Raw genomic sequence first — 57025 nt, 5'->3', positions numbered from 1 at the left:
CGGCCGCCTGCACCAGGACCCGGGCCACCGGGCCGTGGACCGCGTGCGTGCGCACTCGCACCGCCGGGTCGAGGCCGGCCGCGGCGACGCAGCGCTCCAGGTCGTCGCGCACGGCCTGCTCGGAGTCCTCCAGGGGCGGGACGTAGCCCGGTTCCCAGGTGGACGGCCGCGGCGCGGTGGTCAGGCTCCACGCCCGGAGCACGTGCAGCGGGAGTCCGGTCCGCCCGACCAGGCCGGCCGCCCACACCAGCGCCTCCTGGGCGCCGGCGGAGCCGTCGTGCCCGACCAGCACCCCTCCGTCGATGGTCACGGACTCGCACACCTCGGCCACCGGCCCGGTCCCTCCTCGCGATCGGTGCCCCGCACCCGCCCGCCGGTCGCGGGCGGCAGCGGCACCGCGGGGGGCAGGGGCACGGCGCCGTCACACGGGCAACTGCCCGCCGGCCCGCGGAGTTCCACGGACGGGGGCCACGGACGTCCCGCGGCCCCGTCGCGTCGTGGGGGGCGGTGGCCCGGCTGTCGGCCGCGCACGGCTGGGAGGCCGCCGGCGACCGGAAGACCGTCCGGGCGTGGCTCGGCTCCCCGCCGCCCCGCTGCTGCCGCCGGCCGAGCGCGTGCAGCGGGCCACCCAGCGGGCCCGCGACCTCGGCCGGCTCCTCGCCGACACCGACACCCGGATCGCCGCGACCTTCGACCGGCTGACCGCCGAGGCGGTGGAGCGCGGCCGGGCCGACCGCGCCGCCACCTAAGGCACGGTCGCCCGGGTCATCCGGCACCACGCGGCGCAGGGCCGGCGGGCCGCCCGCCGGCCCTGACCCGCCGCCCGCGCCGACCGCACCGCCCGCGCGGTCAGGCCGGCGACGAGCGGCGTTTCTCCGGCTTCGTCCGGGTCTCCGGTGCACTCCGCGGCGCGGGAGGAGCCGGCTCCGCCCAGCTCTCCGCGGCGGTCGGCACCTCCTCGTCCGCGCGGTCCTGCTGCGCGGCGGAGGCCGCGCCGCGCGAGGTCGGCCACGTCAGCTCCAGCTCCAGCTCGATCTCGTCGCCGTCGACCTCCACCTCCAGCTCGCAGCGGAGCCGGTCGCCGACCGACAGCTCGACGGTGCTGGTCCCCAGCCGGACGGCGACCTCGCCGTCGTCGGACTCCAGACCCTCCGCCAGCGACCGGAGGAGGCGGGCGACCTCCGGGCGGCTGAGCGTCAGTTCCTGCTCGATCTTCACGTCCGCCACGGCCCTCTCCGTCCTCCCCGGGCGCGCCGCACGGTGCACCGCACCTGCCGACCACGGTGGCACGCCGGGCCGGCGGCGTCGACGGTCCCGGGACCCGGCATCCGGACGATCCGGTCCCCCATCCCTCCGGGATGAGTCCGGCGTGACGACCGCAGCGGGACCGTGTCGGGCATGGACGCAGCAGTGCGTACGACCCCTCGCAGGAGCGACTCCAGGATCACGGGGTGGCACCGGGACGCGGCGCGCTTCCTCGCCGGCTGCATCGGCACCGGAGCCGTGCTCGGGGCCGCGGTGGCCGCCGTGCGGGCACCGCACGGCTGAGGCGGCGGGCACCGGCGGCGCCGGGGTGGTCCGCCGGCCGGGGTCGTCCCGACGGACGGGATGTCGCCGGTCGGGGACCACAGGTCGGGACGCCGACGCGCGTGCGCGAGCTGTGGGTGCCGGTCAGAGGGGCCGGGCGAGCTCGGCCAGGACCCGTCCGGTCAGGCGTCCCGGGAGCGCCGGGTCGGCGGGTGGGCGCTGCTCCCACTCCCCCAGCCGCACGGAGGTCTCGACGACCAGCCGGCAGCGGTCGAACCGCCGCTCCCCGAACCCGAGCAGGACGGCCGGCACGTCGTCGTCCTCGGCCAGCACGTCGGCGAGGACGACGGAGTCCTCGATCGCCAGGCCGACGCCGTAGGCCATCTGCGGCGTGGTGGTGTGGACGGCGTCCCCGACCAGCACCGTCCGGCCGCGGGACCACGGCAGCGGGACGAGCAGCGACTGCAGCGACCGCACGTCGACGTCGTCCACGCGGTCCGCGACCAGCGGCACTGCGCCGCCGAAGGGGCGCAGGCGCTCGCGGAAGGCGGCGGCCAGCCGGTCGGGGTGCGGGCGCTCCACGCCGCGGTCGGGCTCCAGCAGCCAGACGTAGAGCGAGGAGTCCGACACCGGGACGACGCCGACCTTCCCCCGCTCCGGACCTCCGTCGAGCATCGAGTACCGCGTCACCTCGGGTGGCCGCGGGGCCGGCGCGCGCCAGATCAGCTGCCCGTTCGGCCGGGGCTCGGGCGCGGCCGGCAGGACCAGGGCCCGGGTGCGCGAGTGCAGCCCGTCCGCGCCGACGACCACGTCGACGACCTCGGTCGTACCGTCGGAGAGCCGGACCTCGACCCGGTCCCCCCTGTCGGCCAGCGCGGTCACCGTCGTGGCCGGCCGCAGGTCCGTGCCCGAGGCGGTCACCGCGGCGACCAGGACCTCGCCGAGCGCCGCCCGCGAGATGGCCACCGAGGCCGGCCTCCCCTCGAGCAGGGACGGCGGCCTCAGCACCGTCCGCACCGTGCCGCTCGCGTCGCACAGGTCGATCTCCTCGTGCGCGCGGCCCCGCTCGAGGCAGGCCTCGAGCAGCCCGAGGGAGTCCAGCGCCCGCAGCGGCGCGCTCTGCAGGACCAGCCCCGGACCCGACGGGCGGATCACCGGGTGCGCCTCCACCAGCACCACGTCGGCTCCCCGGCCGGCCAGGGCGACCGCGGCCGTGCACCCGGCCGGTCCGGCGCCGACGACCAGGGCCCTCACGTCGCCGCCTGCAGTCGCGGCGCCGCGGTCCGGGGCGATCCGGCGCCCAGCCACAGCGGCATCACCGACGGCCGGAACAGCGCGTCGACGACGAGCAGCGCGCCGCCGGTCGTCCCCTCGCGCGGGTCGAGGGAGGAGGTGCGGACGGTCAGGGCGCGGGCGGCCAGCTCGATGGCGCCGTCGTACACCGCGCGCTCGAACTCCGCGAAGAACTGCGGACCGGACCGCAGCACGCCACCGCCGAGGACGAGGGTGCCCGGGTTGGCGAAGTTCACGATGCCGGCCACCGCGGTGCCGGTGACGCGCCCCGCCCGGGCCACCGCGGCCCGGGCGGCCTCGTCGCCGGCGGCGGTGGCGGCACCGATGTCCTCCCCGGTGATCCGACCGGTGCGCGCCAGGCACTCGGCCAGCACCGGGCTGCGGCCGGCCCGCGCCTCCCCGGTCAGCCGCCGGACCAGCGCCCAGCCGCCGGCGACCGCCTCCAGGCACCCGGTCTTCCCGCACCGGCAGACCGCGGACGGGTCGTCGGTCACCCGCACGTGGCCGATGTCGCCGGCGGCACCGCTGTCCCCCCGGTGCAGCCGCCCACCCGTGACCAGGGCACTGCCGATGCCGGTGGCCACCTTGACGAACAGCAGGTCGCGGCGCTCGCGGGGTGTGCCGCGTTCCCACTCCCCCAGCGCCATGAGGTTGACCTCGTTGTCGACCCAGACCGGCGCGTCGTACCGGACGCCGAACCGGGTCCGGACGTCGGCGCCGTCCCAGCCCGGCATCATCGGCGGGGCGATGACCCGGCCGGTCGCGACGTCGACCGGCCCGGGGAGGCCGACGGCCACCCCCCACACCGGCCGCTGCGGCACCGCGGCCAGCAGGTCCCCGAACAGCGCCTCGACCCGGGACAGGACGCGCTCGGGCCCGTCGCGGACGTCGATCCGCTCGAACCGGTGGGCGAGTCCGGTGCCGGCGAGGTCGCTGACCGCCGCGTGCAGGGACACCGCCCCCAGGGACGCCGAGAGCACCAGGCCGGCCTCGGTGCGCAGCCGCACCGCCCGTGACGGGCGGCCCCGGCTGCCGGTGGCGAGGGGGTCGACCTCCGCGAGCACGCCGAGGTCGACCCCCTCGCGCAGCCGGTCGTTGACGACGGTCCGGCCCAGCCCGGTCACCGCCTCGAGCTCCGGCCGGGTGACCGCGACGCCGGTGCGGACGAGGTCGACGATCTGCGCGAGGACGAGGACGTCGCGCGCCGACGGCGGCCGGGTCACGGGCCCTCCTGGAGGGGGACGACGGGTCAGTGCCGGGCGGCGGCCGCGGCCGCGGGGGTGGCCCGGTCGAACCGCGACGGGTCACCGGCGTAGTAGGGCCACACCCGCCACCGCGCCGCGCCGGTCCGCTCGGGCGGTCCGAGTGTGACCTGCCCGGTGGCCGCCCACTCGACGCCGCGCACGAGCAGCGTCATGAAGGGGACCTTGCGGAAGGTGTCCCAGTCGTGCCCGAGGACGATGCTCACGCTCCGCCCCGCACCCCACTCGTTGGCCCACGCCAGCGGCTGGTCGGTGTCCATGCCGGGCAGGTCCTCGATCCCGCCGGGCGGGATGTCCACCGGGGTGTGCGCGTTCGGCCAGCCGGCCCGCCGGTAGGTCGCCACGTCGTCGAACACGGTGAGCAGGACCGTCGCCGACGGGTCCATCCGCGCGCCGGTCAGCACGTCGTCGTTGACCACGGACCACTCCGCGGGCAGGCCCTCGGTGATGGCGTGGCGCGGCTCCGGGAAGCGGACGGTCACCTCCGCCTGGGGGCGGGGGCGCAGGCCCGTGGTCCTGCTGAGCGTGGCCCCCCGCATCCGGTCGAACTCCTCGGGCCAGCCCCACTCCGGCTCCTGCACGGAGGAGCCGTGGAACCACAGCACCCCGCGGCCCTCGTCGCGGACGAAGCGGATCAGCGCCTGCTCGGTGGTGTCCCCGAGCCGCTCGGCCGGCGAGTGGTAGTCGTCCCGGCCCTCGTACATGACCAGGACGACGTCGAAGCGGTCGAGCAGTTCGTCGCCGACGCCGCGGAACTCCTCGAGCACCCGGACGCGGAACCGGCCGGTCGACTCCAGCAGCGCCGTCAGCATGCCGGTGTGGTGCCGGAAGCTGCGGTGCTCGTTGTCGTGCTCGACGGTGACCCGGCCGGTCGCGATGAGGACGTCGAGCTTGTCCCCGCTCACGCCTGCGCCGCGACCGACCGGATGTACTCGACCGACCTCGTGGTCTCGACGGTCGGGAAGTACTCGAGACCGATCGGGCCGTCGTAACCGGAGGCGCGCAGGACGGCCAGCTGGGCGGGCCAGTCGACGGCGCCGCTGCCGGGCTCGCCCCGGCCCGGCGCGTCGGCGAGCTGCACGTACTTGACGTGGCCCGCGGCGTTCGCCAGCTCGGTCGCCGGGTCCTCGCCCTGGGCGATCGAGTGGTAGAGGTCGTAGAGGATCCCGAACCGGTCGCTGCCGATGGCGCGAGCGACGTACACGGCGTCCTCGGTGCGGTCGGTGAGCGCGCCCGGGTGGTCCACCCGGGAGTTGACCGGCTCGAGGACGAAGTCGACACCCGAGTCGCTGTGCCGCTCCACCGCCTCCCCGTACATGTCGATGATCACCTGGTGGTTCCGCTGCCGGTTCATGCCCGGGAAACCCACGCCCGAGGCGAGCACCACGCGCGGGCAGCCGAGGAGCTTCGCGTGCTCGACGGCGACGTCCAGTCCCTCGTGGGCCGGCGCGAGGTCGGTGCCCGGGAAGGTGAAGCCCATCCGCGGGCCGGCGAGCAGCGAGGTCAGCTGCACGCCGGTGTCGGCCAGCGCCTTGCTCAGCGAGTCGAGGTCCTTGTCGGTGGAGAACCACATCTCGACGGCGTCGAACCCGGCGGCCGCGGCGGCGCGGACCCGGTCGCCGGCGTCGGCACCGGCCTCGGTGAAGAGCAGTTCGATGTTGGCGGAGAGCTGGTACACGTCAGGAGTCCTTCTCGGAGAGGGCGGCCGTGATCGACCGGCGGATGAGGTCGTGCTGCTTGCGGACGAGGTCGACCGGGTCGGCCTCGTCGAGGTCGGCGAAGGCGTGGCCCTCCCACTCGCTGGAGAAGAAGCCCGAGTACCCGCCGCGGACGAACTCGCGCACGATCGCCGGGTAGTCGATGGCCGGCTCGTCGCCGTGCTCGTCGATGTCGTAGAACTTGGCGTGCACGTGCGTGATCTGCGGCATGATGTCGGCCCACTCGGCGGGGTCGACGTGGCCGTGCATGTTGAACGCCAGCCGGGCGAAGGAGCCGAGCGACTCCGGGGCGGTGCCGCGGGAGTGCAGGTACTCGACGAACTCCCCGTGGCGGGCGTTGATGTCCGCGTCGGTGGCCCAGATCCGCTGCAGCTCGTCGAGGTCCTGCTGCGCCAGGCCCATCCTCCCGAGCTTGCGCAGGATCGTCGGCGACATGGCGCGCATGGTGGAGCTGAAGTCGGCGACGAAGCCCAGCCGCTCCGAGCCGATCTCCGCGTACGTCTCGCGGATCTCCAGGACCTTCGGCGAGTTCGGCCCGAGCGGGGCGTGCAGCTCCCAGCCCATGGTGAGGTCGAGCTCCTCGGCCACCGGCAGCAGCCGGCGGATCAGCTCCGGCTTCGCGCTCTGGATGCGCACCAGCGGGAAGCCGAGCGCGTGCGCGCTGCGGAACTGGGCGACGGTGAACTCGAACTCCTCGTCCGGCGTCATGTCCCGGTCGCGGCGGCGGCCCGTGTCGAGGTTGCAGCCGAACGAGCTGGGCACGAAGCCGTGCCGGTCGAACGCGTCCCGCCAGTCCCGGACGAACTCCGGCGTCACCTCCGGGTAGGTGCGGATCGTCTGGGAGGCGACGATCTCGATCCCGGGGCCGATGCCCGCGGCGTCGACGACGTCGAGCAGGCCGGCCAGGTCGTAGCGGCCGGCGGCCCACTCGCTGGTCAGCGAGTAGAGCGTGAGCCCGAGCGTGATGCCGCTGCCCGGCACGGCGGGCTCCGCGGCAGGCGCGGGAGCGGTGGCGGTCATCGGGCGGCTCCGTGCGCGATCAGGGAACGGCGGTCGCGGGCGTGGTTGGTGACGTACGTCGTCGGCGCGATCTGCATGTAGGGCAGCCGCAGGTCGACGGTCACCTCGACGTCGACCTCCTGCCCCTCGGCCGGCGGCTCGTCGAGCGGGACGACGACCACGAGCCGGTCCTGGACGAACCAGAGGACGTCCCACTGCTCCCGGAGCTCGCCGACCCCGAGGACCCGCTCCCCCAGCTCGACCCGCAGGTCGTCCTCGGGGACCGCGCGGCCCTCGACGGAGACCGCGATGTCGCTGACGCTGGACAGCCAGAGGCTGCGGTACCAGGGCAGGGTGAGCGCGATGCCGAGGCCCTCCGGCCGCCGGACCAGGCTGTCGGCGGTGAGGACGGTGTCGCCGGTGGCCATCAGGAGACCCCCTCCGGTGCGGCGCCCTCCACGAGCGGCCGCAGCTCGCGCTGCACGAGGTAGCCGGCGAGCAGGGCGCTCGCGGCCGGGTGCGGGCTCTGGTCGCTCTCCACGACGATCCAGCCGGAGTACCGCGCCGCCAGGAGCGCGCGGGTGACCGCGGCGAAGTCGACGAGGCCGCCGTCCACGCCCGGCTCCCCGAACCAGCGGGGCACCTCGCGGACGCCGCCGCGGGCCCGGACCGTGTACTCGGCGGCCGGCTGCAGGTACTCCTCCTCGGCGTCGACGGCGAGGGCGTCCTTGAACTGGACGTGCCGGATCCGGTCGCCGTGCTGCTCGATCACCCGGACCGAGTCCACCCCGGCGACGGCGTCCTCGCCGGTGTCCACGGCGAGGCCGACCAGGTCGGGGTCGGTGCGCGCCAGCAGCCGCTCGAGGGCGTCGCCGCGGCGCAGCGCGGACAGGAAGTCCACGTGCAGCGCCGTCTCGACGCCGTGCTGCCGGGTGGTCCGGGCGACCCGCTCCCAGCAGGCGGCCAGCCGGCCGATCGCGTCGTCGTCGAGGGGCTCCGCCGCCCCGGCCGACGGTGCCGGCCGGACGAGCAGGACCGATCCGCCGAGCTCGGCGAGGGCCGCGGCGAACTCCCCCGCCCGCTCGGCCAGCGCGGGGGCGTCGTCCGCCGACAGCGGCGACAGCGGGCCGGTCAGGTGCTCCGTCGAGCGCTGCATCGGGTCCCACGCCCAGCTGGAGACGCAGTCGACGGCGCAGTCGGTGAGGAAGGCGCGGAAGCCGGCGAGGGAACCGAAGTTCGCCTCCAGCTGCTGCGGGTTGCCCAGCGGCTCCCAGCGGCCGCTGCCCGAGGTGAGCTCGACGCCCTCGAACCCGGCGATCGAGAGGGTCTTCAGCGCCCGCTCGTGCTGCTCGCGGCGGACGAAGTCGTCGAACTGGGGCTTCCACTGGTTGATCGCGTAGGACCACCGGACGCCGCTCACCGGTAGATCTCCTCGAGGACGTTCTTCGCGTACCAGCGGGAGATCGCGGTGCTCTCGGAGTAGTCGCCGCCCTCCTTGTTGGCCTTGTCGTGCTCGACGGAGATCCAGCCGCGGTACCCGTTGTCCCGGACCGCGGTCATCATCGCCTCGAAGTCGACGAGCCCGTGCGGGGTGCCCATCTCGTAGAACCACTTCCCGGTGGTCGGCGCCATGATCTCGGAGTCCGGCCGGTGCCGGTGGTCGTCCCCGGTCGCGACGTTGCGGGTGTCCTTGAAGTGGAAGCCGCTGACCCGGTGCGCGTGCCGCCGGTACAGGGCCACCGGGTCGACGCCGGCGATGCAGTGCTGCGCGGTGTCGACGAACAGCGACACGTACCGCGGGTCGGTGTGCTCGTAGAACAGCTCGATGTCCGGCTCGCTCTGGATGCCGCAGAAGAACTCGTGGTGGCAGGTGAGCCGGACGCCGTGGCTCGCGGTGATCTCGCCGACCTTGTTCCACAGCTCCGCGGTGGTCTTGATCTTGTCCGCGGTGACCGGCTCCATGTCGTAGTACAGCGTCGCCGGCATCACGATGATGTTGTCGAGCCGGATCTCCGACCAGCGGCCCATGGTCACCCGGAAGTCCTCGAGGATGTTCTCGTGGGTCTCCGGCAGGTGGGGCGCGTAGTTCCGCAGGTCGTAGTCGGCGGCGTGGAAGGTGTTGACGATCCGCTCCAGGCCGTGGTCCTGGACCATCTCCTGGTACTTCGCGGGACCGCCGTAGTCGCCGAGGATCTGCCAGATGCGGAAGTCGAAGGTGTCGATGGCGTCGAAGCCGGTCGCCTTCACCTGCTTGAGGAACGCCGACATCGTCCTGTGCGAGTGCCACTGGTCGACCGGCCCCGAGGGCCCGTTGCTGCGCCAGTGGTCCATGTAGCTCCACTTGACGCGCCGCTCGCCGGCGTCCGTCCCGGGTGCGCTCATCGCTTGGCCACCCCCAGCTCGTGCTGCAGGTACCAGCTGTTGAGCATCGCCAGCTCGGCCGGGTTGCCGCCGTGGTCGCTCTCGACGACGACCCAGCCGGGGAAGTCCCGCTCGCGCAGGGCCGCGACGAAGCCGGGGACGTCGACCAGCCCGCCCTCGGTGCCCAGCTCGAAGAACCAGCGCTCGATCCGCCGTCCGGCGCCGCCCTTGAGCATCGTGCTCTCGGCCCCGGGCATGAGGTACTCCTCGCCGGTGTCGGCGTAGCGGGTGTCCTTGAGGTGCACGTGGGTCACCCGGTCGGCGTGCTCGCGGTAGAAGGCGACCGGGTCGATGCCGCCGATCGTGAACTCGGCGGTGTCCAGGGCGAGGCCGACGGCGGCCGGGTCGGTCGCGTCGAGCAGCGCCGTCAGCTCGTCGGCGGTGTGCACGGCGCCCAGGCAGTCGTAGTGCAGCGCCAGGCCCAGGCCGGCTGCGGACGTCAGCTCGCCGATCCGGTTCCAGACGTCGCCGACGACCTTGATCCCGTCGGCGCCGAGCGGCGGGCTCATCCAGGCCGAGCCGACCGGGCGGACGACGAGCTGCTCCGCGCCGACGCCGGCGAGGAAGTCCACGAACGGCTTCGCCCACTCGACGATCGCGTCGTGGTCGTCCGGGTCCGCCGTCGAGCGGAAGGCGTACCCCTCCTCCTCCTCCGCGGGCGCCTGCGGGTCCCAGAACATGCTGGAGACGCCCCGCACCTCCGCCCGGCGCAGGAAGTCGAGGAAGCCGGCGTGGCTGCCGTGGTTGAGCAGGATGACCTCGGGGCGGCTGATGTTGTCCCAGCGGCCGGTGCCCGACGCCAGCTCGACGTGGTCGAACCCGCAGGCGGAGACGGTCTTCAGCGCGCGCTGCTGGTCCTCGTGCCGGACGAAGACGTCCAGCCGGACGTTCCACTGGTTGAGGGCGTAGGCCCAGCGCAGGGTGTCCCTCATCGCGCGCTCTCTAGTCCGCGGCGCGCCTCGGCCTCGGCCTCGGCGAGCACGTTGTCGATGTACCACTTGGCCACGGCGGTGGCCTCGGCGTAGCTGCCGCCGCCGAGCTCGGCCTTGTCGTGCTCGACGGTCAGCCAGCCGTCGTAGCCGGAGGTGACGATCTCCTTCATGAGCGTCGGGAAGTCGACCAGGCCGCCCTCGCCCATCTCGTAGAACCACCGGGTCACGTGCGGCGCCATCAGCTCCGGGTCCGGCGGCGTGCGGTAGGCCTCGTGCTCGTCGACGTTCCTGGTGTCCTTGAAGTGGAACCCGGTGCAGCGGTCCCGGTAGTCGCGGAACAGCTGGATCGGGTCGACGCCGGCGATCGTGTGCTGGGCGGTGTCGCAGAAGAAGAAGACGTACTCCGGGTCGGTGTACTCGAAGAACAGCTCGAGCTGCGGGCGGGTGCGGATGGCGCCCCAGAACTCGAAGTGGCAGGTGGTCTTCATCCCGTGCTCGAGGGTCAGCCTGCCGACCCGGTTCCACAGGTCCGCGACGACCTTGATCGTGTCGTCGGTGACCGGTTCGGTCTGCCAGTGGGTGGACGTCGGCATGACGATGAAGTTCTCGACGCCGGTCAGGCCCTCGCAGGTGCGCAGGGTGTTCGTGCAGTCGGCGACGATCCGGTCGTGCGTCTCCCGGACGTGGGGCGCGGTGTACCTCGTGGCCGACGGGTAGGCGGAAAAGATCCCGGTGATCTTCTCGAACCCGTTGTCCTGCAGGAACCGCTCGAAGCCCGGCACCGAGCCGTACATCCCGGCGAGCGCGTGCAGGTAGAAGAAGAAGGTGTCGAAGCCCGTGAAGCCCAGGGCGGACAGCTGCTTGACGTACCGGTCCATGTAGGCGCGGTTGAACGACGGGGGCTGCGGCCCCTGCGGCGTCTCCGTCACCCAGTGGTCCATGTAGGACCACTTGGTCCATGCCACGGTCGGTTCCCCTCTGCCGGAGCCCGGCGGGTCATTTATGCATGTTCTGTACAGAAATCGTGGCGACCGGTGACCTGCGGCACAAGCTCATCCGGTCGATGCCCGGCATCAGCCGGGCTGATGCCGCCCCCTGCGCCGGCCCGGCAGCGCCAGGCCGAGGAGGCAGGCGGCCAGCAGCAGGACGGTGCCGCCAAGCAGGCCGGCGGCGAACCCGCCGGTCAGGGCGGCCTCCCCGGGGTCACCGGCCGACGCCGTCCGCGCGGTCGCCAGCGCCACCAGGGCGGCGAGCCCCACGGCGCTGCCCACCTGCTTGGCCGTCGTGAGCAGGCCCGAGGCCAGGCCCGCCCGGTCGCTCCCCAGGCCGGAGGTGGCCGTCACGGTGAGCGGCAGCCCGGCGATGCCGAAGCCGGTCATCGCCAGCACCAGCGGCACGAGGACGTCCCGGGGATAGGAGCCCTCGACGTCGATGGCCGACAGCCAGACGAGCGCGGCCGCGCTCAGCAGCGTCCCCAGGAGGAACACGCCCCGCGGGCCCAGCGGGTCCAGCAGGCGGGGGGCCAGCTGCGCGCCGAGCGCGATGCCCACCGCACTCGGTGCCAGCGCGAGCCCGGCCGTCAGCGGGTCCAGGTCCCGGACCTGCTGCAGGTACAGGACGAGGAAGAACATCATCGCCGGGAGGACGCCGCCGGTCAGCGCGGCCAGGCCGTTGGCCACCGACACCGGCCGGACGCGCAGGACCGACAGCGGGACCACCGGCTGCGGCACCCGGCGTTCCACCACCACGAAGGCCGCCAGCGCGGCGACCGCACCGCCGAGGCAGGCCAGGGCCGGTCCCGACAGCCAGCCCCGCTCCTCCCCGAGGATCACCGCGGCGACGAGCAGGGCGGTCCCGGCCGTCACCGACACCGACCCCGGCAGGTCCAGGCGCCCCCGGGTGTGCCCGGGCGGCCGGCCGGCCAGCGCGCCGGCCGCCGCGACGACGAGCAGCGCCCCCAGGGGGACGTTGACGAACAGCACCCACCGCCAGCTCAGCAGGCCCGTGAGCACGCCGCCGATGACGCCTCCCAGACCGCCACCGGCGGCGGCCGCCGCGGTGAGCAGTCCGAGCGCCCGCGCCTTGGCCCGCGGGTCGGGGAACCCGGTGGTCACCAGGCTCAGCGTCGTCGGCACCAGGACCGCGCCACCCACGCCCTGCACGAAGCGCGCCGCCACCAGCTGCCAGCCCTCCTGGGCCAGACCACCGGCCAGGCTGGCCACCGAGAAGATCGCCAGCCCGGCGAGGAAGGCCCGCCGACGGCCCCAGAGGTCGCCGACCCGGCCGCCGAGCAGGAGGAAGCCGGCGAAGGTGAGCGTGTAGCTGCTCACCACCCACTGCAGGCCGGTGGCCGAGAGGCCGAGGCTCTCCTGCATCGGCGGGAGCGCGACGTTGACGATCGAGGTGTCGAGCACGCAGATGAACTGCGCCGCGCACGCCACCGCGAGGACCAGCCCGGGTCGCCGGACCTCGCCGGCGCGCGCGACGCCGGGAGCAGGGGACGCCGCGGGGGCGTCCACCTGCTCCGGGGTCGCGGCGCCCACTACTTGAACGTGTCCTCGAACTCGGTGTACGGCGTCGGCGGCACCGGGTCGAGCGTCTGCGCCCGGTCGTTGGCGTACGGGTGGTAGACGGTCTCCACCGGCTCGTCGACCGGCGGCAGGAAGACGGGGACGCCGTCGTCGCCGAACCAGGCGAGCTGCGAGTCGTGGCTCTCCTGGTTGTCCTTGGCGAAGGAGATCCAGTCCCGGTTGAACGGCGCCCGGGCGACCTCGTAGCAGCGGAAGTGCCAGATCCGCCACTCGCCGTCCTGCTTGACGAAGTCGACGCCGTACTTGCACCACACCCAGTGCGCCCACACCGGCTTGCCGTCGACCTCCCCGCCGGAGAAGACCCACGGCGGGACGCTCTCGGCGACCTCGGGGTCCATGAGCCCGGACTCCAGGCCGGCCATGATCCAGATGCCCTTGGCGGTCTGCCCGTCGGCGCCGACCTCGATGACCGGGGTGGTCGCGTAGTGGAACAGCAGCTTGCCGACCGGGCGCGGGCGGCCGCGGTGGTAGGCGGTCACCGACTCGTAGGTCGTGTAGCGGCCGACGTTGTTGTAGCGGGACCACATGCCGGGGGTGCCCGGCTTCGCCCAGAGCTCGGCGATGATCCGCTCGTCCTCGTAGGCGTTGTGGTAGTGCATGTAGCGGTTGAAGACGTTGTCCACCGCGCCGCGGTCGGCGGCGCGGGTGGCCTCCCGCCGTGTCTGCTCCAGCTGCTCCTGCAGCTCGTCGACGCGTCGGGCGAGTGCCTCGACGGAGGTCTCCGTGGTCGTCATGCCGGCTCCTGTCCTCGGGGGGTCGTCGGGGTCCTGGGGGTGCCGCTACTCGCTCGCCGCGCCCGCCACCGCCGGCTCGCCGGCGAGGTCGGCCGCGAGCGCCCGGGCGGCCCGGATGGCGAGGGCCACGCTGGTGAGCGTCGGGTTGCACGAGTTGGCGGTCGGGATGAGCCCGTTGCCGGCGAGCACCAGGCCGGGCACGCCCCACACGCGGGAGAAGGGGTCGCAGACGCTGGTGCCGTCGTCGGCCGGTCCCGTGCGGACGGTGCCCATGTAGTGCAGGGAGCTGCCGGCGGGCATGACCTTCGGCATCCCGTCGACGAACTCCCCGAGCGCGGCGGCCGCGCGCGCCTGGTGCACGCGGGCGCGGGCGAACTCGGCCTCCTCGCGCTCGGTGAGCTCGTAGGCGATCCGGATGCCCGGCAGGCCGTGCTCGTCGGGCCGGTCGTCCTCGAAGGTCAGCCGGTCCTCGGGGCGGGGCCACTTGCGGATGCCCCAGCCCATGCCCACGTAGCCGGCGGGGTTGTCCCGGAACCGGCTGCCCTCGGGCAGCGGCGCCGGCGACACCGGGTTCCACATCAGCTGGGCGTGGTACGGGTGCCGCTCCTCGTCGAAGCCGACGGACACGATCGCCCGGATCGGGTCGACCGGGGCCGTCGGGTCCTCCCGCTCGGGCAGCAGGTCCGGCCGCACGGCCACCACGCCGAACAGCAGCGGGTGCTCGGTCAGGTACCGGCCGAGCGCGGCGGGCCGGATGCCGGAGGCCCACAGCAGCTGCGGCGTGCGCAGGGCGTCGGCGGCGACGACGACCGCGTCGGCGCGCACCTCCTCCTCGGTGCCGGTGCGCAGGTCGCGCAGCACCGCGCCCACCACCCGGTCCCCCTCGCGGACCAGCCGGACGCAGAGGGTCTCCGCGCGCAGGGTGAAGCGGTCGTCGGCGGGGACGCCGTCGAGGACGACGTCGGTGCCGCTCCAGCGCAGGGAGCCGTCCGGCCGCGGGTCGGCGGCCACCGGCAGCGGACGGACGGTGATGCCGTCGGGGGCGAACTCGGCGCGGACCGTCTCGAGGATCGCGGTCGCCTGCGGCGAGCCCGCGAAGTCCGGACGGTGGACGTGCAGCAGCTCCTCGGCCTCGGTGACCAGTTCCTCCCACTCGGCCGCGTCGAGGAACGGGATCCGCTCGCTGCCCACCGGTCGCGGCGTGGCGCAGGTCCAGTGGACGCCCTGGCCGCCGACGCAGGTGGCGCCGGCCGCCGCGGGCATGCCCGGTGAGCCGTCGGCGGCGCGGCCGATGAGGTGGGTGCCCTGCCGGGCGGTGATCGTCCCCTCGACGACGACGCCGCCGGGGATGCCCGACACGCCGCTCTCGCTGGACCGCCCCTGGGAGGCCAGCCGCGCCGCCGCCTGCTCCTCCGGGTCGGGGATGTTCTTGACGTTCATGCCGGCCGGGCGGCTGACGAGCGGCCCGGCCTCGACCATGAGCACCGAGACGTCGGTCAGCTGCTCGAGCAGCACCCGGGCGTGGGTGGCCCCGGTCGGCCCACTGCCGACGATCAGGATGCGGGCGGTCATGCGTGCGCCTCCTCGGCGACGGGGGTCGTGGCCGGCTGAGCGGCCGGCTGAGCGGCCGGCTGAGCGGCCAGCTGCGCGGCCACGGCCCGGGCGGTGAGCACGCCGAACGCGACGGCGGTGAGGGTGGGGTTGCAGGCGGTCGCCGTGGGGATGACGTTGTTGCCGCCGACGTAGAGGTTGGCGGTGCCCCAGACGCGGCCGGTCGGGTCGCAGACGCTGGTGCCGTCGTCGGTGCGGCCCATCCGGGTCGTGCCGAGGTAGTGCAGCGAGCTGCCCGGGGGCATGACGAACGGCTCCCCGAGCGGGCGGCCCAGGGCCCGTGCCGCCGAGGCGACCTCCTCGACGGCCGCGGCGACGGAGGCGCGGTCGGCGTCGCTGAGGGCGTAGTCGATGCGGATGGCCGGCAGCCCGTGCGGGTCGAGGTCGCCCTCGTCGAACCGGACGCGGTTGTCCGGCGAGAGCTCCTTGCGGCAGAACCAGCCCAGGCCCACCACCTGGCCGCGCCGGACGGTGAGGCCGGGGTCCAGCGGCACCGGCGAGGCGTCCATCTGCATGACCTGGCCGTGGAACGGCCGGTCGGCGGCGTAGGGCACCCAGGAGACACCGGAGACCGGGACGATCGCCCCGCCGCCCGGCGCGGCGGCGGCGGTGACCGGGAGGTCCGCGTCGACGGGCGCGTCCGCCGGGACGTACCGCTCGTCGAGCAGGGAGGCGGCCATCACCTGCGGGTGCTCGGTGAGGTACCGGCCGAGCGCCTGCGGCCGGATGCCCGAGGCCCACAGCAGCTGCGGCGTGCGGAAGGCATCGGCGGCGACGACGACGGCGCGGGCGGGGATCGTGTACCGCTCCCCCGACGCCAGGTCGACCGCCTCCACGCCGGTCACCCGGTCGCCGTCCAGCAGGACGCGCCGGGCCAGGGTGCCGGTGCGCAGCTCCACGCCCGGCCGCTCCCACAGGTCCCCCGCGATGATCGCCGGGCCGGTCCAGTGCAGCGAGCCGTCCTCGCCGACCGTGACCGCCACCGGCATCGCGCCGACCGGCCGGCGGTGCGGCCGGTCGAACAGCTCGCCCAGGACCCGCTGCACCGCGCCGGTCAGCGGCGCCCGGTCGAAGGCGTGCGTCGTCACCGCCAGCAGCGCCTCGGCGCGGGTCAGCGCCTCGTCCAGCACGTCGGGGTCCACGCAGTCGGGCACCTCGTCGTCGACCGGCCGCGGGCAGGCCGCGGTCCAGTGCGCGCCCATCCCGCCGACGTTGGTCGAGATCGCCGCGTTGGGCATGTCCGGAGCGCCGACCAGGGCGGTGCCCGGCCGGGCCGGCGTGCCGCCCGGCAGCGGACCGGGCCCCGTCGCCAGCGCCGCGAGGGCGGCGTCGCGGGCCTCGACGTCGGCGATGTTCTTCACGTGGCCGCCGGCCGGGTCACCGAGCGCCTGCCCGGCCTCGAGCACCAGGACGCGCAGGCCGGATCCGGTGTCGGCCAGCTCCCGCGCCACCGCGGTGCCGACCGGCCCGGAACCGACGACGACGACGTCGACGTCGTGGGACGTGCTCATCGGGCGGCCACCGCGGGTTCGGCCTCGAGCAGCCGCTTGAGCATGTCGTGCTGCGCGCGGACCTGGTCGAAGGCGCTGTACCGGTCGCTGTAGGCGTGGGCCTCGTACTCGCTGGAGACGAAGCCGTCGTAGCCCTGCTCGCGCAGGACGCGCGCGACGGCCGGCCAGTCGATCGACGGGTCGGTGAGGCCGTCGGGGCCCTCGACGATCCCGTAGAACTTGCCGTGCACGTGGACGACGTGGGGGAAGAAGTCGGCCCACCGCTCGGGCGCCATGCGCCCGTGCATGGTGAACAGCATCTTGAGGTTGCCGATCTGGGGCGGCGTGGCCCCGGCCTCGGCCGCCCGCCGCTCCAGCTCCGGGAACTTCGCCATGGTCGGGCCGGGCTCGGCCCACAGCTCCTTGGTGAGCGCGGTGAGCTCCGGGGCGATGCCGGCGGCCCGGTGGGCGTCGTCGACGGCGTCCGGGACCGCCCGCATGCTCGCGCTCATGTCCGGGATGAAGCCCAGCCACGGGGTGTCCAGCCGGGTGAACAGCTCCTTGAGCGCGGCGACCGGCGGGGCGTCGAGCGTCAGCGGGGCGTGGATCTCCACGCCGACCTTGACGCCGAGCTCCTCGGCCAGCGGCAGCAGCCGCTCGAGGATCGCCGGGCCGGTCTCGATGCCGACGCGCGCGACGGGGAAACCGAGCGCGGCCGCCCCGCGCAGCTGCACGGCGACGTACTCGTGGGACTCGTCGTCCGAGAGCAGCCGGCCCGGGTACAGGCCCAGGTCGTTGTTGATCGCCAGGCACGACGGCGTGAGCCCCGAGGACTCGAGGACCCCGCGGACCTCCCGCTCCTGGTCCCCGGACAGCCGGGGCCAGCCGCGCAGGCTCTGGAAGGCGACCATCTCCAGCCCGGGGCCGAGGTCGCGGGCGGCGACCTCGCGGACGAGCGAGGCGAAGTCCCCGCCGGGACGGCGCTGCTCGAGGGTGAGGCTGAACAGGGTGGTGCCGAGGCGGGGCAGCCCCGGCGCGGTGTCCGTCACGAGCGTGCTCCCGCCGCGGTCAGGGTCTTGTCGGTGGCGCTGGGCGCCACCAGGGGCACCCGGTCCGGACCGGTGAGGATGTAGGGGATCGACAGGCCCAGCAGCAGCTGGACCCGGTGCTCGCGGCCGGGCGCCGTCTCGACCGGCGTGTGCAGCACCAGCGGGTCGGTGGTGAACCAGTACTCGTCGCCGGCCCCGGCCACCTCGGTCAGCGGGTGGCGGGTGCCGTTGACGGTGACCGACAGCTCGGCGGGGTCGATCCGGCGGCCGTCGACGGTGAGGTCGACGCGGGCCAGCGAGGGCAGCGGCAGGGCGCGGTACCAGTGCGAGTAGACGGCGATGTCCAGGCCGTCGGGGGTGGCGGTGAGCGAGTCGGCGCGCACCACCTGGTCGTCGAGGGGTCCCATGTCCGTTCCTCTCAGGCGGCCAGCGTCAGGCGCTTGCTGTCGCGGCCGCCGCCGGGCACCGGCATGTACGAGATGCGCAGGCGCACCGCGACGGCGACCTCGTGCTCGCCGGGCGTCAGCGGCTCGTCGGTCTCGAAGGTGAGCCGGGCCCGCTCCCCCATCTCCCAGCGGTCGTCGGTGGTCCGCGGCAGCTGGTCGAAGGTGTAGGTGTTGCCGTGCACGGTGAAGGTGGTGCGCGCCGGCGGCACGGGGCGGCCGTCGAGGACGAGGTCGACGGCCTCGACCATCGACAGCGCCAGGCCGCGGTAGTACGGCATCCGCACCTCCACGACGCCGCCGGTGCGGCCGTCGTCGAGGGCGCGGAAGCCCTCCTCGCAGACGATGTACCTGTCGAACATCAGGCGTCCTCTCCGGTGGTCTCGCCGAGCAGGCGGGCGAACATGGCGTGCTGGCGGCGGACCTGCTCGACGCTGTCCACGGGGTGCACGTCCTGGATGTGGCGGTTGCCCTCGTACTCGCTGGACAGGTGGCCGTCGAAGCCGCCCTCGACCAGCACCGGGACGATCCGGTCGTAGGGGATCGAGTACTCGGCCCCGTCCTCGGTCATCTCGTAGAACTTCGCCTGGATGTGCCCGATGAGGGGCATGTGCTCGAGCATCGCCTTGGGCTCGCTCCAGATGTAGTGCGTCGCCTGACGGGCCAGGCCGAAGTCGACCGGGCCGCCGCCGCGGTAGTTGACGATGTCCATCAGGGCGTGGGTGTCGCCGTGGTCGTCGTAGGTCTCGACGATCAGGTCGACCAGCTCGGGCTTGGCGCCGTCCCGCAGCGCCCGCTCGCTGACCACGCGCGGGAACCGCTCGACGTAGACGCCCATATCGGGCATCAGCCCCAGCGCGGGCGACCCCGTGCGGTACATGACCTCGAGGTGCTCGAGGATCCACGGGTGCTCGTAGTGGAAGGGCGCGTGCACCTCGAGCAGCAGCCGGACGCCCTGCTCCTCGGCGTAGGGCGCCGCCTCCTCCATGACCTCCGGCGGCGTGTTGATGATCGCCCGGACGACGGTCGCGCCGAGCCGGACGGCGATGTCGACGTCGCGGCAGATCGAGGCGACCTGCTCCTCGCGGGTCAGCCACCGGTCCCGGTGCAGCTTGGTGTCCAGGAAGAGGTCGGTGGCGACCGGCGTGGTGCCGTACCGCTCCATCCAGGAGAACCAGTTCCCGACGAACTCGTCGCTGACGTGCGGGAACCCCGGGATCATCTGCTCGGGGATGATCTCGATGCCCCGGGCGCCGATCTCGCCGGCGACGCGGATGCAGTCCTCCACGGACAGCGTCCGGAGGAAGTACTCCTCCTGGAACGAGTAGAGGCTCACGCCCCGCTTGATCTGGTGTGCCGGTGCGCTCACGGGGATCCCTCCCGGTCAGGCGGTCGCCGCGGCCAGGCGCGGCGACCGGGGGGCGATGGCCTGCCCGGTGGACAGGTCGAAGAAGTGCAGGGCCGACGGCGGCACGGCGAACTGCGCGCGGGTGCCCTCGCGGACGGCCGCGGTCCCGGGCAGCCGGGCGTGGAGGACCGAGCCGGAGCCCAGCGCCCGCAGGTCCTCGGCGGCGGCCTGGTCGATGTCGGCGGCGATCTCCAGCGTCGCCTCGGTGACGACGGGGTCGGCGTCGACGCGGAGGTGGAGCAGCTTCTCCGGGGGGAGGTTCTCCACCAGCTCGACGTCGGCGACCAGCCGCGGCCACGCGGGATCGGCGCCGGCCGCCTCGCGCAGCGCCTCGGGACGCAGTCCGAGGGCGACCGGGGTGGCGTCCGCGCCGGCGAGCGCCGGGTGGGCGTCGAGGGCGCCGGCCGGCAGCACCAGCCGCTGGGAGCCGAGCACGATCTCGGCGCCGGTGGGCGTCCGGGTCACGGTGGCGCTCAGGACGTTCATCGGCGGGGAGCCGATGAACTCGGCGACGAACAGGTTGGCCGGGGACTCGTAGAGCTCGTCCGGGGTGCCCAGCTGCTGCAGCACGCCCTTGCGCAGGACCGCGATGCGGTCGCCCATCGTCATGGCCTCGACCTGGTCGTGGGTGACGTAGAGCGTGGTGGTCCGGTACTCGCGCTGGAGGTTGCGGATCTCGGCGCGCATCTGGCCGCGCAGCTTGGCGTCGAGGTTGGACAGCGGCTCGTCCATGAGGAAGGCCTGCGGCTGGCGCACGATCGCCCGGCCCATGGCCACCCGCTGCCGCTGCCCGCCGGACAGCGCCTTCGGCTTGCGGTGCAGCAGCTCGGTGAGGCCGAGGGACTCGGCCGCCCTGTCCACCCGCTGCCTGACCTCGGCCTTGCCGACACCGGCGCACAGCAGCGGGAAGCCGATGTTGTCCCGCACGGACATGTGCGGGTAGAGCGCGTAGTTCTGGAAGACCATCGCGATGTCGCGCTGCGAGGGGTGCACCTCGTTCACGACGCGGTCGCCGATGAGCAGCCGGCCGTCGGAGATCTCCTCCAGGCCCGCGGCCATGCGCAGCGCGGTCGTCTTGCCGCACCCGGAGGGACCGACGAGGACGAGGAACTCGCCGTCGCGGATGGACAGGTCGAGCTCGGAGACGGCCTGCGTCCCGTCCGGGTACCGCTTGGTGATCCGGTCGTAGGTGATCGATGCCATGACTGCTCCTGCTGCGGGTGGGGGTCGGTCAGGACGGGCTGTCGGCGCGGGCGGGCGTGCGGGGGTCCACCCAGTGCGGGAGGTCCCAGGGGCGGGCGAGGGCGTCCCGGAGGCGGGCGTCGAGGTCGGCGGCGTCCGGCAGCGGCGAGCTGCGGCCGTCGTCGCGGGCGTAGACGCGGCAGGTGAGGGCAGGCGGGGTGTCCACGGGGAAGAGGTCGCGGCGGCCGACGGTGAAGGTGGGCGACCCGGGGAAGCCGAGCTGCGCCGCCTCCTCGCGGGTGCGGACCTCGCGCTCGACGACGTGCACGTCCGCCCGGCCGAGCTCGGTGAGGGTGTCCCGGAGCAGGGCGGCGGCCCGGTCGTGCGTGGGGCAGCCGGCCCACCAGAGCAGCTCCACCCGCCACTTGAGCGAGCAGCCGGCCGGCGAGGTCAGCGGCCGGGTCACCTCGCGCCCGGCCAGCACGTCGTCGAGCGCGGCGCGCAGCCAGCCGGCGTCCTGGGCCGGGTCGTCGTGGTCGCCGTCGGGGGCGCCGTGGTAGCGGACCAGCCCGGCCCGGTCGACGACGAAGACCTCGGGGGTCGCGGTGGCGCCGTAGGCACGGGCGGCCGACTGCTCGGCGTCGCGGAGGAAGGGACCGGCGAGCTCGCCGGCGGCGACGCGGCGCCGCATGCCCTCGAGGGAGTCCTCGGGGTGGTCGGTCTCGTCGTTGCTCACGACCTGCAGCACGACGACGTCCCGGTCGGCGTAGGAGCGGGCGACGTCCTGGACGCGGTCGTGCCAGGCGCGGGCGAACGGGCAGCCGTTGGCGGTGAAGACGACGACGGTCGCCGTGTGCGCGCCGGGGTCGAGCCGGACCGCCGCCCCCTCGGTGTCCGGGAGGACGAACGACGGCGCGGGGTCGCCGACGGTGAGCCGGGTGCCGGTCACGCCGCGACCTCCACCCAGGCCTGCGTCGCCGCGGACCGCAGCACCGCCCGCGTGACCCGGGCGGCGCGCGCGCCGTCGGCGAAGGTGGGCAGCCCGTCGGGCGCCTCGCCGCCGACGGCGGAGTACGTGTCGGCGACGAAGGCGTCGAAGCAGTCCTGGTAGCCCTGCGGGTGGCCGGCGGGGACGACGGAGTAGCGCGCGGCGGCCGGGTGCTCGGAGGAGCCGCGCAGCAGCTGCCGGTTGACCTCGCGGCCGCCGATCCACAGCGAGTCGGGGTTCTCCTGGTCGAAGCACAGGCTCTCGGCCGCGCCGTCGACGGAGAACCACAGCCGGTTCTTCCGGCCGGGGGTCACCTGGCTGACGGTCAGGTTGCCGACCGCGCCGCGGTCGGTCTCGAACAGCACGACGGCGGCGTCCTCGGTGGACACCGGGCGCCCACCGCGCTCCGGGTGCACGGTCAGCGTGCGCGCGGCCAGCCGGGTGATCCGGTGGCCGGAGACGAACTCGACCAGGTCGCACCAGTGCACGCCGATGTCGGCGAAGGCCCGCGAGGCGCCGCCGGTGGCGGCGTCGACCCGCCAGTCGTCGTCGGCGCCGTCGGCCAGCCAGTCCTGCAGGTAGGAGCCGTGCAGCAGCCGCACCGGACCGGCCGTCCCGTCGGCCACGCGGGCCCGGGCCTCGCGCACGGTCGGGTAGAAGCGGTAGACGAAGGGCACGGTGGCGGTCACCCCGGCGTCGGCGGCCAGCGCCCGCAGCTCCTCGGCCTCGGCGGCGTCGACGGCCAGCGGCTTCTCGCACACGACGTGCTTGCCGGCCGCGACGGCCGCCCGCACCAGCGGGGCGTGCGAGGCGTTGGGCGTGCACACGTGCACCACGTCGACGTCGTCGGCGGCCAGCAGCTCCTCGACGGTGTCGCAGGCCGACTCCGCCCCGATCCGCTCGCGACCGGCCCGCGAGGACTCCGGCGTCGACCCGGCGACGCGGGTGACCACACCGCCGCCGCGCCGGACGGCGCGGGCGTGCACCGTGCCCATGAAGCCGACACCGACGATGCCGGCCCGGATCCGATCGCCCACGGGATCTCCTTCGGTGGTGCGGCGGCCACCTGCGTGACCTGGGACTCATACTTCTTCCGATTGTCGGAGGAAGTCAATGACGAGAGTGCTGTTCCTGGTGATGGAGCGCATCGGCGCCGTCGATGCCCGCGCGGGGCGCTCCTCCCGCCGGGCGGGCGGCGGGAGGAGCCTGGGGCCCTACTTGATGCCGCCGGCGAAGCCCTGGATGAAGCGCTTCTGGGCGAAGAGGTAGAAGGCCAGGATCGGGATCATCGAGATGATCACGATGGCGAAGATCTTGTTCCAGGCCGAGACCAGCGAGCCGACGTAGTAGTACATCGACACCGTCAGCGTCTGGCTGTCCGAGCCGCCCAGGAAGATCAGCGCGGTGAAGAAGTCGTTCCAGACGATGAGGCCGGTCAGGATCGCCACCGTCCCGGTCGCCGGCGCCATCAGCGGCAGGACGACCCGGAGGAACACGCGTGCCGGGCCGGCGCCGTCGAGCGCGGCCGCCTCCTCGTAGTCCCGGGGGAGGTTGCGGAAGAACCCGGCGTAGAGGAAGACCGCCAGCGGCATGAGCGTGCCGACGTAGAGGACGATCATCCCCCACACCGAGCCGACCAGGCCGACCTGCCGGGCACCGATGTAGAGCGGGATGAGGCCGAGCTGGGTCGGCAGCACGATGGCGACGAGGAAGAGGTAGAAGGCGACGCTCCCCCACCTCGCCGTCGTGCGGGCCAGGACGTAGGCCGCCAGTGAGCCGAAGGCGACCAGGCCGAGGATGCTGCCCACGGTGATCACCACGCTGTGGAACAGGCCGAGCAGGATGTTGGAGTCACCGCCGGCCGTCAGCACCTCGGTGAAGTTCTCGAGGGTCGGCCGGCTCGGCGGGGTCGAGGACCCGGTGGTGAGCAGCTCCTCGTCCGGCTTGAGCGCGTTGATGACGAGGAAGTAGAACGGCAGCAGGGTCAGCAGGGCGACGGCCCAGACGAGCACCTCGCGCAGTGCCGTCGCCTTCGTGTAGCGGAACATCGGCTCGGATCCCTTACGACCGGTCCTTGGTGGCAGCCTGCTGCAGCACCGAGAAGACGAGCATGATGAGGGTCAGCAGGAGCGCGAGTGCGGCGCCGAAGCCGAAGTTGCTCAGCGCGAACGTCTCCTTGTAGACCTGCGTGGCCAGCGTCTCCGTCGCCCCCGCGGGTCCCCCGCCGGTGAGCGCCATGACCTGGTCGAAGACGCGCAGGCCCTGGATGAGCATGAGCGTCGACGCGATCGCCACCGAGGGGCGGATCGACGGCAGCGTGATGTACCGGAAGCGGCGCCAGGTGCTGGCCCCGTCCAGCGCCGCCGCCTCCTCGATCTCGGCCGGCACGGTGGCCAGTCCGGCGAGGTAGATGACCATCACCATGCCGGTCGTCTGCCAGGCCATGACGACCAGCACCGCCCACAGGGCCAGCGTCGGGTCGGCGAGCCACGTCTTCGGCGCCATGCCGAACCAGCCCAGGACGCCGTTGAGCGGGCCCTTGAAGTCGAAGATGAACTTCCAGATGTAGGAGACCGCCAGCGGGCTCAGCACGACCGGCATGAAGAACAGGACCCGGAGCAGGTAGCGCGTCTTCAGCGTGCGGTTGAGGGCCAGTGCCAGCAGCAGCCCGACGACGTTGGTGGCGATCAGGAAGCCGAAGGCCAGGAACAGCGTGTTCTTCAGCGACCCGATGAGGGTGGGGTCCTCGAAGATGCGGCGGAAGTTGTCCAGGCCGACGAAGTCGAAGTCGCCGATCCCGGTCCAGTTGGTGAAGGCGTAGAAGGCCCCGCCGGCGGTGGCGACGTAGTGGATCAGCAGCACCGCCAGGACGGCGGGCAGCGCCCACCACCAGCGGCCGTAGGTGATGAGCGGCCGGCTCCGCCGGGAGCGGGCGGAACGCCCGCCCCCGGCGGCCGGGACCGTGCCCCGGACGACTGCACCGGTGTCCTGCGGGGTGCCCATGGTTGCGGTCATCGTCAGTCCCTCGGTGCGTCCGGAGGTGCGGTCGGGAGGTGGTGCCGGGATCAGCCGGCCCGGGTCACTGGTCCCAGGCCTGGTCGATCGACTCGAGCACGGACTGGACGTCGCCCTGGCCGGCGAGCAGGCCCTGGACGCCGGTCGACAGCGCGTCGTACACGCCCGGGTTCGGCCAGGCCAGGTTCGGCAGCGGCGCGTAGTCCCCGTTCTCCAGCAGGTCGGCGACCGGCTCGTACACCGGGGACAGGTTCTCGTCCGGGCCGGTGATGGCGACCCCGCCCTGCAGCTCGGTGAACCGGGCGGCGTTCTCCGGCTCGGCCATCCAGGCCAGGAACTCGCGCGCGGCCTCCTTGGCGCCCTCGTCGGCCGAGGCGTTGATCGACAGCGCGTAGTTCGGGCTGGCGAGCAGGAACGGCTCCCCGCCGTCGGCCGGCGGGAACGGCTGCACCTGCAGGTTGAGCCCCGGGCTGGCGTTGGCCAGCTCGGTGGCGGCGGCCCCGGGGACGAAGGCGCCCAGCGAGGTGCCCTGCGTCAGGCCCTGGGTGATGGCGTCGAAGCCACCACCGGCCGCGCCCTGCTGGAAGCAGCCGGCCTCGTTCATGTCGACGATCGTCTGCAGGGTGGCCTGCCAGCCCTCGCTGTCGGCGAAGCTGACGTCACCGGCCGAGCGCTGCTCGTTCCAGTCCGGGGTCTCGGCGTAGACCCGGGTGGCGGAGATGGCCATGGCCATCAGGCCCATGTTCGGCGGGGCGGATCCCGCGGCGGCGAGGAACGACTTGCCGTCCCCGGCCAGGGTGCCGCAGGCGTCGATCATCGCGGACTCGTCCGCGGGGACCTCGACGCCGGCCTCGGAGGCCGCGCTGGAGTTCCAGACCATGCCGACGGGGATGATGCTGGTCGGCTGCGCGTAGACCTTGCCGTCGATCTCGAACAGCGACTCGTTGCCCTCGGGGATGAGGGCCGCCGACTCCTCGCCGAGCTCCTCGATGTAGCCGGCCTCGGCCATGGGCAGCACCGCGTTGGCGTTGCCGGCGCCGGGCGAGAACATCAGGACGTCCGGGGCGCTGCCGCCCTGCAGCTGGGTGCGCATGGACAGGCCGTAGCTGTCCGGCGGCAGACCCTGCGTCTCGATCTGGACGCCGGTCTCCTCGGAGTACTGGTCGGCGAGCAGCTGCCAGGGGTTCTCCTGCCCGCCCGAGGCGTTCTCGAAGGCGAAGCTGAAGCTGTTCGCGGCCCCGCCGGAGCCGCCGGAGCCGCTCTCCTCGTCCCCGCCCCCGCAGGCGGCGAGCGTCAGCGCGCTCACGGCCGGAACGGCGACGAGGACCCCGATGCGGCGGAGCCCCCGGTGACGGTGCTGGGTCATGTGTTGCCTCTCTCCACGTGTCCGGGGACCGGACGACGACTGCGACGCTGGATGTCGAGCACCGCGTCCGGCCGCTGGAGCGCCGTCCGCGTGATGGCAACCACATACTTCTGCCATCGAGCGGAGGAAGTCAATGCAACGTGGACGTAACGCTGGTGATGCCGGGCATCAGCCGTGGTGATGACGTGGACCACAGCGGTCCGCCGTCACGCGGACGGGCGGTCCGGCGTGTCCACGATCTCCGGATGACCGGACGGGGAGCCCCAGGGCAGCCACAGCGCCAGCCGGTCCGGCGTGAAGAGGTTGTCCAGGACGAGGTGGACGGCGCCGGCCAGCCCGGCGGCCGCCCCGAGCGCGGACGGCTCGATCCGCAGCGTGCGCGTCGCCAGCGGCAGCGACCGCCGGTAGACCGACTCCCGGATGACCGCCAGGACGTGGTCGCCGGCGTGCACCACTCCCCCGCCGAGGACCACCAGGCCGGGGTTGTAGAAGCTGACCAGGGTCGCCAGGGTGCCGCCGACCAGCCGGCCGGCCCGCGCGAGCAGGGCGCGAGCCGCCGGGTCGCCGCGCTCCGCGGCGGCGGTCACGTCCGCGGCCGTCAGGTCGCCCCGGGCCGCGAGGGCCTCGGCCAGCACCGGACTGCCTCCGCGCTCCGCCAGCTGGCGCCCGTCGCGGGCCAGGGCCGCCCCACCGGCCACCGCCTCCAGGCAGCCCACGTTGCCGCAGCGGCAGATGACCGTGTCGGCCTCGGCGACGGCCACGTGACCGATGTCGCCGGCACACCCGTTGACCCCGCGGTGCAGCCGCCCGCCGGACACCAGGCCGGCGCCGATGCCCGTGCCGATCTTGACGTAGAGCAGGTCGCCCGTCGCGGCGGCGGCGGGGTTGGTGCGCAACTCGCCCAGCGCGAGGACGTTGACGTCGTTGTCCACCCAGACCGGGGCGGCGAAGCGGCCGGCCAGCCGCTCGCGGACGGGGTAGCCGTCCCACCCCGGCATGATCGGCGGGGCGACGGGCCGCGAGGTGGCGAACTCGACGGGGCCGGGGACGCCCACCCCGACGCCCCACAGTGGCGGCGGGTCCGTCAGCCGGGCGAGCAGCCCCTCGACCAGCTCCTCGACCCGACCGAGCACCCCGTCCGGTCCGTCGGCGACGTCCACGGGCTCGTGGGTCTCCACGAGGACGTGACCGGAGAGGTCGGCGAGTCCCACGGCCATCCCGGTGGCGCCGATGTCGGCGCCGGCGACCAGGCCCGCCGCCCGCCGCAGCCGGAGCCTCCGCGGGGCACGGCCGCCGTTCGACGGAGCCAGCCCGTCCTGCGCGACGAGACCGGCCGCCTCCAGGTGGGCGACACGCTGGGCCACGACGGTCCGGCCGAGTCCGACCCGCTGGACGAGCCGGGGCTGGGTGATCCCCGGGGAGGTCCGGATGGCGTCGAGGACGGCGACGAGTCCGTCCGACCGGTCACCGGACACCGGCGACACCGCCCGGGCGGCCGGTGTCCACGTTCACGGACGCAGCGTAACGGAACTTCTACCTCTCTGCGGCAGAAGTTCGGGGCTACCCGACGGAACCCGTCCCGGTTCAGGCGGGGACGTGCCCGTCGAGTGCCGTGATCGTGGCCCCGCCGCTGCGGGCGTCGAGCACCGCCGGGAGGTGGTCGGGACTGAACAGCTCTCCCAGCGCGAACTCGACGGCGCCGGTGATCCCGGCGATCTCCTGGTCGAAGGCCGACGGCTCGATCCTCAGGTCCCGGGTCGCCGAGGGCAGGGCCAACCGGTAGATCTCCTCGCGGATCGCGGCCAGGACGTGGGCGCGCGCCCGGGCGACGCCTCCGCCGACCACCACCAGGTCGGGGTCGAACACGTTGACGAGGATCGCGAGACTGCGCCCGATCATGGTGGCGCTGCGGTGCAGGAGCGCACGGGCCGCGGCGTCCCCCCGGCCCGCGGCCTCGGTGACGTCGACCGGGCGGATCCGGCCGGTGCGGGCCAGGACCCGGGCGAGGGCGGGGCTCTGCGCCGTCTCGGCCAGTAGCCGGCCGTCGCGGACCAGGGCCGCACGCCCGGCGACCGCTTCCAGGCACCCCGTCCTGCCGCAGTGGCAGGCCACGTCGTCCGCGCCCGGTACCGGGACGTGGTCGATGCCGCCGGCGAGCCCGTGGGCGCCCCGGTGGATCCTGCCGTCGAGCACCACCGCGGCGCCGAGGCCGTAACCACCGCCCAGGTAGATCATGTGCCGCGAGCGCGCCGCGACCGGGTTGACCCTGCGCTCACCGAGAGCCGAGAGGTTGGTCCGGTTGTCCACCCAGACCGGGACCCCGAAGCGTTCGGCCAGCCGCTCCCTGATGGGGTGGCGGCTCCAGTCCGGGAGCGTCGGCATGGTGGCCGGTTCGCCGCTGTCGTAGGCCACCGGCCCGGGCATGCCGACACCGAAGGACCACAGGCTGCGGTGGGCGCCCACCTCGTCGACCAGCTCGGCGGCCAGCTGCTCGACGGCGCCGATGACGATCTCGGGTCCGTCGACGACGTCGATCTCCCGGTGGCGCGTCTCCAGCAGCGCGCCCGAGAGGTCGGCCACCCCGACCACGAGCTCGTTCGTGGCGATGTCCGCGCCGAGCACGTAGCCGGCCTCGCTGTGGAGACGCAGGCGGCGCGGCGCCCGGCCACCCGTGGAGGGCCCGAACCCGTCGGAGACGACGAGGCCGGCCGCCTCCAGCTCCGCGACCCGCTGCGCGACGACGCTCCGGCCGAGGCCCACCTGTTCCACGAGCATCGGCTGCGTGATGTCCGACGAGCTGCGGATGGCGCCGAGCACGGCGGCGAGGCCGGCGTAGCGGTCACTCGGCACGACTGCGTCTCCTCCCCTGTCCGGTCGCTCCCATCATCCGGCGCAAGTGCAGCACGGTGACGGCCCACCGGCACGAGATCGTCCCGAGGGGTCACCGGCGAGCGGTCGGGACCCCGTCAGCGGGACCGGCCCGCGTTGAGCCGGGCGGCCTGGCGCAGCAGGTGGTCGCGCTCGGCGAGGTCGGTCGCCCTCCCGGCCGCCTCGGCGTACAGCCGCGCCGCCGTCGCGAGGTCGCCGTCGCGCTCGTGCAGGTGCGCCGCGACCGCGGTGTGGCGGGGCAGCGAGTCGTCCAGCGCCGCCAGCTCCGCGAGGCCCGCGCGGGGTCCGTCGGCCTCGCCGACGGCCACCGCCCGGTTGAGCCGGACCACCGGGCTGCCGGTCAGGCGGACGAGTTCGTCGTACCACTCGACGATCTGCACCCAGTCGGTCTCCGCCGCGGTGGGCGCGTCCGCGTGCAGCGCCGCGACGGCGGCCTGGGCCTGGTACTCCCCCAGCCGGTCCCGGGCGAGGGCCGCCTGCAGGATCCCGATCCCCTCGGCGATCAGCCCAGTGTCCCACCGGCTCCGGTCCTGCTCGGCGAGCGGCACCAGGCTCCCGTCGGGCGCGGTCCGGGCGGCGCGCCGGGCGGAGTGGAGCAGCATGAGGGCGAGCAGCCCCTGCACCTCGGGGTGGTCGACCACGGCCGCGAGCTGCCGGGTGAGCCGGACGGCCTCGGCGGCGAGGTCGACGTCGCCGGAGTAGCCCTCGTTGAAGACCAGGTACAGGACGCGCAGCACGGTGGCGACGTCGCCCGGCCGGTCCAACCGCACGCCGGAGACGGTGCGCTTGGCCCGGCTGATGCGCTGCGCCATGGTCGCCTCGGGCACCAGGTAGGCCTGGGCGATCTGGCGGGTGGTCAGCCCGCCGACCGCCCGCAGCGTGAGCGCGACCGCCGACGACGGCGTCAGCGACGGGTGGGCGCACAGGAAGTAGAGGTGCAGCGTGTCGTCCGCGGCCGGCACGGGCCCGGGCGCGGGCTCCTCCTCCACGACGTCCTCGCGCCGGCGGCGGGCGGCGTCGGCGCGGGTCGCGTCGAGGAACCGGCGCCAGGCCACCGTCACCAGCCAGCCCTTCGGGTCCCGCGGCGGGTCGGCCGGCCAGGTGCGGACCGCCTCGACCAGCGCGTCCTGCACGGCGTCCTCGGCCGCCGCGAAGTCGGCTCCGCGGCGGACGAGGACGCCCAGCACGCCGGGGGTGAGGCTGCGGAGCAGGACCTCGTCCAGCGGGGCGGTCACTCCGTGATGGTGGGCGGTGCGCCCAGGAAGGGACGGACCTCGAGCCACTCGTGGATCGGCTGCCCGCCCGCCCCGGGGGCGGCCGACAGCTCCCCGGCCAGCTCGACGGCGCGCTCCTGGCTGTCGACGTCGATGACCATCCAGCCGGCGATGAGGTCCTTGGTCTCGGGGAACGGGCCGTCGGTGACCGGCGGGCGGCCCTCGCCGTCGTACCGGACCCACAGCCCCTCCGGGGAGAGCGCCTGGCCGTCGACGAACTCGCCGGTCCCCTCCAGCCTGGCCGCGAAGTCCTCCATGTACTGCACGTGGGCGGAGATCTCCTCCGGCGTCCACTTCTCCATGGGGACGTCGTTCACCGCCGCCGGGGCTCCGCGGTAGTGCTTGAGCAGCAGGTACTTGGCCATCGTGGTCTCTCCTCGGTGCCGGTGCGGCCCATCCTGGCCGCTCGCACCCCGGGGACGGAGCCGGTCCCGCGTTCTCGACACCGCCGTCCGGATCTCCTGGCGCCGGACGGCGGGTCACGCGCCGACGAACTCCCGGAGCCCGACGCCGTGCTCCCGCGCGAGCAGCTCGGCCGCCTTCTCGCCGATCATGATCGTGGCGGCGTTCGTGTTGCCGCTGACCACGTTCGGCATGACGCTCGCGTCCGCGACGCGCAGCCCGCCGACGCCGAGCACGCGCAACCGCGGATCCACGACCGACCCGATCCGGCAGGTGCTCGTCAGGTGGTAGACGGTGAACGAGTAGTGGCGCGCCAGGTCGGCGATCAGCTCGTCGCTCGGGACGTCGCCGCGGGTGTGACCGTGCGTCTCGGCCAGCCGCCGCGGCACCAGGAGGTCGCCGACCTCGTGCTCGCGCCTCATCCGGTCCACGACGTCGAGCGCCCGGCGCACCACCGCCGTCATCACGGCCACGTCGTGCGGGTCGGTGAGGTAGTTCATCCGGATGTCGGGCGCGGCCAGCGGATCGGCGCTCGCCAGGCGGACCTCGCCCTCGCTGTGCGGCTGCACCGGGTTCGCGAGCACGAAGAGGTTCTCGGCGGTCGGCGACAGGTCGACGGCCGGGTCGTCGAAGTACTCCGCCGCGTCGACGTGCAGGCAGGAGTCCCAGATGTCGACGGAGTAGCCACACACGAACACGGCGATCTGCGCGTCGTGGGTGTGCTCGTCCCCGAGGCCGGTCGAGAACCAGGCACCCGCGTCGTAGAGCGACGAGGACACCAGCCCGCTGCCGGTCGTGGACCACTCGGTGAGCTGGCGCTCCGCCTCCGCCTTCAGCTCCTGCAGCTCCGGCGGCAGGGACGCGTCGTCGGCCGGGTCGGCCGGCAGTGGACCGGCCGGCGCCCGCAGTGCGTCCGGCCCCAGGGCCACGCCCACACCGGCCATCGAGACGCCCAGCCCCGGCGCCGGGTGCATCAGGCCCACCTGCAGGTGGTCCTTGAGGTGGCGGCCCACCTCGGGTGCGTCGACCAGGCACCGGACGCCGAGCGACTCCAGCTGCCCGCGCGGCCCGACGCCCGAGAGCATGAGCAGCTGCGGGGACCCGACCGCGCCGGCGCTGAGGACCACCTCGCGCGCAGCGTCGACCACCTCGGTGGTGCCGGCGGCCGTGACGTACTCGACACCGGTCGCCCGCAGGGCACCCGGCTCGCCCGAGAGGAGCACCCGGGTGGCCTGGGCGTGCGTGATCACCGTCAGGTTCGGCCGCTGCTCGGCCTCGCCCTCGAGGAACGCGTGGTAGGTGCTCGAGCGCCTGCCCTGCTTCGTGGTCGTCTGGAACAGCGAGACGACGCCGGCCGGGCCACCCCGGTCGCGGCCGTTGTAGTCACCGAGCGGGATGCCGGCGGCGACCGCGGCCTCGACGAACGCCTGCGCCCCCGGCAGCACCGGGCTGCGCACCGACACGCCGAGCGGCCCCTCCGTGCCGTGGGCAGGCAGGTCGAGTGGGAGGGCCTCGCTCGGCACCAGCCCCTCGCTCTTCCGGAAATAGGGCAGGACCTCCGCGAAGCTCCAGCCGTCGGCGCCGCCGGCGGCCCAGGCGTCGAAGTCACCCGGGTGGCCGCGCACGTAGGCCATGTAGTTGATGCCCGACGAGCCGCCGAGCATGCGGCCGCGGGGCACCATCATCCGGCCGCCTCGCAGCCCCTTGCCGCAGGCGCCCGCGTCGGCGGTGAGCATCCAGTCGGTCTCGGGGTCCGCCTGCAGGACCGGGCAGGCGGCCGGCACCAGCTCGACCGCCGGCGGCCGGTCCCCGGCCTCGATCAGCGCCACCCGGACGTCCGGGTCCTCCGACAGCCGGGATGCGATCACCGCTCCGGCAGAGCCACCGCCCACGACGACGAAGTCCACGCTGCCCGCCATCGCGCGACGGTAGTACCGGCACCCGGACGTCGACAGTGCGTTCGGCCACGGGACCCGCACCCGCGACCGGGCAGGACGCGCTGCGGCGCGGCGCCGGTCCTGAGCCCGGACCACGCCGTCACCCTCCTGGACGCCGGCGCCGTGGTCCTCGCCCTCGCCCTGCACGACCAGGCGGAGCCCGCCCGCGCCGGGCCGGGACGTCCTGCACCGCAGCCGCGGCGTGTGCGGCCCTGACGACGTCGTCACCCCGTGCGCCGCCGCGGTCCTGGCCGTCGCTCCGTGCGGCTGGGGTCGAGGAGGCCGGCGGCGGGAACGCACCCCCGGGCCCGTCCGCGGAGGGCAGGGCCGGGGAGCCGCCGCCGGACGGGCGCCCGGAGCGGGGGTCAGCGGGCGGGGTCGACCACTGTCATCCCGGCGACGGTCGCCCGGTCGAACCCCGGCAGCAGGGCCGCCGCCTCGTCGAGGCCGATGGTCCGCTCGACCAGCCGCTGCGGCTGCAGCGAGCCCTGCTCGACGAGCGCCATCATGGCCGGGTAGTCCGACGCGGCCATGCCGTGGCTGCCCAGCAGGTCCAGCTCCCAGCCGATCACCCGGGCCATCGGGACCCGAGGATGACCGTCGACCGGCGGCAGCAGCCCGACCTGCACGTGGCGCCCCCTGCGGCGGAGGCTCAGGACCGAGTCGGCGCAGGTCTGCTCGCTCCCCACGGCGTCGACGGCGACGTGGCTGCCGCCGGAGGTCAGCTCCGCGACGGCGGCCGGGACGTCGCGGCCGTCGGCCCGCACCGTGTGCTCCGCGCCGAGAGCGGCGGCCACGGCGAGGGCCTCGGGGTTGCGGTCCACCGCGACCACCCGGGCCCCCAGCGCGCGGGCGATCGCCACCGCGCTCAGGCCGACGCCACCCGCACCCACCACGGTGACCCACTCCCCCTCGCCGACCCGCGCGCGGGCGACCAGGGCGCGGTAGGCCGTGGCGAACCGGCACCCCAGGCTCGCCGCGCTCGCGAAGTCCACCCGGTCGGGGATGCGCACCAGGTTGGTGTCCGCCGCGTGCAGGGCGACGTACTCGGCGAAGGACCCCCAGTGGGTGAAGCCCGGCTGCTGCTGGTCCGGACAGACCTGCGCCTCCCCGGCCCGGCACCACGCGCAGCGGCCGCAGCCGCAGACGAACGGGACGGTCACCCGGTCACCGGCCCGCCAGCGGGTGACCTCGGCCCCGACCTCGACCACCACCCCGGCGAGCTCGTGCCCGGGCACGTGGGGGAACGCGATCTCGTCGTGCCCGGCCCAGGCGTGCCAGTCGCTGCGGCACATCCCGGTGGCCATCACCCGCAGCACCACGCCGCCGGGCGGGGCCGGAGGCTCGGGCACCTCCCGCACCCGGGGGCGGGCCCGGACCGAGTCGACCACGACGGCGCGCACCGGCACATGCTGTCAGGCGTCGCGCCAGAACCCGGTGAGCCGCCCGGTGAGCGCCCTGCCCTGGTCGGGGGCCGCCCGGGCGGCGGGCGGACGCAGCGACAGGTCCATCGCGTTCGCGCCGGAGGTCGCCGGGCCGGCGGTGGTCCTCGTCCCGGCCGAGGGAGGGACCGGCGGACCGTGGATGACCGCTCGCGGCGACGGTAGGAACGACGCAGCACCGACGAGGGAGGCGACGTGATCGACCGGGCCGGGCTGGCGGAGTTCCTCCGCCGCCGTCGGGAGGCGCTGCAGCCGGAGGACGTCGGCCTCCCCCGCGGGCCGCGGCGCCGGACGAGCGGGCTGCGGCGCGAGGAGCTCGCCGTCCTCTGCCACATGTCCACCGACTACTACGCCCGGCTGGAGCAGGAGCGCGGGCCGCAGCCGTCGGAGCAGATGGTGGCCGCGATCGCGCAGGGCCTGCACCTCACGCTCGACGAGCGTGACCACCTGTTCCGGCTGGCCGGCCACCGCCCGCCCGCCCGCGGGGCCGACGGCGAGCACGTCGGCCCCGGCCTGCTGCGGATCCTCGACCGGCTCGGCGACACCCCGGCGGAGATCGTCACGGAGCTGGGCGAGACGCTGCGGCAGACCCCGCTCGCCGTCGCGCTCACCGGCGACGCGACCCTGCGCCCCGGGCCGGCGCGCAGCCTCGGCTACCGGTGGTTCACCGATCCCGCCGCGCGGGCGCTGCACGCCCTGGAGGAGCACGCGTTCCTGTCCCGGCTCTACGCCTCGGGTCTGCGCGAGCTGGTCACCCTGCGCGGCCCCGGCTCGCGGGCCGCGCGCCTCGCCGAGCTGGCGCTCGCCCGCAGCGAGGAGCTGCGGCGGCTGTGGGACGCGCACGAGGTCGGCATCCGCCCGCGCGAGGTCAAGCGGTTCGTCCACCCCGTCGTCGGCCCGCTGGAGCTGGCCTGCCAGTCGCTGGTCGACCCCGACCAGTCGCACCGGCTGCTCGTGTACACCGCCGTCCCGGGCAGCGAGAGCGCCGAGCGGCTGCAGCTGCTGGCCGTCCTCGGCACCGCCGCGGCGCCCGCGGACCGGGCCGTCCCCGGCTGAGCGGGGACGGCCCGGGACGGTCAGCGCGGGAGGGGGCGCACCCCGTCGGGCGCGGCCGCGGGGAAGGACACCCCCGTCAGCCGCTCGGACAGGCGCCACATCCGCTCGGCGTCCCCGGCACCGCGCATCGCGCGGTAGGGCTCCTGCTCCGCGGGAGCGCCGGCGGTGGAGCCGGGACCGTCCGGGCCGTAGAACCGGCCGCCGCCGTCCGGCGCGGTCGCGGCGAGCAGGGCCGGCAGCGCCGCGCTCTCCACGGTGCCGGCGAGGCCCAGCCGCGACAGCACGCGGATGAGCCGCACGCCGGTGGTGTCCCGGGCGCGGCCGACCTCCGGCCGGGCCGCGAGCAGACTGGTCGGCGCGATCCCGGGGTGGGACAGGTCGCTGGTGATCCCCCAGCCGCCGGCGGCGCTGCGCCGTTGCAGCTCCAGGGCGAACAGGCCGACGGCGACCTTCGACTGGGCGTAGGCCCGCTGCCCGTCGTAGGTCCGCTCCCAGTTCGGGTCGTCCCAGTTCACCGCTCCGCGGCGCGCCGCCACGCTGGTCTGCGAGGTCACCCGCGCCCGGCCGGCCCGCAGCAGCGGCAGCAGCGCGGCGGCGAGCGCGACGTGCCCCAGGTGGTTGGTGCCGAACTGCAGCTCGAAGCCGTCGGCCGTGGTCCGCCGGTCCGGCGGCCGCATGACGCCGGCGTTGGCGACGAGCAGGTGCACCGGCCGCCTCTCGGCCCGGAGCGTCTCGCCGAGCGCGGCGACGGAGGCGAGGGAGGACAGGTCGAGGTCGCGCAGGGAGACGTCGGCGTCCGGGACCTGCGCGCGGATCCGGGCGACCGCGGCCTCGCCCTTGCGCGGGTTGCGGACCGGCAGGACCACCTCGGCGCCGGCCGCAGCGAGCCGGCGGGCCAGCACGAGGCCGACGCCGTCGCTGCCTCCCGTGACGACGGCGCGGCGGCCGGTGAGGTCGGGGACGGGGACGTCGGGGCGGGAACGCGGCATCGGGTGCTCCTCGGGTCGTGGGGACCCCAGCCTCACCGCGCGAGGCGCCCGTGTTCAGGGACGGCCGATCCGCGGATCGCCGGTCCCCGGCCGCGGCGACGCCGGCCGGGACGCACCACGCCCCGGCGGGCCGGCGCGGCTCCCGTCCGGTGCCAGGACGCAAGCCGCCGCCGCTGCGCCCGGGACGCCACGGCTGCTCCTCCACGGGACCGAAGACGGTCAGGAGCAGCCGTCCCGACCAGGTCCGCGCCGGCCCCGACCAGGTCCGCGGTCGTGGCCCCGGGATCGGGGACCTCGAACGCGACGCGGATCCGGGCCGGGACGCGGTGGCCCACCTCGACCTCGTCGGTGTACTCGGCGTGGCGGTACTCGGCGTGGCGCGGGTCGTTGATCTCCGGCGTCGCCCGGCCGGCGTCGAGGATGACGACGGGGCCGCCGTCGGCTTCGCGGGCCTCCTGCTCGGGCAGCCCCCGCACGTCGCGGAGGAAGCGGACCGCGGCCCCGTGGTCCGTCGCGGTGACCACCAGGCGGTGTCCGGTGACCCGGTGCCCCTGCTCCGTCATGGGGTCTTCCCGGCCGCGGTGGCGGTGTGCCGCGGGAGGTCATCGTGTCGCATGCGGACGAGCCGGCCCAGGTGCCGGCTCCTGCCGCCGGCGATCGGGGTCGCACCGCCAGCGACGTGCCGTCGGCTCCGGGGGCCCCGCCGGCCCGGGTGCGTGGAGGATGGCTCGATGCTGGTCACCGAGGACCGGGACGGCGTCGCCGTCCTGCGCATCGAGCACGGCCGGGTCGGCGCCCTGGACGTGGAGCTGCTGGACGCCCTGACCGAGGCCGTCACCGCGTCCGACCGGGCGCTGGTCGTCACCGGCACCGGCTCGTCGTTCTCCGCCGGGGTGGACCTGCGCCGGATCCTCGACGGCGGCCCGTCCTACACCGAGCAGCTCCTGACGGCGCTGTCCCGGACCTTCCGCGCCGTGTTCGACCACCCGCGGCCGACGGTCGCGGCGGTCAACGGGCACGCGATCGCCGGCGGCTGCGTGCTCGCCCTGGCGTGCGACCTGCGGCTGATGTCGGCCGGGCGGATCGGGTTGACCGAGCTGGCGGTCGGTGTCCCCTTCCCGACCGCCGCCCTGGAGATCACCCGGCACGCGCTCGGCTCCCGCGCCGGCCGGGTGCTGCTCGGCGCGCAGGCCGTGGACCGCGAGCGGGCGCTCACCCTGGGGATGGTCGACGAGCTCCCCGAGCCCGGCGACCTGCTGCCGCGGGCGGTCGCGCTGGCCAGGGAGCTGGCCGCCCGGTCGCCGGAGTCCTACCGGCTGGCCAAGGACGCGCTCCACCGCCCGGTGACCGCGGCGATCGAGGCGACCGCCGGCGGTGACGCGGCCGTCCTCGCCGGCTGGACCGCCGACGACACCCGGCGGCGGATCGAGGCCGCGCTCGCGGCGCTGGCACGGCGCTGACCGCCGGCCCATCGCTGCTGGGCCGTGGTGCTCCAGTTCCGTGGGATCCGCGGTCGCTCGTTCCTCGTCGCCGGCGATGACGGACGTGAGCGGACGCCGGCGCCCTGCCACGGACACGCCCGCACCTGCGACCAGCACGGCGGACACCCCGGGCGGCTGCCGACACCCCGGCCCGCCGGATCGCCACCGCTGGTCCACGCCGGAGCGGACGCGGCCAGGGACTGGCGTCGGGTCGACGTGCGAGCGAGGGCCCGGCGTCCCCTCGGTGTGCCGGACGACCGGAACCGGCCTGGTCCTCCCGTTCCGTTCACCAGGGCGGCGACGGCCGAGGCCCGGCACGGCACCTCGAACCACATCACGGCCGGCCCGCCTCGTCCGACGGCGTCGGCCCAGGAGAGGACTCCCCGACGTCCCGGCCCGGGCGGACGGGCCGCGAACGCTCTCCCGTCAGACGCGCAGGCTGGTCATGCCACCGTCGACGCGGAGGACGGTGCCGGTGGTAGAGGCGGCGAGCGGGGAGGCGAGCGACGCGATCGCGTGCGCGACCTCCTCGGCGGTCACCAGGCGGCCCAGCGGCTGGCGGGCCCGCAGCGCCGCGGCGGCCGCGGCCGGGTCCTCGGCGGCGGCGAGCAACCGGCCGACCCACGGGGTGTCGGCCGTGCCGGGCGCGACGGCGTTGACCCGGATCCCCTCCTGCACGTGGTCGGCGGCCATGGCCAGCGTGAGCGCGAGGACCGCTCCCTTGCTGGCGCTGTAGAGCGCCCGCTGCCGGACGCCGAGGAACGCAACGGCCGAGCACGTGTTGACCACGGCCGCGTGCTGCGACCGCCGCAGGTGCGGCAGGGCGGCACGGGTGACCCGGGCGATGCCGGTGACGTTGACGTCGAGCACGCGTGCCCACTCGGCGTCGTCGTTCTCGCCCACGTGCCCGGTCGCGCCGATGCCGGCGTTGTTGACCAGCACGTCCAGGCCGCCGAGCTGCTCGGCCACCGTCGCGACCGCGGCGTCGACGGCGGCGGGATCGGTGACGTCGCACGGCACGGCGAGCACGCCCTCCGGGGCCGCGTCGGTCGCGCGGTCGAGGACCGCGACGCGGGCGCCGCGCTCCTGCAGCAGCCGGGCGGTGGCCGCCCCGATGCCACTGCCGCCGCCGGTGACGACGGCGACGAGCCCGTCGAACTCGGCCATGTCAGCTCCTCCTGAGTAGGGCACATGAGGGTGGCAGATGGGCCTGTCCGCGCCTCCCACGTGTGGCGGCGCCGGCTGGCTGGAGTCACGCTCAGGCAGGCGGTTCGGAGCAGGGGTACTCGTGGAGCTCGGTGAACCGGCCGTCCTGCAGCCGGTACAACGTCACCATGCGGATCCGGAGGCGTCGACCGTCCTCCCGGTACGTGGCCTCCCACAGGTACTCGGCAGCAACCCGGTCAGCCACCGCGAAGGCGTCTACGAGGGTGTAACGGCGTTCGCTCAGCAGCCCTGACACCCCTCGCACCGCAGCCTCGAGCTCTGTCCGGCCGCCGCTCCGGCCGCTGGGGAAGAAGGGTGTCGGGGCTTCCACCCACCGCACGTCCGGTGCGTGGAACTCGCCGAACACCCGCAGGGTCCGGGCCGCTGTCTCCTCGGCGCTCAGACCGGCCGTGGCCGCTGCGTTGTAGGCCGCCACCATGCGCTCGATGGTCTCGAGGTTGGACTCCGCCTGCGTCATGCCGGGGTGCTACCCGGCAGCCCTGCCGGGTCCTCGTCGGGGAGGACCCACGTCATCACTCTCATCTGCCGGGCTCAGATCCTCGTGGGGTCGACGTGGATCTTGGGTCCCGGGCCGGCGCCCTCGACGCGCTCCCCCGCCAGCACGGCGCCGACCTGGTCGAGGCCCACGGTGGCGGCCACGAGCGGGCGGGGGTCGACCGCGCCGCTCGCGTAGGCGGCGATGGTGTCGGCCAGTCCCGGGGAGGCGGACAGGACGCCGACCGCGGTGACGTCCTCCAGCACCAGCGTGCGGGTGTCGATGCGGCTGGGGCTGCCGGCCAGGCCGATGTAGACCACCCGGCCGGCCGGCTCGACCAGGTCCAGCGCCAGGGCCGGGAGGTGCGCGGCGTTGGACGCGTCGACGACGGCGTCGAACGGCAGGTCCGGCAGGGTGTCCTCGGTGCAGGTGTGCGCGAAGCCGAGGTCGCGGGCGAAGGCGAGCGACTCCTCGGTGCGGCCCATCAGGTGCACGTCGGCACCACCGGCGCGCAGGAACATCGCCGTCAGCAGCCCGATCGCCCCCGGCCCGAGCACCAGCGCCCGGTCCCCCGGGCCGACCGCTGCCGCCTGCGCGGCGCGCAGCGCGTTGCCGCCCGGCTCGACCAGCGCGCCGAGCACCGCGTCCACCGCGCCGGGCAGGGGGTGCAGCGACCGGGCGGGGACGGCGAGCTGCTCGGCCAGCGCCCCGGGACGCCCGCCGCGGATGCCCACCTCCTGCCGCTGCGCGCAGACGTGCTGGTGTCCCCTGCGGCAGCGGCGGCAGGTCCGGTCGCCGAGCATGGTGTCGCCCGTGACCCGCCGGCCGACCCAGGACGGGTCGACGCCGCCGCCGACGGCGGAGACGGTGCCGGCCCACTCGTGGCCCAGCCGCATCGGATAGGCGGCGTGCCCCTGGTGCAGGTAGGCCATCTCGCCGGTGAAGAACTCCACGTCGGTGCCGCAGACGCCGACCCGTTCGACGTCGACGACCACCTCCCCGGGCACCGCCACCGGCGCCGGGACCTCCTGCACCTCGGCCCGTCCCGGGCCGGTGACGACGAGGGCCCGCACGGTCGATGCGCTCACCGGGGGGCGAGCACGCGCTGTCGCTGGCGGCCCAGTCCCGTGATGCCGAGCTCCACCACGTCCCCCGGCTGCAGCCAGACCTGCGGGGACAACCCCATGCCGACGCCGGGCGGGGTGCCGGTGTTGATCAGGTCCCCGGGCTCCAGCACCATGAACTGGCTCAGGTGGTGCACGACGAACCACGGGTCGAAGACCATCGTCCTCGTGTTGCCGGTCTGCCGGCGGACGCCGTTCACGTCCAGCCACATGTCGAGGTCCAGGACGTCGTCGATCTCGTCCGGGGTGACCAGCCAGGGGCCGGCGGGGTTGAACGTCTCGGCGGACTTGCCCTTGGTCCACTGCCCGCCGCGCTCCATCTGGAAGGCGCGCTCGCTGACGTCGTTGACGACGCAGTAGCCGGCGATGGCGTCGCGGGCGTCCTCGACCGCGTCTAGGTAGCTGGTGCGCCGGCCGATGACGACGCCGAGCTCCACCTCCCAGTCGGTCTTGGTGGAACCGCGCGGGATGCGCACGTCGTCGTCCGGGCCGATGAGCGTGTTCGGGGACTTGGTGAACAGGATCGGCTCGGCGGGCACCGCCTGGCCGGTCTCGGCGGCGTGGTCGCGGTAGTTCAGCCCGATGCACAGGATCTGGTGCGGCCGGGCGATCGGCGCGCCGATCCGCTCGCCGGCGAACCGGGACACCCGGCTGGCGGCCGCCCGCTCGGCGACGACGGGGCGGATCCGGTCGAGGCCGCCACTGCCGAGGAACGCCTCGTCGACGTCGCGGACGACGTCGGAGAGGTCCACGTAGGTGGCGTCGTCGATGCGGGCGACGGGCTTCTCGGCGCCGGGCGCGCCGATGCGCATGAGGTGCACGGGCGGGGACTCCAGGGGTCGTCGGAGGTGACCGCGGAGGTCAGGGGCGTGTCCGGGTCGCCGGGCGGACGCCGGGCACCCGGTCGGAACCGACGAGCCGGCTCTCGCCGAGCCGGGCCCCGCTGCCCGTGCCGGGTGCTGTCGTTCCCGCGGCGGGGTGGTTACCGTCCATCGGGTTCCAGAAGCTAGACCGTCGGGTCGACAGTCGGAAGGCGGACGGCCGTGGAGCTCCGGAGCGCCCAGTGGTACGCGGGGGACGACCGCAACGCCTACATCCACCGCGCGTGGATGCGCCGCGGTGTACCGGGCGACGCGTTCGACCGGCCGCAGATCGCCATCGCGAACACCGCCTCGGACCTGACGCCGTGCAACGCGCACCTGACCGAGGTCGCCGCGTCGGTGCGGAACGGCGTCCACGAGGCCGGGGGCATCCCGCTGGAGCTCCCGGTGGTGTCGCTGGGTGAGACGCAGGTGCGGCCGACGGCGATGCTGTGGCGGAACATGGCCGCGATGGCCACGGAGGAGATGCTCCGGGCCAACCCGATCGACGGCGTCGTGCTGCTCGGCGGCTGCGACAAGACCATCCCGTCGCTGCTCATGGCCGCCGCCTCGGTCGACCTGCCCGCCGTCGTCGTCCCCGGCGGGCCGATGCTGACCGGCACCTTCCGCGGCGTGCCGCTGGGCTGCGGCACGGACGTGTGGCGGCTGTCGGAGGAGGTCCGGGCCGGGACGCTGTCCCAGGAGGCGTTCACGCGCTCGGAGTCGTCGATGATCCGCAGCCGCGGTCACTGCAACACGATGGGCACCGCCTCGACGATGGCGCTGGTCGCCGAGGCGCTGGGCACCGTCGTCCCCGGCCTCGCCGGCACCCCGGCCGCCGACAGCCGGCTGCTGGAGGCCGCGCACGGCACCGGCCGGCTGGCGGTGGAGATGGTCGCCGCCGACCGCCGTCCGTCCACGTTCCTGACGAAGGCGTCGTTCGCGAACGCGATCGTGGCGCTGGCCGCGATCGGCGGGTCCACCAACGCCGTCGTCCACCTGCTCGCGATCGCCGGGCGGCTCGGCGTCGACCTGACGCTGGAGGACTTCGACCGGATCGGCTCCGGCGTCCCGGTGCTGGTCGACCTGCTGCCGGCCGGCCGGTTCCTGATGGAGGACCTCCACCGCGCCGGCGGGCTGCTCGCCGTCCTCGGCGAGGTCCGCGACCTGCTGGACCCGACCGCGCTCACCGTCACCGGCAAGCCGCTGGTCGAGCACCTCGACGACGCACCGATCTGGGACCCGGAGGTCATCCGGCCGCGCCGCGAGCCGCTGGTCGAGCACGGCGGCATCGCCGTGCTGCGGGGCAACCTCGCGCCCTCCGGTGCGGTGATCAAGCCGGCGGCCGCCTCCCCCCACCTGCTCAGGCACCGCGGCCGGGCGGTGGTGTTCGACTCGATCGAGGACCTGCACGCCCGGCTGGACGACCCCGGCCTCGACGTCGACGCCGACTCCGTCCTCGTGCTGCGCGGCTGCGGGCCCAGGGGCTACCCCGGCATGCCGGAGGTGGCCAACACGCCCATACCGAGGAAGCTGCTGGAGCAGGGCGTGCGCGACATGGTCCGCGTCTGCGACGGCCGGATGTCGGGCACCGCCTACGGCACCGTCGTCCTGCACGTCGCCCCGGAGGCCGCCGCCGGCGGGCCGCTGGCGCTGGTCCGCACCGGCGACGTCATCAGCCTCGACGTCGGGGCCCGGCGCATCGACGTCGAGGTCCCCGACGACGAGCTGGCGGCCCGCACGCCGGACCAGGCCACCGTGGACGGCTTCGCGAACCCCCGGCGCGGCTGGGAGCGGCTCTACGTCGACCACGTGCTGCAGGCCGACACCGGCGCCGACCTGGACTTCCTCGTCGGCTCCAGCGGCTCCCGGGTCAGCCGCGAGTCGCACTGACCGCCGCACCTCTCGAACGGCCCTGCTCCGCACTGTGGGCCGACAGGATGCGAACCTGCGCCCCCTCGCCCCCGGCCACCTGCGTGGGGTCCACGCTCGTTCGCCTCGAGTCGTCCGCGTGGATCGACGACGGGGCACGTACGTCCCACCTCCCGCTCACCCGCCCTCGTCCGAGGCTGGTTGCTGCACCCGTCGCCACGGGTCCCCCGGCGGTCGCGCGTGTCGCCGTGCGGATCCGGGCGGGAGCGGAGATCGAGGACTCAGCGACCGCCGACAGCTCGGCTGAGGTCGGTGCGGGAGCCGTGACGACGGTGGCCGGCGACCCGCTGACGCGGCGCGGCCGGGGCTGCGGGGATGAGCACGCGGGGTCGACGGGGTGGGAGCCGCCTCGCGCGGTCTCCGTCACCCGCAGGTCCGCGTCCCTGTCGCTGGGGTGTGCGCCCCCGATGGACGCCCGCGCCACGACGAAGGGGCCGCTCGTCGTCCGAGAGCGCGTGCGCCAGGGCCGTCAAGCTCCGTCGAGGAGGGCGCGTGCGGCGACGAGTTGTGGGGTGTCGAAACCCTCCGTGAAACCGTCGTACGCGGCGCGAAGGTCGGCGAGTGCCTCGTCGCGACGAGGGGTCGAACGTCGTAGGGTCGCGAGTCGCGTCGCCGCAATGAGATGGATCATCCGCGCGCCGTACGCTTCCGCGGATGCCGCGGCGCGCTCGAACAGCTCTTCGGCGGCGGAGACGTCGGCGACCGGGGACGCGAGGAGCAGGTCTCCCCACAGGATGTCGAGCTGCGGGTCCTGGAGGCCCTGGCTCCACACCGTGGACACCGCCTCCTCCACGAAGGCCGCGCCACGCTCCGGCTGACCGGCCATCAGGCACCCAGCCGCTCGGACCATGAGCAGGCTGCTCCAGAAGACCGGCGGGGTCGACAGTCCCTCGTAGAGGCCGAAGCCGCGCTCGACGTCGGCGAGTCCCTCGTCCCGCTCTCCGAACCCTATTCGTGCAGTTCCGCGCATGACGAAGGCCAGTGCCCGCCAGATCGGGTAGTCCTGCGCCTCGGCGATCCGCAGCAGCTCCCCGGCGTACTCGGCCACGCGCGCGAGGTCCTGCTGGCCGAGCGCCGCGAACGACGCGTGGAAGTAGGCGTAGGCCAGCGAGTAGGGATGTCCGATCTGCCCCGCGAGCTCGATCCCCCGCTCGATGCGCACCTCGGCACGGTCCGGGAAGCCCGCTTCCCAGAGCAGCAACCCGGAGACGACGTAGGCGACCACCCCGGGGTTCGGACCGACGCGGAACTGCACCCGGGACGTCCGCTGCTCGAGGAAGTGCTCGATGGATTCGTCGAGGTGTCGCAGGCTCCCGGTGAGGTCCTCCGTCGCGACGGCACCGACGACGAGGTGCGCATCGGCCAGCAGGGCGGGCTCCCGGTTCTGCTCGGCCAGAGCCAACAGCTCACGCCCCACGGCAGCACCGCGCTCGAAGTCGGCCCGGAGCAGGTGCAGCGTCGCCACGGTCCGGAGCACCGAGAAGCGTTGAGGCACACCACCCGCAGCATCCGACCGATCGAGGGCGGCTCGGATGCGCCGCTCGACCTCGGCCGTGTAGCCGCTGACGGCGATCATCGACCGAGCCAGGCTCGTCTCCACGGCGATCTCATCCCGGATCCGCTCCGGCGTCTCCGGCTGGACGGACAGCACAGCGAGGAGGTCGCTCCCCAGCTCCACCGCCCCTCGGTAGTTGCCACGCGCGTCGTAGTAACCCCACAGCGGTTCCAGCAGGTCGTTGAGCCGCGCGACGGCGCCCTCGCGGACCCAGTAGGACCAGGCCGCCCGGAAGTTGCCGAGCTCCAGGGACAGCGCGGCCAGCACCTCGGCTCGATCGGCGTGACCGGACGGGCTCCCCCACGCGCGCGCCTGCTCCGTGTAGTGCTCAGCGTGAGCGCGACGTGCGGCCGCCGCGACGTCCGGCCAGGACGCGAGCTGCTCGGCCGCGTAGTTGCGGATGGTGTTGAGCATGGACAGACGGGGCCGACCATCGCCTGCCTGGGTGCTGCGCACGAGGTTCTTGTCCACCAGCGAGCCCAGGCTCTCGACGACGTCGAGCCCGCCGAGGCTCGGCACACGCCCGATGACCGCCTCCACATCGGCCAGGCGGGCCCCAGCGAACACCGACAGCACGCTCAGCACGGCACGGTCCGCATCGCGGAGCAGCTCGGTGCTCCACTCGATGGCGCGACGAAGCGTCTGCTGGCGCTCCGGGAGGTCGCGCGGCCCGCCCCGGAGCTCGTCCAGCTGCAGGTCGAGGCGTGCGCGCAACTCGTCGACCGCGAAGAGCCTCACTCGCGCCGCGGCGAGCTCGATGGCCAGAGGCAGGCCGTCCAGCAGCCGGCAGATGGCCGCCACGTCGGTGGCGTTCTCGTCGGTCAGTCCGAACCCCGTGACCACGGCAGCAGCTCGCTGGACGAACAGGCGCACGGCCTCGGATGCCTCCGCCTCCCCGACCGTCACCGTCTCTCGCTCCGGTAGCGACAGAGGAGGGACCGCGAAGAGGGCCTCACCGCGCACCCGCAGCGACTCCCTGCTCGTGACCAGCGCCGTGAGGTGCGGACAGTGCTGGAGCAGGTCACTGAGACCGGTGGCCGCCTCGGCCACCTGCTCGAAGTTGTCCAACACCAACAACATCCGGGCGGTGCGCAGACCGCGTCGGAGCGCCTCCAGCGGTTCGTCCTCGGTCACGCCGGGAAGCGACACGGTCCGGACGATGGCGGCGAAGACCTGTTCCGGTTCGTGCTCCACGCTCAGGTCCACGAAGAACACGCCGTCACGGAAAGCGGCGACGACGTCGGAGGATGCCTCGAGCGCCAGTCGTGTCTTGCCGATGCCTCCCGGGCCGGTGAGGGTCACGAGCCGTGTCTCGACGTCGGTCAGCAGGGACGTGAGGGCCGCGAGTTCACGACCGCGGCCCAGCAGCGTTCCGGTCGGGGACGGCAGCCGCTGACCTACCTCCAGGGTGTGCAGCGGCGGGAAGTCGGTGGGTAGCCCGGCGATGTCGAGCTGGTACAGCACCTCTGGCTGAGGGAAGTCCTTCAACCGGTAGTCGCCGAGCCGGCGCAGGGCGCTGCCTCCGGGAAGCGCCCGAGCCAGAAGAGCCGCGGTTGCCTCCGACAGCACCACCTGTCCGCCCGAGGCGGCCGCCGCGATCCGCGCCGCCTGGTGCACGGAAAGGCCCACGTATCCGTCCTCGGTGGCCATGACCTCGCCGGTGTGCAGCCCCATCCGCACCAGGACGCGTTGGCGATCAGGCCAACGGTGCGCCGCGAGCGACCGTTGGCCCTGAGCCGCCGCCGCCGCTGCCTGTCCGGCCGTGGGGAAGGCGACGAAGAACGCATCTCCCTGGGTGTCCACCTCATGGCCACCGTGCGCGGTGAAGGCTGCCCGGAGCAGACATCGGTACTCCGCGAGCGCATCCGCATAGCCCAGCGCGTCCTCGCGCAGCAGCCTCGTCGACCCGGCGATGTCCGTGAAGAGAAAGGTGACCGTTCCCGTGGGAAGCACATCGACCTCCGGCCGCGTCCCCGCACCCGAAGTCAAACACGGGTATCACTCGCCGAGGAAGGTCTCGGCGCCAGCGACACCGAGGGCGGCTCTCGCCACCGGGGCGCCCGGAGGGCCCACTCGAACCGGTGCCGTCCCGGCCCGACCCGCTCCGGCCGCGCCCCCTCCTGCGGCAGGGTGATGACGGCGGTGGTCCCGGTCGGGACGGCGACGTCGACGGTGAGCCGGCCGCCCTCCCGACGCCAGGCGACCGCCGCGCGGCCGTACGACGTGAGGTGGGCGGTGGACGCGGAGGTCAGCCGGCCGCCGGGCCGGGGGCTGTACCCCGTGACCATGGGGGCCACGACGATCCCCGAGTGCCCTCGACGAGGTGTCGGGGATCCTCGGCCGCGCGTCGATCGCCACCGCCCGCGACGTCTCCGGGCACGTCGCCCCTGGCGTCGCGCGCGAGGCGATGGACGTCCTGGGCGGCGCCTTCGGCGAGCGAGGGTGGCCCGGTGGTGGTCGATGAGGTGGTCAACCGCCCCAGGAAGCAGTCAGGGGCCGTTCCGGATCACTCCGGGACGGCCCCTGACCTGCACTGTCGGGCTGACAGGATTTGAACCTGCGACCCCTTGACCCCCAGTCAAGTGCGCTACCAAGCTGCGCTACAGCCCGAGCGCCGGGCGGCTCGCACCGCCCGATCGCTGCGTGGAGCAGGTTACCGCACCCGCTCGCCCCTCCGGCCCGGTGGTCACCCGCGCGCCGGGACCGCGGCGTCGAGGTCGACCACCCGCCACCGTCCGTCCAGCGCAGCGCCGTCGTGCGTGACGAGCAGGACGGTCCGCGGGTCGCGACCGAGCAGGTCGAGGACGGACGCGGCGAGTGCGGGGTCGAGGTGGGCGGTCGGCTCGTCGAGCAGCAGCACGTCGGCACGGCTGAGCAGGGCCCGCGCCAGGGCCAGCCGGGCCCGCTCCCCCGCCGACAGCCGCTCGCCGCCCTCCCCCACCCAGCCGTGCAGCCCGAGCGTGGCGGCGACGTCCGCCAGCCCGACGTCGACCAGGACGGCGAGCAGGTCGTCGTCGGTGGCGTCGTGCCGGCCCAGGCGGAGGTTGGTGGCCAGCGTGCCGCCGAGCACCTGGGGCGCCTGCGCCGCCCAGGCCAGCCGCGACCGGACGCCGTCGAGCGGGAGCCGGCGCAGGTCCGTGCCGCCGAGGGTGACCCGGCCGGCGTCGGGGTCGCGCGCCCGCACCGCCAGCGCGAGGACGCTGCTCTTGCCTGCGCCGCTGCGCCCGGTCAGGGCCACCTTCTCCCCGTCGGCGACGGCGAGGTCGAGGCCGGTGAGGGCGGGCGCGGCGGCACCGGGGTACCGCAGCGTCACGCCCTCGAGGCGCAGCGCGGAGCCGGCCGGGAGCGGCTGCGGGTCGCCCGGCTCGGTCACCGCGGGCCGCTGCTCCCCCAGCGCCCGCACCCGCTCCGCGGCGGCGCGGATGCCGCCGGCGACGCTCCAGGCCGCTCCCGACCCGGCGACGGCCTCGAACGCGCCGAGCACCCCCAGCGCGCAGGCGGCCAGCAGCAGCGGCGACGTGGTGCCGGCGGCGACGCCGGTCCCCACCAACCACAGGGCCGCCACCAGGCCCACCCCGGGCACGCCCTCCCGGGCCAGCGTGGTCACCGCCGTCAGCCGCGCGGCCGCCCGCTCGGCCTCCTCCTGCCGGTCGAGGGAGGCGCCCAGCGTGCGCAGGGCGGTCGCGCCGCCGTCCCCGCTGAGCACGTCGGCCAGGCCGCGCACCAGGTCCAGGGAGTCGGCGGCGAGGTCGGCGTCGGCCCGGGCCGCGGCGAGCGCGGCCGCCCTCCCCGCCCGGGCCGCCGCGGCCGGGACGGCCACCCCCAGCACCACCAGCAGGGCGGCCAGGACGACGGCCGTGGCCGGCGACACCAGGGCGGTGAGGACCACCGCGACCCCGCCGGCGAGGACGGCCACGCCCGTGGGCACGACCAGCCGGGCGACCACGCCCTGGAGCTCGTCGACGTCGGTGCGCACCCGGGACAGCAGCTCGCCGCCGCGGGCGCCGGTGAGCGCGGCCGGCGCGAGCGGGGTGAGCCGCTCGAGCAGCCGGGCGCGGACCCGCGCCACCAGGCGCAGCGTGACGTCGTGGGTGACCAGCCGCTCGGCGTAGCGCACCGCGGCGCGGGACACGCCGAACAGCCGCACCCCCGTGATCAGCGGCATGAGGACCAGCAGCGTCGAGGGCCGCTGCGCCGCGCCGGTGATCAGCGCCCCGGCGGTGGCCAGCAGCGCCGCGCCGCACAGCACCGTGAGCGATCCGAGGACCACGGCGAGCGCCGTCCGCGGACCCCGGACCAGCGCCAGCAGCTCCCTCACCGCGCGGCCTCCGGCGCCCGCAGCCGTCCGGCGTCGAGGTCCACGACCCGGTCGTGCAGCGCCAGTGGACCGGGCCGGTGGGTGACCGTGACGACGGTGCGGCCGCGGGCGAGCCCGTCCAGGGCGGCCAGCACCTGCCGCTCGGTCGCCTCGTCGAGTTGCCCGGTGGGTTCGTCGAGGACCAGCAGCGGCGCGTCCTTGACGAAGGCGCGGGCCAGGGCCAGCCGCAGCCGCTCCCCGCCGGAGAGCCGGGCGGCGTCCTCCCCCAGCCGCGTCGCGGCGCCGTCGGGGAGCCCGCGGACGACGTCGAGGAGCCCGGCACGCGCGAGCGCCTCCTCGACCTCGGCGTCGGTGGCGGCCGGGCGCCCGAGCCGCACGTTGTCGGCGACGGTGCCGGGCAGCAGCCACGGCCGCTCCGGCACGTAGGCCACGCGGGCCCGCCAGGCGTCGGGGTCGAGCTCGGTCAGCGGCACGCCCCCGACCAGCACGGCGCCCTCGTCCGGGGCGGCGAGGCCGAGCAGCAGCCGGGCGAGCGTGCTCTTGCCCGCCCCGCTCGGGCCGACCAGCGCGGTCCTGGACCGCGGCGGCAGCTCGAGGTCGACGTCCGCGAGCGCGGTGCGCCCGCCGTACCGCAGCGTCACCCCGCGCAGCGCGACCGAGGGGACCCCGTCCGGGACCGGCCGGGTGCCGCGCGGCGGCCCGGGGGCGTCGAGCAGCGCGAACACCCGCTCGGCGGCCGGCCGGCCCTCCAGGCTCGCGTGCCGGTCGGCCCCCAGCGCGCGCAGCGGCGCGAAGAACTCCGGCGTGAGCAGCAGCACGAGCAGCGCCCGCTCCAGGTCCATCCCGCCCTGGAACAGCCGCACACCCACGGTCACCGCCACCAGCGCCGTGCACAGCACCGCGCCGAACTCGAGGACGAAGCCGGACAGGAAGGCGACCCGCAGCAGCCGCATCGTGCTGACGCGGTGGGCCTCGCTGACGTCGGTCAGCCAGCGGGCGGTGCTGCGCGCCCGACCGAACGCGACCAGGGTCGGCAGCACCCGCAGGGTGTCGACCAGCGACGCCCCCAGCCGGCCCAGCGCCTCCCAGGAGGCGCGGGCCGACCGCGCGGCGAGGGCACCGGTCAGCCACAGGAAGACGAGCACCAGCGGGCCGGTCAGCAGCAGGATCGCGCCGCTGGCCGGGTCGAGCACCAGGACCGTGGCGGCCACCAGCGGCGGGACGACGGCCGCCGTCGCCGCCCCGGGCAGCAGCCGGCCGACCACGCCGTCGAGCTTCGCGACGCCCTCGGTCACCGTGGTGACCAGCTCCCCGGCCCGCTCCCCGGCGGTGTGCGCGGGACCGAGGTCGAGCAGCTTCCGGAGCAGCGCCGCGCGCAGTGTCCGCCGCACCCGCGCCGAGGCCAGCCGCGCCGCCCGGTCGCGGAGGGCGACCACGGCGGCGCGCGCTCCCCAGGCGGCGACCACGCCGGCGAGGACACCGGCGTGCCCGGCCGGGTCCCCACCGCCGACGACCGCGGCGACGAAGGCCGCGACGAGCGACCACTGCACCACCAGCAGCGCCCAGGTGAGCACCCCGAGCAGGGCGCAGAGCAGCACCAGCCGGCGTGGCCCGGACAGCGCGAGCAGGCGCCCGGTGGGTCCCCGCACGGTCAGTAGCCGTGGTTCAGGGCGCCCTCGTCGGGGCGGACGCGTTCGCGGAAGACGTAGTAGTTCCAGATCTGGTAGCCGATGATCAGCGGCAGGAAGATCCCGCCCACCCAGGTCATCAGCACCAGCGTGTACTGCTGGCTGGCCGTCTCCTCCAGCGTCAGGCCGAAGTCCGGGTCGAGGGTGGAGGGCAGCACCTCGCCGCGGGTGTACAGCGCGATGAAGACCGTCACGGTGGCGAAGAGGACCGTCAGGCCGCTCATCGTGAAGGCCAGGGTGTCCCGGCGGCGGACGAGGGCCAGCCAGATGCTGGCCAGGGTCAGGAACGCGGCGATCGGGAACGCCCACGGCACGACGCCGAAGTCCTCGAACAGGTCCTCGGTCACGTAGCCCATGACGACGAACGCCACGATCGCCGCCGTGGCCAGCGCCCCCCACCGCAGCGCGGCCTTGCGCGCGCGGTTGTAGAGGACGGTGTCGGTGTGCAGGCGCAGCAGCAGGAAGTTCGCGCCGTGCAGCGTGAACAGCAGCAGCGTGGTGACCCCACCGACCAGGGAGAACGGGGTGAACATCGCCGCGAACCCGCCCTCGACCCGCGCGTCGGCGTTCACCGGCAGGCCCTCGATGAGCTTGGCCATGATGACGCCCCACAGGAACGACGGGACGACGCTGCCGCCGAAGGACATCCAGTCCCAGAACGCCCGCCACCGCTCGCTGTCGACCTGGTTGCGGTACTCGAAGGAGACACCGCGCAGCAGCAGCGCCAGCAGGATGAGCACGAACAGCGGGTACATGCCGCTGAAGACCGCGCCGTACCAGACCGGGAACGTCGAGAACATGAGCCCGGCCGCGGCGATGACCCACACCTCGTTGCCGTCCCAGAACGGCCCGATCGTGCCGGTGAGCGCCCGCTCCTCGGCCTCGGTCCGGGCCAGCGTCGGCCGCAGGATGTCGACGCCGAAGTCGAAGCCCTCGAGGAAGAAGTAGAGCGTGAACGTCAGCGCGATCAGCCAGAACCACAGCGTGACCAGGTCCACCGTCAGTCCCTCTTCTCGTACCCCTGGAAGCCGGCACCCTCGTAGTCCGGCGCCGGCGCGGCCACCAGCTGCGCCTCCGGCCTGCGGTGGATGCCCGCCCGGGCGGTGACGCTGAGCAGGTAGACGTCCAGGCCGATGAGGGCCAGGTACACCACCCACAGGCCGACGAGTCCGGCCAGCACCTCCCCGGCGGTGTTGGGGCTGACGCCCTCGGTGACGGTGAGCTCGCCGTAGACCATGAACGGCTGGCGGCCCATCTCGGTGACCATCCACCCGGTGAAGTTGGCGATCCAGGGCAGCGGGATGAACAGGACCAGCGCCCGGAGGAACCAGCGGGTGGTGTCCAGTCCGCGCTTGCGCCGCCACCAGAGGAACAGCCCGAGGAACGCGGTGGCCAGCAGCAGCGAGCCGATCGCGACCATGATCCGGAACGACCAGTACACCCAGGCCACCGGCGGGGTGTAGTCGTCCTCCCCGTAGGCCTCGTCGTACTGCTCCTCGATCTGGTTGATCCCGTCGTAGCGGCCCTCGAGGCTGTTGTAGGCCAGGATCGAGCCGACGTAGGGGATCTCGACGTTGAACGGGTTCTCCCGCCGCCCCTGGTCGATGACCGCGAACAACGACCACGGGGCCGGCGAGTCCGAGGTCTCCCACTGGGCCTCCATGGCCGCGAACTTCATCGGCTGGTCCTCGCGGGCGACCTGGGCCTCGGTGTGCCCGCTGACCACGGAGAACACGGTGCCGACGGCGGCGAAGACCAGTCCGATGCGCAGCGACCGGGAGTAGACGTCGGTGTCCTGCCGGCGCAGCAGGTGGAAGGCGCTGATGCCCAGCACGAAGAACGCGGCGACGACCCAGGCGCTGCCCTGGACGTGGGCGAAGTACAGCCAGGCCTTGTAGTTGAAGACGACGGCGCCGAAGTCGGTCAGGCGGGCCTGGCCGTCGACGACCTCGTAGCCGACGGGGTGGTGCATCCAGGCGTTGGCCAGCACGATCCAGAACGCGCTGATCTGGGTGCCGATCGCGACCAGCCAGATGCTGGCCAGCCGCATCCAGGGCCGCAGCCGGTCCTTCCCGAACCACCACAGCCCGATGAAGGTGCTCTCGAGGAAGAACGCCATGAGCACCTCGAGCGCCAGCGGGACGCCGAAGATGTTGCCGACGAAGTCCGAGTACTCGCTCCAGTTCATCCCGAACTGGAACTCCTGCACGATCCCGGTCACCACGCCGACGGCGAAGTTGATCAGGAAGAGGTGACCGAAGAAGTTGGTCATCTTCCCGTAGACCTCGCGCCGGTCCCGGCGCGCGTAGGCGATCGTCTCCATGACCGCGATGAGGAAGGCGAGACCGACGGTCAGCGAGACGAAGAAGAAGTGGAAGATGCTGGTCGAGGCGAACTGGAAGCGCGAGAGCTCGACCACGTCCACGCGGACACCACCTCGGTCGGGGCCCGGTGGGGAAGCGCGCCGGGCTGGCGCGGGCCGGGCTCCCGGGCCTCAGGGTTGCACGCAACTGTGTGACCTGCACCACGGACGGCGAGTGGTGGCGCCCGGGCCCGGGCCCCGCGGGAATGCCCCGCGCCGGCCCGCGTTGGTGGTTGTCCGTGACAACCGTGACCCGCGCCTCCGTCGGGCTCCGTTCCGAGCGCGGCCCCGTGCTCGGCGCGGTCATGCTCAGCACCGCGCTGATCGCCCTCGACAGCACGATCATCGCCACTGCCGTCCCCGCCGTCGTCGACGACCTCGGCGGGTTCAGCCAGTTCCCCTGGCTGTTCAGCGTCTACCTGCTCACCCAGGCGGTGACCGTGCCGGTCTACGGCAAGCTCGCCGACGTCCTCGGGCGCAAGCCGGTGCTGCTGTTCGGCATCGCGGTGTTCGTCGCCGCCTCGCTGTTCTGCGGCCTGGCCTGGTCGATGCCGGCGCTGATCGTCGGGCGGGCGCTGCAGGGCATCGGCGCCGGCGCCGTCCAGCCGATCGGCATGACCGTCATCGGCGACATCTACACCGTCGAGGAGCGCGCCCGGGTCCAGGGCTACCTCGCCTCGGTGTGGGGCGTCTCCTCGGTGCTCGGGCCCACCCTGGGCGGCGTCTTCAGCGACTACCTGTCCTGGCGCTGGATCTTCCTGGTCAACCTGCCGCTGGGCGCGCTGGCGTTCGTCGCGCTGCTGCGCCGGTGGAACGAGCGCGTCGAGCGCCGCACCCACCGCTTCGACGTCGCCGGCGCCGTGCTGCTGTCGGCCGGTTTCGCGCTCCTCATCCTCGGGCTGCTGCAGGGCGGCAGCGCGTGGGCGTGGACGTCGGGGACCTCGATCGCGGTCCTCGCGACGGCGGTCGTGCTGCTCGCGGCCTTCGCGTTCGTCGAGCGGCGGGCCGCGGAGCCGGTGCTGCCGCCGTGGGTGCTGCGCCGCCGCATCCTGCTGTCCGGCAACGTGGCCGCGCTCGGCCTCGGCGCGCTGCTGATCGGGCTGAGCTCCTACCTGCCGACCTGGGCGCAGGGCGTCCTCGGCGCCGGCGCGCTCGAGGCGGGCTTCGCGCTCGCCGCGCTGACCCTCGGGTGGCCGGTCGCGGCGAGCCTCGCCGGCCGGCTCTACCTGCGGATCGGCTTCCGGAACACCGCGCTGCTCGGCGTCGCGCTCGCCGTCGCCGGGACCGCCGGGACGGCGCTGCTCGGCGCGGACGCCCGGCTGTGGCAGGTCGGCGCGTGGATGTTCGTCACCGGCGCGGGCCTCGGGCTGTCGTCGTCGCCGCTCATCGTCGCGGTGCAGTCGGTGGTCGGCTGGGACCGGCGCGGCGTCGTCACCGCCACCAACATGTTCGCCCGGTCGATGGGGTCCGCGGTCGGCGCGGCGGTGTTCGGCGCGATCGCCAACACCACGCTGGCCGCCCGGTTCGCCTCACCTCCGCCGGGCCTGGACGGCGAGGTCCCCACCGACGTCGACAGCACCACCGCGGCGCTGTCGCAGGGCGGCGCCGTCGCGGAGTTCGCGCGGGAGAGCCTGCACGCGGCCTCGCACGGCGTGTTCGTCGCCACTGCCGTGACCGCCGTCGTCATCGCGCTGGCGGTGCTGGCCATGCCGCGCCGGACCGAGCCGCTGCGCTTCGACGACGACCCGGCCCCGGCGGGCTGACGCGGTCAGCCGCGCCGGTCGTTCCCCCGGCCCTCGCGGACCTTCACCGAGATGTCCAGCGGCGTCCCCTGGAAGCCCCACCGCTCGCGCAGCTTGCGCTCGAGGAACCGGCGGTAGCCGGCCTCGAGGAACCCGGTGGAGAAGACGACGAACCGCGGCGGCCGGACGTCGGCCTGCGTCACGTACTTGATCTTCGGTGCGCGACCGCCGCGGGCCGGCGGCGGCGTCTCCTGCACCAGCTGCCGGACGTAGGCGTTGAGCTCCGCCGTCGGCACCCGGGTCTCCCACGAGGCGAGCGCGGCGTGCAGGTGGTCGGGCAGCTTGCCGATCCCGCGGCCGGTGGCAGCCGAGATGTTGACCCGGCTGGCCCACCTGACGCGGGCGAGGTCTCGCTCGATCTCGCGCTCGAGCTGGGCGTGCCGGTCCTCGTCGAGGGTGTCCCACTTGTTGAACGCGATGACCAGCGCGCGCCCGGCCTCGATGACCTGGGTGATGACCCGCTGGTCCTGCTCGCTGATCACCTCGTCGGCGGCCAGCAGCACGACGGCGACCTCGGCGGCCTGGATGGCGGCCTCGGTGCGCAGGCTGGCGTAGTACTCGGTGCCGCTGGCGGTGTTCACCTTGCGGCGCAGCCCCGCGGTGTCGACGAAGCGCCACTCCTCACCGCCGAGGGTGATGATCGAGTCGACCGGGTCCACGGTGGTGCCGGCGACCGAGTCGACGACCGAGCGCTCCTCCCTGGCCAGCCGGTTGAGCAGGCTGGACTTGCCCACGTTGGGCCGCCCGACCAGCGCCACCCGCCGCGGGCCGCCCTCCTCGGGCTGCTCGCGCGGCGCCTCGGGCAGGGCGTCGAGCACCAGGTCGAGCAGGTCGCCGCTCCCCCGCCCGTGCAGCGCGCTGACCGGCTGCGGCTCGCCCAGGCCCAGCGACCACAGCTCGGCGGCGTTGGCCTCGCTGCGCTCGTCGTCGACCTTGTTGGCGACGACGATCACCGGCCGGTCGCTGCGCCGCAGGATGCGCGCGGCGGCCAGGTCGGTGTCGGTGGCGCCCACCTGGCTGTCGACGACGAACACGATGACGTCGGCGGTGCGCATGGCGTGCTCGGCCTGCCGGCTGATCGACGCGCCCAGCCCCTCGGCCTTCGGGTCCCAGCCGCCGGTGTCGGTGACGGTGAACCGCCGGCCGTTCCACAGCGCCTCGTAGGAGATGCGGTCCCGGGTGACCCCGGGGACGTCCTGCACCACCGCGGCGCGCCGGCCCAGGACGCGGTTGACCAGCGTCGACTTGCCCACGTTGGGCCGGCCGACGATCGCCACCACCGGCAGCGGGCCGCCGGTGCCCTCCTCGCTCATGCTCTCTCCCCCGCACCGACCGCCGAGAGCGCCAGCTCGACGATGCGGTCGACGACGCCCTCCCGGTCCAGGTCGGTGCTGTCCACGACCACCGCGTCGGCGGCCGGCCGCAGCGGGCTGTCCGCGCGGCTGCTGTCGTACTCGTCCCGGCGGCGCAGGTCGGCGGCCAGGCCGGCGATCTCGTCCGGGGTGGTCAGCCCCAGCTGCGCGGCCCGCCGCTGCGCGCGCGCCTCCGGCGCGGCGGTCAGGTAGACCTTCACGGTCGCGTCCGGCAGCACCACGGTGCCGATGTCCCGGCCCTCGACGACGACGGCGTCGGCGGCGGCCACCAGGGCGCGCTGCTGGTCGACCAGCTGCCGGCGCACCGCGGGCACCGCCGAGACCGCCGAGACGTTGCGGGTCACCTCGGCGCCGCGGATCCGCACCGCGACGTCGGTGCCGTCGACCTCCACCCGCTCGGTGTCCGCCGCGGTCCCCACCTCGATGCGCGCGCCGGCGACCACGCGGGCCACCGCCTCGGCGTCCTCGGGGTCGACGCCGGCGTCGAGGACGGCCACGGTCGCGGCCCGGTACATCGCACCGGTGTCGAGGTAGGCCGCGCCCAGCCGGGTCGCCGCCGCGCGCGCGACGCTGGACTTGCCCGTGCCCGACGGCCCGTCGAGGGTCACCTGCCCCCGGAACCCCCGCGCGCTCACTGTGCTGTCGCTCCGCGCAGTGGTCTCCGCTCGCTGACGCTCGCTCACTGCGCTGTCGCTCCGCGCAGGGGTCTCCGCTCGCTGACGCTCGCTCACTGCGCTGTCGCTCCGCGCAGTGGTCTCCGCTCGCTGACGCTCGCTCACTGCGCTGTCGCTCCGCGCAGTGGTCTCCGCT

52 protein-coding genes and 1 tRNA gene (1 of these 53 cut by a window edge) are annotated in these 57025 nt (G+C 74.5%); 6 read left to right on the top strand and 47 right to left on the bottom strand.

Annotated features, from left to right (window positions below; translation table 11 throughout):
* A protein-coding gene (locus tag ACFO3M_RS08385) for a universal stress protein (RefSeq protein WP_387988119.1) crosses the window boundary here: on the bottom strand, positions 1 to 310 show its 5' portion. Its footprint begins 176 nt before the window's first position; the window shows 310 of its 486 coding nt (coding positions 1-310); it begins with the start codon at positions 308 to 310; the stop codon falls past the left edge of the window.
* 259 nt (positions 311 to 569) lie between these two features.
* On the opposite strand from ACFO3M_RS08385, the gene ACFO3M_RS08380 reads away from it, so the two are divergent.
* The gene (locus tag ACFO3M_RS08380; protein ID WP_387988118.1) at positions 570 to 749 is read left to right on the top strand and encodes a hypothetical protein; all 180 of its coding nucleotides are present in this window, start codon (positions 570 to 572) and stop codon (positions 747 to 749) included.
* Between the two features lie 100 nt (positions 750 to 849).
* Here the strand turns inward: ACFO3M_RS08380 and ACFO3M_RS08375 are convergent, their stop codons facing one another.
* The 31 genes from ACFO3M_RS08375 to ACFO3M_RS08225 form a co-directional block, all read right to left on the bottom strand.
* A complete protein-coding gene (locus ACFO3M_RS08375; protein ID WP_387988117.1) occupies positions 850 to 1227 on the bottom strand; it encodes an amphi-Trp domain-containing protein in 378 nt (125 codons plus the stop codon).
* 444 nt (positions 1228 to 1671) lie between these two features.
* Positions 1672 to 2781 (bottom strand): FAD-dependent monooxygenase, encoded by a 1110-nt coding sequence (locus ACFO3M_RS08370; protein ID WP_387988116.1) that lies wholly within the window; start codon positions 2779 to 2781, stop codon positions 1672 to 1674.
* Positions 2778 to 4043, bottom strand: coding sequence for an ROK family protein (locus ACFO3M_RS08365; protein ID WP_387988115.1), 1266 nt, complete (start codon positions 4041 to 4043; stop codon positions 2778 to 2780). The genes ACFO3M_RS08370 and ACFO3M_RS08365 overlap by 4 nt, the downstream gene beginning before the upstream one ends.
* A 26-nt stretch (positions 4044 to 4069) precedes the next feature.
* Positions 4070 to 4987 carry a ThuA domain-containing protein gene (locus tag ACFO3M_RS08360; RefSeq protein ID WP_387988114.1) on the bottom strand — a complete coding sequence of 306 codons (918 nt, stop codon included), beginning with the start codon at positions 4985 to 4987 and terminating at the stop codon, positions 4070 to 4072.
* Positions 4984 to 5760 carry a TIM barrel protein gene (locus ACFO3M_RS08355; protein ID WP_387988113.1) on the bottom strand — a complete coding sequence of 259 codons (777 nt, stop codon included), beginning with the start codon at positions 5758 to 5760 and terminating at the stop codon, positions 4984 to 4986. Before ACFO3M_RS08355 ends, ACFO3M_RS08360 begins: the two co-directional genes overlap by 4 nt.
* A gap of 1 nt (position 5761) precedes the next feature.
* Positions 5762 to 6820, bottom strand: coding sequence for a sugar phosphate isomerase/epimerase family protein (locus ACFO3M_RS08350; RefSeq protein WP_387988112.1), 1059 nt, complete (start codon positions 6818 to 6820; stop codon positions 5762 to 5764).
* Positions 6817 to 7227, bottom strand: a complete 411-nt coding sequence (locus ACFO3M_RS08345; RefSeq protein ID WP_387988111.1) for a C-glycoside deglycosidase beta subunit domain-containing protein — start codon at positions 7225 to 7227, stop codon at positions 6817 to 6819. Before ACFO3M_RS08345 ends, ACFO3M_RS08350 begins: the two co-directional genes overlap by 4 nt.
* Positions 7227 to 8219, bottom strand: a complete 993-nt coding sequence (locus ACFO3M_RS08340; RefSeq protein WP_387988110.1) for a sugar phosphate isomerase/epimerase family protein — start codon at positions 8217 to 8219, stop codon at positions 7227 to 7229. Before ACFO3M_RS08340 ends, ACFO3M_RS08345 begins: the two co-directional genes overlap by 1 nt.
* Positions 8216 to 9181, bottom strand: coding sequence for a sugar phosphate isomerase/epimerase family protein (locus tag ACFO3M_RS08335; RefSeq protein WP_387988109.1), 966 nt, complete (start codon positions 9179 to 9181; stop codon positions 8216 to 8218). The genes ACFO3M_RS08340 and ACFO3M_RS08335 overlap by 4 nt, the downstream gene beginning before the upstream one ends.
* Positions 9178 to 10152, bottom strand: a complete 975-nt coding sequence (locus tag ACFO3M_RS08330; protein WP_387988108.1) for a sugar phosphate isomerase/epimerase family protein — start codon at positions 10150 to 10152, stop codon at positions 9178 to 9180. The genes ACFO3M_RS08335 and ACFO3M_RS08330 overlap by 4 nt, the downstream gene beginning before the upstream one ends.
* On the bottom strand, positions 10149 to 11117 hold the full coding sequence (locus ACFO3M_RS08325) for a sugar phosphate isomerase/epimerase family protein (RefSeq protein ID WP_387988107.1): 969 nt from the start codon (positions 11115 to 11117) through the stop codon (positions 10149 to 10151). The genes ACFO3M_RS08330 and ACFO3M_RS08325 overlap by 4 nt, the downstream gene beginning before the upstream one ends.
* 108 nt (positions 11118 to 11225) lie before the next feature.
* A complete protein-coding gene (locus tag ACFO3M_RS08320; RefSeq protein WP_387988106.1) occupies positions 11226 to 12695 on the bottom strand; it encodes an MFS transporter in 1470 nt (489 codons plus the stop codon).
* Positions 12695 to 13477 (bottom strand): nuclear transport factor 2 family protein, encoded by a 783-nt coding sequence (locus ACFO3M_RS08315; protein ID WP_387988105.1) that lies wholly within the window; start codon positions 13475 to 13477, stop codon positions 12695 to 12697. Before ACFO3M_RS08315 ends, ACFO3M_RS08320 begins: the two co-directional genes overlap by 1 nt.
* 45 nt (positions 13478 to 13522) lie before the next feature.
* Entirely contained in the window at positions 13523 to 15049 is a 1527-nt protein-coding gene (locus ACFO3M_RS08310; protein WP_387988104.1) for a GMC oxidoreductase, read from the bottom strand.
* On the bottom strand, positions 15046 to 16599 hold the full coding sequence (locus ACFO3M_RS08305; RefSeq protein WP_387988103.1) for a GMC oxidoreductase: 1554 nt from the start codon (positions 16597 to 16599) through the stop codon (positions 15046 to 15048). The genes ACFO3M_RS08310 and ACFO3M_RS08305 overlap by 4 nt, the downstream gene beginning before the upstream one ends.
* Entirely contained in the window at positions 16596 to 17627 is a 1032-nt protein-coding gene (locus tag ACFO3M_RS08300; RefSeq protein ID WP_387988102.1) for a sugar phosphate isomerase/epimerase family protein, read from the bottom strand. Before ACFO3M_RS08300 ends, ACFO3M_RS08305 begins: the two co-directional genes overlap by 4 nt.
* On the bottom strand, positions 17624 to 18034 hold the full coding sequence (locus tag ACFO3M_RS08295) for a C-glycoside deglycosidase beta subunit domain-containing protein (protein WP_387988101.1): 411 nt from the start codon (positions 18032 to 18034) through the stop codon (positions 17624 to 17626). The genes ACFO3M_RS08300 and ACFO3M_RS08295 overlap by 4 nt, the downstream gene beginning before the upstream one ends.
* Before the next feature lie 11 nt (positions 18035 to 18045).
* Positions 18046 to 18432, bottom strand: a complete 387-nt coding sequence (locus ACFO3M_RS08290; protein WP_387988100.1) for a C-glycoside deglycosidase beta subunit domain-containing protein — start codon at positions 18430 to 18432, stop codon at positions 18046 to 18048.
* Positions 18432 to 19439: a sugar phosphate isomerase/epimerase family protein gene (locus tag ACFO3M_RS08285; protein WP_387988099.1), complete on the bottom strand. Its 1008-nt coding sequence runs from the start codon at positions 19437 to 19439 to the stop codon at positions 18432 to 18434. Before ACFO3M_RS08285 ends, ACFO3M_RS08290 begins: the two co-directional genes overlap by 1 nt.
* 15 nt (positions 19440 to 19454) lie before the next feature.
* A complete protein-coding gene (locus ACFO3M_RS08280) occupies positions 19455 to 20681 on the bottom strand; it encodes an ABC transporter ATP-binding protein (protein ID WP_387988098.1) in 1227 nt (408 codons plus the stop codon).
* A 28-nt stretch (positions 20682 to 20709) separates the two neighbouring features.
* Entirely contained in the window at positions 20710 to 21609 is a 900-nt protein-coding gene (locus ACFO3M_RS08275; protein WP_387988097.1) for a thioredoxin family protein, read from the bottom strand.
* The gene (locus tag ACFO3M_RS08270; RefSeq protein WP_387988096.1) at positions 21606 to 22685 is read right to left on the bottom strand and encodes a Gfo/Idh/MocA family protein; all 1080 of its coding nucleotides are present in this window, start codon (positions 22683 to 22685) and stop codon (positions 21606 to 21608) included. Before ACFO3M_RS08270 ends, ACFO3M_RS08275 begins: the two co-directional genes overlap by 4 nt.
* A gap of 177 nt (positions 22686 to 22862) precedes the next feature.
* A complete protein-coding gene (locus ACFO3M_RS08265; protein ID WP_387988095.1) occupies positions 22863 to 23696 on the bottom strand; it encodes a carbohydrate ABC transporter permease in 834 nt (277 codons plus the stop codon).
* Positions 23697 to 23709: 13 nt separating this feature from the next.
* A complete protein-coding gene (locus ACFO3M_RS08260; RefSeq protein ID WP_387988094.1) occupies positions 23710 to 24663 on the bottom strand; it encodes a carbohydrate ABC transporter permease in 954 nt (317 codons plus the stop codon).
* A 64-nt stretch (positions 24664 to 24727) separates the two neighbouring features.
* Complete coding sequence (locus tag ACFO3M_RS08255) at positions 24728 to 25969, bottom strand: ABC transporter substrate-binding protein (protein WP_387988093.1); 1242 nt, start codon at positions 25967 to 25969, stop codon at positions 24728 to 24730.
* Between the two features lie 266 nt (positions 25970 to 26235).
* On the bottom strand, positions 26236 to 27504 hold the full coding sequence (locus ACFO3M_RS08250) for an ROK family transcriptional regulator (RefSeq protein ID WP_387988092.1): 1269 nt from the start codon (positions 27502 to 27504) through the stop codon (positions 26236 to 26238).
* 109 nt (positions 27505 to 27613) lie between these two features.
* A complete protein-coding gene (locus ACFO3M_RS08245; protein ID WP_387988091.1) occupies positions 27614 to 28879 on the bottom strand; it encodes an ROK family transcriptional regulator in 1266 nt (421 codons plus the stop codon).
* A 116-nt stretch (positions 28880 to 28995) separates the two neighbouring features.
* Positions 28996 to 30153 (bottom strand): RNA polymerase sigma factor, encoded by a 1158-nt coding sequence (locus ACFO3M_RS08240; protein ID WP_387988090.1) that lies wholly within the window; start codon positions 30151 to 30153, stop codon positions 28996 to 28998.
* Positions 30150 to 30557: a YciI family protein gene (locus ACFO3M_RS08235; protein WP_387988089.1), complete on the bottom strand. Its 408-nt coding sequence runs from the start codon at positions 30555 to 30557 to the stop codon at positions 30150 to 30152. The genes ACFO3M_RS08240 and ACFO3M_RS08235 overlap by 4 nt, the downstream gene beginning before the upstream one ends.
* A gap of 114 nt (positions 30558 to 30671) precedes the next feature.
* The gene (locus ACFO3M_RS08230; protein ID WP_387988088.1) at positions 30672 to 32513 is read right to left on the bottom strand and encodes a GMC family oxidoreductase; all 1842 of its coding nucleotides are present in this window, start codon (positions 32511 to 32513) and stop codon (positions 30672 to 30674) included.
* 383 nt (positions 32514 to 32896) lie between these two features.
* Positions 32897 to 33934: an alcohol dehydrogenase catalytic domain-containing protein gene (locus ACFO3M_RS08225; protein WP_387988087.1), complete on the bottom strand. Its 1038-nt coding sequence runs from the start codon at positions 33932 to 33934 to the stop codon at positions 32897 to 32899.
* Between the two features lie 234 nt (positions 33935 to 34168).
* On the opposite strand from ACFO3M_RS08225, the gene ACFO3M_RS08220 reads away from it, so the two are divergent.
* Positions 34169 to 35029 (top strand): helix-turn-helix transcriptional regulator, encoded by an 861-nt coding sequence (locus ACFO3M_RS08220; RefSeq protein ID WP_387988086.1) that lies wholly within the window; start codon positions 34169 to 34171, stop codon positions 35027 to 35029.
* A gap of 20 nt (positions 35030 to 35049) precedes the next feature.
* Here ACFO3M_RS08220 and ACFO3M_RS08215 read toward each other — a convergent pair whose 3' ends face one another.
* Both ACFO3M_RS08215 and ACFO3M_RS08210 read right to left on the bottom strand, forming a co-directional pair.
* Complete coding sequence (locus tag ACFO3M_RS08215) at positions 35050 to 36018, bottom strand: SDR family oxidoreductase (protein WP_387988085.1); 969 nt, start codon at positions 36016 to 36018, stop codon at positions 35050 to 35052.
* Positions 36019 to 36050: 32 nt separating this feature from the next.
* A complete protein-coding gene (locus tag ACFO3M_RS08210; RefSeq protein WP_387988084.1) occupies positions 36051 to 36581 on the bottom strand; it encodes a hypothetical protein in 531 nt (176 codons plus the stop codon).
* Between the two features lie 168 nt (positions 36582 to 36749).
* On the opposite strand from ACFO3M_RS08210, the gene ACFO3M_RS08205 reads away from it, so the two are divergent.
* Positions 36750 to 37478, top strand: a complete 729-nt coding sequence (locus ACFO3M_RS08205) for an enoyl-CoA hydratase/isomerase family protein (protein ID WP_387988083.1) — start codon at positions 36750 to 36752, stop codon at positions 37476 to 37478.
* Positions 37479 to 37925: 447 nt separating this feature from the next.
* Here ACFO3M_RS08205 and ACFO3M_RS08200 read toward each other — a convergent pair whose 3' ends face one another.
* From ACFO3M_RS08200 to ACFO3M_RS08185, 4 genes are all read right to left on the bottom strand, one after another.
* Entirely contained in the window at positions 37926 to 38666 is a 741-nt protein-coding gene (locus tag ACFO3M_RS08200) for an SDR family NAD(P)-dependent oxidoreductase (RefSeq protein WP_387988082.1), read from the bottom strand.
* Positions 38667 to 38757: 91 nt separating this feature from the next.
* Entirely contained in the window at positions 38758 to 39183 is a 426-nt protein-coding gene (locus ACFO3M_RS08195; RefSeq protein WP_387988081.1) for a nuclear transport factor 2 family protein, read from the bottom strand.
* Between the two features lie 74 nt (positions 39184 to 39257).
* The gene (locus tag ACFO3M_RS08190; protein ID WP_387988080.1) at positions 39258 to 40289 is read right to left on the bottom strand and encodes a zinc-dependent alcohol dehydrogenase; all 1032 of its coding nucleotides are present in this window, start codon (positions 40287 to 40289) and stop codon (positions 39258 to 39260) included.
* Positions 40286 to 41137 (bottom strand): fumarylacetoacetate hydrolase family protein, encoded by an 852-nt coding sequence (locus tag ACFO3M_RS08185; RefSeq protein ID WP_387988221.1) that lies wholly within the window; start codon positions 41135 to 41137, stop codon positions 40286 to 40288. Before ACFO3M_RS08185 ends, ACFO3M_RS08190 begins: the two co-directional genes overlap by 4 nt.
* A gap of 231 nt (positions 41138 to 41368) precedes the next feature.
* On the opposite strand from ACFO3M_RS08185, the gene ACFO3M_RS08180 reads away from it, so the two are divergent.
* Positions 41369 to 43078 (top strand): IlvD/Edd family dehydratase, encoded by a 1710-nt coding sequence (locus ACFO3M_RS08180; protein ID WP_387988079.1) that lies wholly within the window; start codon positions 41369 to 41371, stop codon positions 43076 to 43078.
* Between the two features lie 508 nt (positions 43079 to 43586).
* Here ACFO3M_RS08180 and ACFO3M_RS08175 read toward each other — a convergent pair.
* A complete protein-coding gene (locus ACFO3M_RS08175; RefSeq protein ID WP_387988078.1) occupies positions 43587 to 46625 on the bottom strand; it encodes an ATP-binding protein in 3039 nt (1012 codons plus the stop codon).
* A gap of 32 nt (positions 46626 to 46657) precedes the next feature.
* Positions 46658 to 46960, bottom strand: coding sequence for an alpha-L-rhamnosidase C-terminal domain-containing protein (locus ACFO3M_RS08170; protein WP_387988077.1), 303 nt, complete (start codon positions 46958 to 46960; stop codon positions 46658 to 46660).
* A gap of 35 nt (positions 46961 to 46995) precedes the next feature.
* On the opposite strand from ACFO3M_RS08170, the gene ACFO3M_RS08165 reads away from it, so the two are divergent.
* Positions 46996 to 47136 (top strand): hypothetical protein, encoded by a 141-nt coding sequence (locus tag ACFO3M_RS08165; RefSeq protein WP_387988076.1) that lies wholly within the window; start codon positions 46996 to 46998, stop codon positions 47134 to 47136.
* A gap of 72 nt (positions 47137 to 47208) precedes the next feature.
* On the opposite strand, the gene ACFO3M_RS08160 is transcribed toward ACFO3M_RS08165, so the two are convergent.
* The 5 genes from ACFO3M_RS08160 to ACFO3M_RS08140 all read right to left on the bottom strand — a co-directional run bounded on the left by ACFO3M_RS08160 (position 47209) and on the right by ACFO3M_RS08140 (position 53103).
* Positions 47209 to 47282 (bottom strand) — tRNA-Pro (locus tag ACFO3M_RS08160).
* 76 nt (positions 47283 to 47358) lie between these two features.
* On the bottom strand, positions 47359 to 48990 hold the full coding sequence (gene cydC / locus ACFO3M_RS08155) for a thiol reductant ABC exporter subunit CydC (RefSeq protein ID WP_387988075.1): 1632 nt from the start codon (positions 48988 to 48990) through the stop codon (positions 47359 to 47361).
* Positions 48987 to 50639: a thiol reductant ABC exporter subunit CydD gene (gene cydD / locus ACFO3M_RS08150; protein ID WP_387988074.1), complete on the bottom strand. Its 1653-nt coding sequence runs from the start codon at positions 50637 to 50639 to the stop codon at positions 48987 to 48989. The genes cydC and cydD overlap by 4 nt, the downstream gene beginning before the upstream one ends.
* A gap of 2 nt (positions 50640 to 50641) precedes the next feature.
* Positions 50642 to 51676, bottom strand: coding sequence for a cytochrome d ubiquinol oxidase subunit II (gene cydB / locus ACFO3M_RS08145; protein WP_387988073.1), 1035 nt, complete (start codon positions 51674 to 51676; stop codon positions 50642 to 50644).
* 2 nt (positions 51677 to 51678) lie between these two features.
* Positions 51679 to 53103 carry a cytochrome ubiquinol oxidase subunit I gene (locus tag ACFO3M_RS08140; protein WP_387988072.1) on the bottom strand — a complete coding sequence of 475 codons (1425 nt, stop codon included), beginning with the start codon at positions 53101 to 53103 and terminating at the stop codon, positions 51679 to 51681.
* A gap of 176 nt (positions 53104 to 53279) precedes the next feature.
* Between ACFO3M_RS08140 and ACFO3M_RS08135 the strand changes: the two genes are divergently transcribed.
* Positions 53280 to 54803 (top strand): MDR family MFS transporter, encoded by a 1524-nt coding sequence (locus ACFO3M_RS08135; RefSeq protein ID WP_387988071.1) that lies wholly within the window; start codon positions 53280 to 53282, stop codon positions 54801 to 54803.
* 5 nt (positions 54804 to 54808) lie between these two features.
* On the opposite strand, the gene der is transcribed toward ACFO3M_RS08135, so the two are convergent.
* Both der and cmk read right to left on the bottom strand, forming a co-directional pair.
* Positions 54809 to 56155 (bottom strand): ribosome biogenesis GTPase Der, encoded by a 1347-nt coding sequence (der, locus tag ACFO3M_RS08130; protein WP_387988070.1) that lies wholly within the window; start codon positions 56153 to 56155, stop codon positions 54809 to 54811.
* Positions 56152 to 56850 (bottom strand): (d)CMP kinase, encoded by a 699-nt coding sequence (gene cmk, locus ACFO3M_RS08125; RefSeq protein WP_387988069.1) that lies wholly within the window; start codon positions 56848 to 56850, stop codon positions 56152 to 56154. The genes der and cmk overlap by 4 nt, the downstream gene beginning before the upstream one ends.
* Between the last annotated feature and the right edge of the window lie 175 nt (positions 56851 to 57025).

This window comes from Geodermatophilus arenarius (assembly GCF_042654585.1).
In the GTDB taxonomy this organism is placed as follows: Bacteria; Actinomycetota; Actinomycetes; order Mycobacteriales; family Geodermatophilaceae; genus Geodermatophilus; species Geodermatophilus arenarius.
Note: the sequence above shows the minus strand (reverse complement) of the source record. Positions and strands in the feature narration are given on the sequence as shown.

Excerpts from the sequence above, each read along its gene's own strand:
- ACFO3M_RS08350 (WP_387988112.1), bottom strand. The coding sequence starts at position 6,820 with ATGACCGCCACCGCTCCCGCGCCTGCCGCGGAGCCCGCCGTGCCGGGC.
- ACFO3M_RS08345 (WP_387988111.1), bottom strand. The coding sequence starts at position 7,227 with ATGGCCACCGGCGACACCGTCCTCACCGCCGACAGCCTGGTCCGGCGG.
- ACFO3M_RS08335 (WP_387988109.1), bottom strand. The coding sequence starts at position 9,181 with ATGAGCGCACCCGGGACGGACGCCGGCGAGCGGCGCGTCAAGTGGAGC.
- ACFO3M_RS08330 (WP_387988108.1), bottom strand. The coding sequence starts at position 10,152 with ATGAGGGACACCCTGCGCTGGGCCTACGCCCTCAACCAGTGGAACGTC.
- ACFO3M_RS08315 (WP_387988105.1), bottom strand. The coding sequence starts at position 13,477 with ATGACGACCACGGAGACCTCCGTCGAGGCACTCGCCCGACGCGTCGAC.
- ACFO3M_RS08310 (WP_387988104.1), bottom strand. The coding sequence starts at position 15,049 with ATGACCGCCCGCATCCTGATCGTCGGCAGTGGGCCGACCGGGGCCACC.
- ACFO3M_RS08305 (WP_387988103.1), bottom strand. The coding sequence starts at position 16,599 with ATGAGCACGTCCCACGACGTCGACGTCGTCGTCGTCGGTTCCGGGCCG.
- ACFO3M_RS08295 (WP_387988101.1), bottom strand. The coding sequence starts at position 18,034 with ATGGGACCCCTCGACGACCAGGTGGTGCGCGCCGACTCGCTCACCGCC.
- ACFO3M_RS08290 (WP_387988100.1), bottom strand. The coding sequence starts at position 18,432 with ATGTTCGACAGGTACATCGTCTGCGAGGAGGGCTTCCGCGCCCTCGAC.
- ACFO3M_RS08280 (WP_387988098.1), bottom strand. The coding sequence starts at position 20,681 with ATGGCATCGATCACCTACGACCGGATCACCAAGCGGTACCCGGACGGG.
- ACFO3M_RS08265 (WP_387988095.1), bottom strand. The coding sequence starts at position 23,696 with ATGTTCCGCTACACGAAGGCGACGGCACTGCGCGAGGTGCTCGTCTGG.
- ACFO3M_RS08260 (WP_387988094.1), bottom strand. The coding sequence starts at position 24,663 with ATGACCGCAACCATGGGCACCCCGCAGGACACCGGTGCAGTCGTCCGG.
- ACFO3M_RS08235 (WP_387988089.1), bottom strand. The coding sequence starts at position 30,557 with ATGGCCAAGTACCTGCTGCTCAAGCACTACCGCGGAGCCCCGGCGGCG.
- ACFO3M_RS08230 (WP_387988088.1), bottom strand. The coding sequence starts at position 32,513 with ATGGCGGGCAGCGTGGACTTCGTCGTCGTGGGCGGTGGCTCTGCCGGA.
- ACFO3M_RS08215 (WP_387988085.1), bottom strand. The coding sequence starts at position 36,018 with ATGCCGCGTTCCCGCCCCGACGTCCCCGTCCCCGACCTCACCGGCCGC.
- ACFO3M_RS08210 (WP_387988084.1), bottom strand. The coding sequence starts at position 36,581 with ATGACGGAGCAGGGGCACCGGGTCACCGGACACCGCCTGGTGGTCACC.
- ACFO3M_RS08205 (WP_387988083.1), top strand. The coding sequence starts at position 36,750 with ATGCTGGTCACCGAGGACCGGGACGGCGTCGCCGTCCTGCGCATCGAG.
- ACFO3M_RS08200 (WP_387988082.1), bottom strand. The coding sequence starts at position 38,666 with ATGGCCGAGTTCGACGGGCTCGTCGCCGTCGTCACCGGCGGCGGCAGT.
- ACFO3M_RS08195 (WP_387988081.1), bottom strand. The coding sequence starts at position 39,183 with ATGACGCAGGCGGAGTCCAACCTCGAGACCATCGAGCGCATGGTGGCG.
- ACFO3M_RS08185 (WP_387988221.1), bottom strand. The coding sequence starts at position 41,137 with ATGCGCATCGGCGCGCCCGGCGCCGAGAAGCCCGTCGCCCGCATCGAC.
- ACFO3M_RS08170 (WP_387988077.1), bottom strand. The coding sequence starts at position 46,960 with ATGGTCACGGGGTACAGCCCCCGGCCCGGCGGCCGGCTGACCTCCGCG.
- der (WP_387988070.1), bottom strand. The coding sequence starts at position 56,155 with ATGAGCGAGGAGGGCACCGGCGGCCCGCTGCCGGTGGTGGCGATCGTC.